This window comes from Stenotrophomonas sepilia (genome assembly GCF_003244875.1).
Lineage (GTDB): Bacteria > Pseudomonadota > Gammaproteobacteria > Xanthomonadales > Xanthomonadaceae > Stenotrophomonas > Stenotrophomonas sepilia.
Window position 1 is genome coordinate 1 of sequence record NZ_LXXZ01000033.1, and the last position, 56988, is coordinate 56988.

53 protein-coding genes and 2 pseudogenes (1 of these 55 only partly in view) are annotated in these 56988 nt (G+C 62.5%); 41 read left to right on the forward strand and 14 right to left on the reverse strand.

The window, feature by feature from the left end:
• The first annotated feature begins 427 nt into the window (after positions 1–427).
• From A7X97_RS05015 to mobF, 12 genes are all read left to right on the forward strand, one after another.
• Positions 428–829: a hypothetical protein gene (locus tag A7X97_RS05015; protein WP_012480692.1), complete on the forward strand. Its 402-nt coding sequence runs from the start codon at positions 428–430 to the stop codon at positions 827–829.
• A gap of 28 nt (positions 830–857) precedes the next feature.
• On the forward strand, positions 858–1493 hold the full coding sequence (locus tag A7X97_RS05020) for a hypothetical protein (protein ID WP_012480691.1): 636 nt from the start codon (positions 858–860) through the stop codon (positions 1491–1493).
• Positions 1494–1552: 59 nt separating this feature from the next.
• Positions 1553–2617, forward strand: a complete 1065-nt coding sequence (locus A7X97_RS05025; protein WP_232503858.1) for a hypothetical protein — start codon at positions 1553–1555, stop codon at positions 2615–2617.
• 65 nt (positions 2618–2682) lie between these two features.
• A complete protein-coding gene (locus A7X97_RS05030) occupies positions 2683–3015 on the forward strand; it encodes a hypothetical protein (RefSeq protein WP_061478914.1) in 333 nt (110 codons plus the stop codon).
• 23 nt (positions 3016–3038) lie between these two features.
• Positions 3039–6020, forward strand: coding sequence for a TraM recognition domain-containing protein (locus tag A7X97_RS05035; protein ID WP_012480688.1), 2982 nt, complete (start codon positions 3039–3041; stop codon positions 6018–6020).
• Positions 6021–6106: 86 nt separating this feature from the next.
• Positions 6107–6631: a hypothetical protein gene (locus A7X97_RS05040; RefSeq protein WP_061478969.1), complete on the forward strand. Its 525-nt coding sequence runs from the start codon at positions 6107–6109 to the stop codon at positions 6629–6631.
• A gap of 137 nt (positions 6632–6768) precedes the next feature.
• Positions 6769–6972 carry a hypothetical protein gene (locus A7X97_RS05045; protein ID WP_012480686.1) on the forward strand — a complete coding sequence of 68 codons (204 nt, stop codon included), beginning with the start codon at positions 6769–6771 and terminating at the stop codon, positions 6970–6972.
• 227 nt (positions 6973–7199) lie between these two features.
• On the forward strand, positions 7200–7427 hold the full coding sequence (locus A7X97_RS05050; protein ID WP_099475959.1) for a hypothetical protein: 228 nt from the start codon (positions 7200–7202) through the stop codon (positions 7425–7427).
• Positions 7428–7843: 416 nt separating this feature from the next.
• Entirely contained in the window at positions 7844–8290 is a 447-nt protein-coding gene (locus tag A7X97_RS22025; protein ID WP_230548553.1) for an ankyrin repeat domain-containing protein, read from the forward strand.
• Positions 8268–10142 carry a helicase HerA-like domain-containing protein gene (locus tag A7X97_RS05060; protein WP_061478913.1) on the forward strand — a complete coding sequence of 625 codons (1875 nt, stop codon included), beginning with the start codon at positions 8268–8270 and terminating at the stop codon, positions 10140–10142. Before A7X97_RS22025 ends, A7X97_RS05060 begins: the two co-directional genes overlap by 23 nt.
• Before the next feature lie 21 nt (positions 10143–10163).
• Entirely contained in the window at positions 10164–10829 is a 666-nt protein-coding gene (locus A7X97_RS05065; RefSeq protein ID WP_111007669.1) for an HIRAN domain-containing protein, read from the forward strand.
• Positions 10830–10948: 119 nt separating this feature from the next.
• Positions 10949–13783, forward strand: coding sequence for a MobF family relaxase (gene mobF / locus A7X97_RS05070; protein ID WP_061478912.1), 2835 nt, complete (start codon positions 10949–10951; stop codon positions 13781–13783).
• Here the strand turns inward: mobF and A7X97_RS05075 are convergent.
• The gene (locus tag A7X97_RS05075) at positions 13773–14228 is read right to left on the reverse strand and encodes a GIY-YIG nuclease family protein (protein WP_012480680.1); all 456 of its coding nucleotides are present in this window, start codon (positions 14226–14228) and stop codon (positions 13773–13775) included. The genes mobF and A7X97_RS05075 overlap by 11 nt on opposite strands.
• Before the next feature lie 139 nt (positions 14229–14367).
• Here A7X97_RS05075 and A7X97_RS05080 point away from each other — a divergent pair, with 139 nt between their 5' ends.
• Positions 14368–15150, forward strand: coding sequence for a hypothetical protein (locus A7X97_RS05080; protein ID WP_125893882.1), 783 nt, complete (start codon positions 14368–14370; stop codon positions 15148–15150).
• Positions 15151–15739: 589 nt separating this feature from the next.
• Here A7X97_RS05080 and A7X97_RS05085 read toward each other — a convergent pair.
• A complete protein-coding gene (locus tag A7X97_RS05085) occupies positions 15740–17500 on the reverse strand; it encodes an adhesin (protein WP_061478911.1) in 1761 nt (586 codons plus the stop codon).
• A 257-nt stretch (positions 17501–17757) separates the two neighbouring features.
• On the opposite strand from A7X97_RS05085, the gene A7X97_RS05090 reads away from it, so the two are divergent.
• The gene (locus A7X97_RS05090) at positions 17758–18552 is read left to right on the forward strand and encodes a M15 family metallopeptidase (protein ID WP_061478910.1); all 795 of its coding nucleotides are present in this window, start codon (positions 17758–17760) and stop codon (positions 18550–18552) included.
• Positions 18549–18827: a hypothetical protein gene (locus tag A7X97_RS05095; protein ID WP_111007670.1), complete on the forward strand. Its 279-nt coding sequence runs from the start codon at positions 18549–18551 to the stop codon at positions 18825–18827. Before A7X97_RS05090 ends, A7X97_RS05095 begins: the two co-directional genes overlap by 4 nt.
• A gap of 640 nt (positions 18828–19467) precedes the next feature.
• Here A7X97_RS05095 and A7X97_RS21670 read toward each other — a convergent pair.
• From A7X97_RS21670 to acuI, 3 genes are all read right to left on the reverse strand, one after another.
• Positions 19468–20019: a molybdopterin-binding protein gene (locus tag A7X97_RS21670; protein WP_143592557.1), complete on the reverse strand. Its 552-nt coding sequence runs from the start codon at positions 20017–20019 to the stop codon at positions 19468–19470.
• Positions 20020–20360: 341 nt separating this feature from the next.
• On the reverse strand, positions 20361–23114 hold the full coding sequence (locus A7X97_RS05105) for a UvrD-helicase domain-containing protein (protein WP_111007671.1): 2754 nt from the start codon (positions 23112–23114) through the stop codon (positions 20361–20363).
• A 152-nt stretch (positions 23115–23266) separates the two neighbouring features.
• On the reverse strand, positions 23267–24256 hold the full coding sequence (gene acuI, locus A7X97_RS05110) for an acrylyl-CoA reductase (NADPH) (RefSeq protein WP_005417278.1): 990 nt from the start codon (positions 24254–24256) through the stop codon (positions 23267–23269).
• A 101-nt stretch (positions 24257–24357) separates the two neighbouring features.
• Between acuI and A7X97_RS05115 the strand changes: the two genes are divergently transcribed.
• The 4 genes from A7X97_RS05115 to A7X97_RS05130 all read left to right on the forward strand — a co-directional run bounded on the left by A7X97_RS05115 (position 24358) and on the right by A7X97_RS05130 (position 27894).
• The gene (locus A7X97_RS05115; protein WP_072168105.1) at positions 24358–24705 is read left to right on the forward strand and encodes a winged helix-turn-helix transcriptional regulator; all 348 of its coding nucleotides are present in this window, start codon (positions 24358–24360) and stop codon (positions 24703–24705) included.
• 487 nt (positions 24706–25192) lie between these two features.
• A complete protein-coding gene (locus A7X97_RS05120; protein WP_088497909.1) occupies positions 25193–25600 on the forward strand; it encodes a hypothetical protein in 408 nt (135 codons plus the stop codon).
• A gap of 76 nt (positions 25601–25676) precedes the next feature.
• Positions 25677–26540: a Smlt3025 familytype IV secretion system inhibitor gene (locus A7X97_RS05125; protein ID WP_072168103.1), complete on the forward strand. Its 864-nt coding sequence runs from the start codon at positions 25677–25679 to the stop codon at positions 26538–26540.
• A gap of 31 nt (positions 26541–26571) precedes the next feature.
• The gene (locus A7X97_RS05130) at positions 26572–27894 is read left to right on the forward strand and encodes a Smlt3024 family type IV secretion system effector (RefSeq protein ID WP_111007672.1); all 1323 of its coding nucleotides are present in this window, start codon (positions 26572–26574) and stop codon (positions 27892–27894) included.
• Between the two features lie 50 nt (positions 27895–27944).
• Here the strand turns inward: A7X97_RS05130 and A7X97_RS05135 are convergent, their stop codons facing one another.
• Both A7X97_RS05135 and A7X97_RS05140 read right to left on the reverse strand, forming a co-directional pair.
• Positions 27945–30086, reverse strand: coding sequence for a TonB-dependent siderophore receptor (locus tag A7X97_RS05135; protein ID WP_088497911.1), 2142 nt, complete (start codon positions 30084–30086; stop codon positions 27945–27947).
• 72 nt (positions 30087–30158) lie between these two features.
• Complete coding sequence (locus A7X97_RS05140; RefSeq protein ID WP_072168101.1) at positions 30159–30803, reverse strand: TetR/AcrR family transcriptional regulator; 645 nt, start codon at positions 30801–30803, stop codon at positions 30159–30161.
• An 81-nt stretch (positions 30804–30884) separates the two neighbouring features.
• Here A7X97_RS05140 and A7X97_RS05145 point away from each other — a divergent pair, with 81 nt between their 5' ends.
• A complete protein-coding gene (locus A7X97_RS05145) occupies positions 30885–32420 on the forward strand; it encodes an FAD-dependent monooxygenase (protein ID WP_088497912.1) in 1536 nt (511 codons plus the stop codon).
• Here the strand turns inward: A7X97_RS05145 and A7X97_RS05150 are convergent.
• The 6 genes from A7X97_RS05150 to A7X97_RS05175 all read right to left on the reverse strand — a co-directional run bounded on the left by A7X97_RS05150 (position 32417) and on the right by A7X97_RS05175 (position 37414).
• Positions 32417–34120 (reverse strand): hybrid sensor histidine kinase/response regulator, encoded by a 1704-nt coding sequence (locus A7X97_RS05150; RefSeq protein ID WP_111007678.1) that lies wholly within the window; start codon positions 34118–34120, stop codon positions 32417–32419. The genes A7X97_RS05145 and A7X97_RS05150 overlap by 4 nt on opposite strands.
• A gap of 378 nt (positions 34121–34498) precedes the next feature.
• Positions 34499–34747, reverse strand: coding sequence for a hypothetical protein (locus tag A7X97_RS05155; protein WP_005417258.1), 249 nt, complete (start codon positions 34745–34747; stop codon positions 34499–34501).
• Positions 34748–34826: 79 nt separating this feature from the next.
• Positions 34827–35111, reverse strand: coding sequence for a hypothetical protein (locus A7X97_RS05160; RefSeq protein WP_088497913.1), 285 nt, complete (start codon positions 35109–35111; stop codon positions 34827–34829).
• 124 nt (positions 35112–35235) lie between these two features.
• Entirely contained in the window at positions 35236–35505 is a 270-nt protein-coding gene (locus A7X97_RS05165) for a hypothetical protein (RefSeq protein ID WP_072168098.1), read from the reverse strand.
• A gap of 150 nt (positions 35506–35655) precedes the next feature.
• Positions 35656–36867 (reverse strand): MFS transporter, encoded by a 1212-nt coding sequence (locus A7X97_RS05170; RefSeq protein ID WP_088497914.1) that lies wholly within the window; start codon positions 36865–36867, stop codon positions 35656–35658.
• Positions 36868–36994: 127 nt separating this feature from the next.
• Positions 36995–37414: an HD domain-containing protein gene (locus A7X97_RS05175; protein ID WP_005417250.1), complete on the reverse strand. Its 420-nt coding sequence runs from the start codon at positions 37412–37414 to the stop codon at positions 36995–36997.
• 130 nt (positions 37415–37544) lie between these two features.
• Between A7X97_RS05175 and A7X97_RS05180 the strand changes: the two genes are divergently transcribed.
• The 18 genes from A7X97_RS05180 (at position 37545) to A7X97_RS22040 (ending at position 54858) form a co-directional block, all read left to right on the forward strand.
• Positions 37545–37802 carry a hypothetical protein gene (locus A7X97_RS05180; protein ID WP_005417248.1) on the forward strand — a complete coding sequence of 86 codons (258 nt, stop codon included), beginning with the start codon at positions 37545–37547 and terminating at the stop codon, positions 37800–37802.
• 35 nt (positions 37803–37837) lie between these two features.
• Complete coding sequence (locus A7X97_RS05185; protein ID WP_061480696.1) at positions 37838–39517, forward strand: type IV secretory system conjugative DNA transfer family protein; 1680 nt, start codon at positions 37838–37840, stop codon at positions 39515–39517.
• Positions 39518–39941: 424 nt separating this feature from the next.
• Positions 39942–40388, forward strand: coding sequence for a hypothetical protein (locus A7X97_RS05190; RefSeq protein ID WP_032954281.1), 447 nt, complete (start codon positions 39942–39944; stop codon positions 40386–40388).
• 89 nt (positions 40389–40477) lie between these two features.
• Positions 40478–41533 (forward strand): VirB8 family type IV secretion system protein, encoded by a 1056-nt coding sequence (locus A7X97_RS05195; RefSeq protein WP_088497915.1) that lies wholly within the window; start codon positions 40478–40480, stop codon positions 41531–41533.
• Entirely contained in the window at positions 41530–42309 is a 780-nt protein-coding gene (locus A7X97_RS05200; protein ID WP_032954280.1) for a TrbG/VirB9 family P-type conjugative transfer protein, read from the forward strand. Before A7X97_RS05195 ends, A7X97_RS05200 begins: the two co-directional genes overlap by 4 nt.
• Positions 42306–43559, forward strand: a complete 1254-nt coding sequence (locus A7X97_RS05205; protein ID WP_005417235.1) for a TrbI/VirB10 family protein — start codon at positions 42306–42308, stop codon at positions 43557–43559. The genes A7X97_RS05200 and A7X97_RS05205 overlap by 4 nt, the downstream gene beginning before the upstream one ends.
• Before the next feature lie 14 nt (positions 43560–43573).
• Positions 43574–44617, forward strand: a complete 1044-nt coding sequence (gene virB11, locus A7X97_RS05210; protein ID WP_019660292.1) for a P-type DNA transfer ATPase VirB11 — start codon at positions 43574–43576, stop codon at positions 44615–44617.
• 3 nt (positions 44618–44620) lie between these two features.
• Positions 44621–45604, forward strand: a complete 984-nt coding sequence (locus A7X97_RS22325) for a lytic transglycosylase domain-containing protein (RefSeq protein WP_088497916.1) — start codon at positions 44621–44623, stop codon at positions 45602–45604.
• Between the two features lie 73 nt (positions 45605–45677).
• Positions 45678–46082 (forward strand): TrbC/VirB2 family protein, encoded by a 405-nt coding sequence (locus A7X97_RS05220; RefSeq protein ID WP_005417229.1) that lies wholly within the window; start codon positions 45678–45680, stop codon positions 46080–46082.
• Complete coding sequence (locus tag A7X97_RS05225) at positions 46075–46383, forward strand: VirB3 family type IV secretion system protein (RefSeq protein WP_005417227.1); 309 nt, start codon at positions 46075–46077, stop codon at positions 46381–46383. The genes A7X97_RS05220 and A7X97_RS05225 overlap by 8 nt, the downstream gene beginning before the upstream one ends.
• Before the next feature lie 80 nt (positions 46384–46463).
• Positions 46464–48905: a VirB4 family type IV secretion/conjugal transfer ATPase gene (locus tag A7X97_RS05230; protein ID WP_088497917.1), complete on the forward strand. Its 2442-nt coding sequence runs from the start codon at positions 46464–46466 to the stop codon at positions 48903–48905.
• Positions 48902–49729: a hypothetical protein gene (locus tag A7X97_RS05235; protein ID WP_061480703.1), complete on the forward strand. Its 828-nt coding sequence runs from the start codon at positions 48902–48904 to the stop codon at positions 49727–49729. The genes A7X97_RS05230 and A7X97_RS05235 overlap by 4 nt, the downstream gene beginning before the upstream one ends.
• 76 nt (positions 49730–49805) lie before the next feature.
• Positions 49806–50936, forward strand: a complete 1131-nt coding sequence (locus tag A7X97_RS05240; RefSeq protein ID WP_245884950.1) for a TrbL/VirB6 family protein — start codon at positions 49806–49808, stop codon at positions 50934–50936.
• Positions 50937–50959: 23 nt separating this feature from the next.
• Positions 50960–51487 carry a DUF4189 domain-containing protein gene (locus A7X97_RS22330; RefSeq protein ID WP_409349630.1) on the forward strand — a complete coding sequence of 176 codons (528 nt, stop codon included), beginning with the start codon at positions 50960–50962 and terminating at the stop codon, positions 51485–51487.
• Positions 51488–52338: 851 nt separating this feature from the next.
• Entirely contained in the window at positions 52339–52887 is a 549-nt protein-coding gene (locus A7X97_RS22335) for a DUF4189 domain-containing protein (protein ID WP_088497919.1), read from the forward strand.
• Positions 52888–53284: 397 nt separating this feature from the next.
• Complete coding sequence (locus tag A7X97_RS22340; RefSeq protein ID WP_425450852.1) at positions 53285–53581, forward strand: DUF4189 domain-containing protein; 297 nt, start codon at positions 53285–53287, stop codon at positions 53579–53581.
• Between the two features lie 174 nt (positions 53582–53755).
• Positions 53756–54262 carry a DUF4189 domain-containing protein gene (locus tag A7X97_RS22235; protein ID WP_088497929.1) on the forward strand — a complete coding sequence of 169 codons (507 nt, stop codon included), beginning with the start codon at positions 53756–53758 and terminating at the stop codon, positions 54260–54262.
• 407 nt (positions 54263–54669) lie between these two features.
• Entirely contained in the window at positions 54670–54858 is a 189-nt protein-coding gene (locus tag A7X97_RS22040; RefSeq protein ID WP_233282216.1) for a DUF4189 domain-containing protein, read from the forward strand.
• 170 nt (positions 54859–55028) lie between these two features.
• Here the strand turns inward: A7X97_RS22040 and A7X97_RS21995 are convergent.
• Positions 55029–55112 (reverse strand): annotated as a pseudogene (locus A7X97_RS21995) (transposase); the annotation flags it as partial.
• A gap of 68 nt (positions 55113–55180) precedes the next feature.
• On the opposite strand from A7X97_RS21995, the pseudogene A7X97_RS05280 reads away from it, so the two are divergent.
• The 3 genes and pseudogenes from A7X97_RS05280 to A7X97_RS05290 all read left to right on the forward strand — a co-directional run.
• Positions 55181–55939 (forward strand): annotated as a pseudogene (locus tag A7X97_RS05280) (type IV secretion system protein); the annotation flags it as partial.
• Between the two features lie 43 nt (positions 55940–55982).
• A complete protein-coding gene (locus tag A7X97_RS22345) occupies positions 55983–56525 on the forward strand; it encodes a DUF4189 domain-containing protein (RefSeq protein ID WP_088497921.1) in 543 nt (180 codons plus the stop codon).
• Positions 56526–56926: 401 nt separating this feature from the next.
• Positions 56927–56988, forward strand: partial view of a DUF4189 domain-containing protein gene (locus A7X97_RS05290; protein WP_245884953.1) — the 5' end (the start) only. Its footprint extends 475 nt past the window's final position; only the first 62 of its 537 coding nucleotides appear in the window; it begins with the start codon at positions 56927–56929; its stop codon lies beyond the right edge, outside the window.

Genomic DNA, 56988 nt, shown 5'->3' on the forward strand with positions numbered 1-56988 from the left:
GGGTGGAAGAGCGGGAGCGTTGCGTGGGCATGGCGTGGGCGGTGGTCCTGTGGGGGCGAGGGGGCGTAGACCACCAATAGCGCAGTTGGGGCAACACGCAAGGGGCCGCCGAAAAGCAACTGCAAGAGCCCAACGTGGGTGGAAGCAGTGTCGGCAGGGGCAGAGAAGCAGGAGCCCGGACGGTTCCCCAGAGTCGTCATACACATGACGCACTGAAGTGGGAGTGCGCTTTTCGCCCAAAAATCGGCCTCACATCTGCCGGAACCTCAATGCAATCAAGGCCTGACCCTGTCACCACTGAATGGAGACAGTGTCAGTGCTTGTTAGCTCGTTTGGCCCATGTTTTTCAGGCTCCTGACGTGGGGCCTTGCCAACTCCGAGATTCGCGGTATCGGTGGAGTAGTCCAGAAACGGAGTTACTCGACCAATGGCGTTGGTTCGTCAAAACGTAAACCTCGACCGTGGGCAACTGAAACTTGCTCAGCGGCTTGCCCGTGAATCGGGCAGTGGGTTTAGCGCCTACGTGCGAGAGGCGCTGGAGCGACACAACACTTCCATGTCTGTGGCGAGTGTGCTGGAGAACTCTAACGCTCACTTGGAACAGCTCATCGACGAGTTGCGGGAAGAGAACGCGTTGTTCCGGAGTGCGCTCCAGGAAGACCTGCGGCGGCTGCGAGACGAAACGAAGGCGGAACAGGACAGCGCCATCCAGCGCTACGAAGAAGCGCTTCGCAAGGTGGTGACGGCGGCCCTCTCGCAACCCTCTCCCAAAGGTTCTGGTGCGGCCAAGGTGCCCGCAGCCGGTCCCATGACTGCTCCACGCACCTAACTTTCCCCCACAGCAGGAGATCCAACCCATGAAACGTTTTTCCCTTTCTCTCACTCTCTGCCTGGCGGCGTTCATGCCGCTTCACGTTTCCGCCCAGGCCGCCGCTGATGCGGTCCATGCCGCAGAGGACGATGGCAAGCCCAAGGCCGATAAGAGGCGCCTGTTCAAGGCCGGAGGCATCGGTTGCGTGGCCGGCGGAGCCATCGCCTTGCTCACGGGCAAGAAAGACAAGGCCTTGGGCGCTTGCGCCGCGGGTGCTGCAGTGGGTGCTTCCGCGTCCTACGTGAAGCAGCAGCGGGAACACGCCGAGCAGGCCGCCGACGCTGCCCGTGCGGCTGGCATGAAGGCCGAAGTGGTCACCAAGACCGAAACCGTGGAGGGCAAGCAGGAAGCCGTCCTGGATTCGTTGCGCTTGAACTACAACCCCACCGACATGAAGCGGTTGAACAGCGACACCCGGGCCTTCCTCGACAAGTTCGCAGGTCTGTTGAACAAGTCCAGCAACGGGTTGACGGTGGTGTTCCAAGGAGCCGACAAGGCCGCCTGCCAAGTGCCCATCGTTGAGCTGGCCAAGCGTGGCGCGCTGTCCAAGGTCACGGTGGACGACCGCTGCGGCAGCGGTGAGCCCGTGATCGTCGTTACCCCGGTGCCTGACGTCCGGTGATCTCAGTGCCCGGGTGTCGCTCGATGCTCGGGCTTCCTTCCCCCTTCCGAGGAGCCCACATGACCCCAGAAGAAAAGAACCAGAGAATCCTGAAGCGCAAGCGCGAAGAATTGCTGAAGCGTGCCAACGCAACCCCGACCGCATCGCCCACGCAAGAAGAGCGGCTGGTTTCCGACGGCATGAAAGAAAACCTGAAAGCGGCCAGTCACTGGGCTGGAGTGATCAGCAAGCGCACTGCCGAGTTGACCCAGAAGGGCGTTGCTGCCGCTGCAGAGAAGGCAAAGGAAGCCAAGGCACAGCTGGACGCGAAGCGCGCCCGGGAAGCCCAGGAACATCGTGCTGTCGAAGAGAAGCCTCAAGACGCTCCGCTCACCTTGGAGGAGGAAATGTTGGTTAGGCAACTGACGTCCGATGCAGCTGCACCGGTTCTCGTAGGAGCGGGTGATAAGGGAATGTGCACCGTTTGGGAGCTGGTTGATGAATTTGGAGAGCCCGGCGCACAGGTTGCAGATGGATTGGGTGGCCCTTCGGTGGACGCCAAGGCGTTGAGCAATGAAGATACGGCAGCCTTGGTCAAGCTGTCTCAGCAGGACGCGGTGGAAGTCCTGTCCGTTTCCGCGGGGCCTGAAGGGTCCAACCGGCCCCCGGAGGCCGCGTCACCAGAGCAGCCAGTAACTCCAATCCAACCCAGCCCCCGCTCTCGTTTGCCTTGGGTCTTGACCGGTGTGGTGGCGGTGGCATTGGTCGTGGGGGCGATCTACTTCTTGCTTGGGAAGAACAACCAAGTGCCTCCAAGCACACCGGCTCCCATGGCACCGGTTGCCACTCCAGCCGCTCCCGAGCAGTTGCCCGAGGTGGTGGAAGTCCCCGTGGTTGCGCCTGCTCCAGCAGTGCTTTCAGAACAGGCCAAGCCAGAAGCCACGATCGAGAAACCCGCACCTGTCGCCGCTCCCCCGGTATCGACGACAGCGCCAATTGCGCCCCAGCCAATGCCTTCGCCGAAACGTGCAACCGCCCCATTGCCGAGGAAGCCCCCCGCACCCGCCGCCGAACCGCGGAACGACTGGCAGCAAAAAGCCAATGCAGACCTAGACGCTTGGGCGAAGAAGTCGGGGATCGACTGATCCCCCTTGCGCATCCGCGGATTCGATCTAGAAAGAAGTGACCTACTCACGAATAAGGGGGAAGCATGTTCAAGTGGCTGTTCACGCAATACCGGGAGCCCGGAAAACTTCATTTCGGCTCAAAGTGGCTGAACGTGCACGGGCGCTTGTTCCTCGGCAGCCCTGAATCGTTTGGCATGGGCCACCTGAGCGAAGGCGTCCGCCGCACTTTCTACTACTTGCGCGCCGATCGCAGGCCTCCGGTCAGAGACGACGCCGCGTATGACGCATGGACCAAGGATCGGCTCTACGCGAGCAAGGTTGAGCAGGTCGCAGAGCGCTGGGTGGCCAAAGCGGGCTTTCTGGCGTGCGCGCCGCTTTGCTTGGTGCTTGCCGTCTTGGCGCATTGGCTTCGTTGAATTGACAGGGGAGGGAGACAGAGATGGCAGCAATCAGTTTGTTCAACGTGCTTGACTGGACGAGCGGCCTGGGGCGCAAGTTCCGCCGGAAGAGCGGCGAGCCTTGGAACGTGAAGGAAGAAATCATCGTCAGATCCGCCGAGGAGTATGAAAACCTGGTGGGGCGCTTTGACGTGACCGATCGCGTTCGCAGTCGAGAGCTCGATGTGCCAGAGGCTGACCGGGATTTCGCGCTGGAGTGCGGCGCCGTCTGGGACGAGAACGCCCAGGGGTTCAAGGTGCCCGACGGACGCAGTGAGGACGAATTCCAGGAGTGGTGGCCGAAGGTTTCGGAAGATTTGCGCGACACCCAATCGCGGATCATCACGACGAAGCTTGGACGGCGTGCCGAGGGCTTCTTGCAGGGCAACGACATGGGGCAGGGCGGCGACAGCCTGGCCACTCCCTTGATGTATCTCGCCTTCCCCGTGATCGGCGTTCTGGCGACCTTCCTAGTGAGCCTCATCGGCTGGGCAGGCTGGGCCGCGCTGCTGCTGACCATTCCATACTTCATCGCCCTCAAGCAAGGCGAGGGCATGAAGGAGGCCCTGAAAGCCCTGGTGCTGCTGCAATGGGTTCCGATGGCGCTTCAGTTCATGGTCGGCGGCAGCAAGGGCGGCACCGAGGTGGCAATGCAAGCCGGCGGCATGGCTGTGTATGCCCAGATGGCCAAGACCTACCTGTGGTGGGCCTTTGGCTTGGTCGGCATCCTGTTTGTGGTTTGCTTTGTGGCGGCGGCCTCGCACCCGCACCGGGGCGTCATTGGCGGGACAGCCGCGCGCTTCATTCAAGCGATGAAGTGGGTGGGGCTCATCTTTGCCACACTGGTGGTCGCCAAGGTCCTGCCGTTTGGCTTGGGCGAGGCGGCGCCTTACGTGCTGGCATGCATGTATGCGATGCAATACGCCGAAGGCAACTTTGTCCAAAACGCCGCCCGGCTTTACCTGCAGAACAACGACAACAACCTGGCCACCCAGGGGGCGCTGATCAACGCGCACGTCAAGGCGCGTGAACAGCAAGCTGAGGCGGCACTGCGGGACAAGACCCCGCTGATCACCATTGGGCGCGCCACGGGACACCTTTCCGACAAGGGCTATGGCTACTCGCCCGACCTGGGCACCGTGATGATGTTCTCGTGGAGGGATTGTCAGCAGGGCCTGCTCGTGTTCGGAGCCATCGGATCTGGCAAATCCTTCGCCGCGCTCAGACCCATCGCTCGTCGGTTCCGTAGAGCCGCTTTGGCGATGGCATGTGTGGCGCCAGGCCACGCAGATGCAAGGGAGCGCTTGAAGCAGCAGAAGCTTGCCGGCGGTGGCGCGCTCATCGCCGACGGCAAAGACGGGGCGATCATCTCGGACTTGGAAGGTTTGTTCGATATCGTCGTCAAACCCGGGATGCGGGTGGCGCCATACGAGGGGTTGGCGCCCGATCAGGTCGTCCGGGCATTGCGCGGTGCAGCCGGTGGGCGAGTGGACGAGAAATCCAAGCTTTGGACGGACGGCGGTGACGCGTTTCTCTACCACACCGGCATCATCCTTCGTGCGCTCGTGGATCACGAGATGGCTTACAGGTCTTGGTGTTCGGCCAAGCTGGAAGGGCTGGAGCGTGCACAGTTGGACGCGGAGTTTGAGCTGGTCAAACAGCGCAAGCTGGACGAGGACGTGGCCGAGACTGAGGCATTGCTCGAGCGCATCGCCGAGCAGATCGCCATCCATCGAATCCCTGTGAGCGACGACAGACAATGGCAATACACGCCATTCCACCACGCCAAGTTGTTGTCCATTGTGGAACGCGTGATTCCCGCCAGCCCCGCGCCTCGTGCCAATGCAAAGCTGATGGAGGTGGTGAAATACTTGGGCTTGGAAGAGGCGGACACGAGCCATGACGAAGAAGGGCGGCTGGCCTACGCGGCCTACCTGCAACAGCACCGCCTTCGTCAAGAGAGCGCTCCGCAGACCATCCACCCGGATCTCTTCCGTCCCATGTCTCAGCTGCAGAGCTCGCTGGAATGGGCGTTCCTTGAGATTCCCGCGATGCATCCGGAACAGAGGCAATCGTTCACGCTCAACTCACGAGGGCTGCTGGAGAAGCTCTTGCGAGGCGAAAAGCTGCGTGACAGCAGAACGGACATGCCATGGCACTCGATCGAGAAGGGCGAGGTGGACGTGTCCGATGCGCTCTACGGAGCCATGGTAGGCCTCTTCTTGCCCCCGACCCAATTCGGTGAAGCGGGTGAAATGATGATGCGCCTGCTCAAACAGCGGGTCATGAATGGAATCAAAGCGCGTGGTGCATTCGGCGACAAGTGGCGCGAAGTGTTGCCTGGGCAAATTGAAGTGATGTTGATGATGGACGAGGCCCACCTGCTGTTGACGGCCGATGACATCAACCTGTTCTCCGTTTCGCGCTCGCTGGGGTTGATGCCCGTGCTTGCAACGCAAGGGTTTGAGAGCTTGGTCAACGCCTTTGGGTCGGTCAACGAGGCGGAGCTGATGGCCAACACGATGCAGTCGGTGATCGCGCTAAAGTGCTCGCACAACACCCACGAATACCTGGAAAAGCGGTTCGGGCAGGCCACATTGACCACCTTCAAGCAGCGCACCCGGGGCATCGACTACCAAGGCGGTATGAACAACTGGCGCCACTCTGTGCTCAACGACCCAGATCATGCATACGCGTCCGCCTACGACAAGATGCGCATGGAAGGGGCGGGGCGGTTGACGGCTTCGCGCATCGACGCCGTGACGGGTCGCCGCTGGCGGATTGGATCGGAGGACACGCTGGGCCAAGACGAGATCGCGCGCGACATCGACATGCCCACCGGGGGCAAGCGCGAGGTGCAGCCGCTCTTCCTGCAGGAAGAATACTCCGCTCTTCTTGAGCCCCGCGGTCACGCCATCGTGGCGCTGAGCCGTGCCGGCATCAAGCGCTTCGACCTGGCGGAGCTGCTGCCCGACGCGGATTGATGCGGATAGGCGAGGGGGTTTGCCCCCTTGCCAAACCTGCGGATTGATCAACGATGAGCCTATTCACCCCAGCGGAGGAAACAAACATGAGCAACACCCTCTCCCAACCCATCGAAGAAATGACCGAGCTGCGAGCACTCCAGGCGCAGCGCAACGAGCGGCTTCTGGGCGATCGCCCACCGCCCCAGAAGGACAGCGCGGCGCGGGCAGACTTCGAGCAGAACGTGGCCCAAGACCAAGCCGCCATCGAGCAACGCCGACAGCGTGTTCTGGATTGGGCAGAGAAGGCCTCGCCCGATCAGATCGCTGCGCTCCAGGCAAAGATCCAGGAGGCCGACAAAGCCGTTCGTGATGCAAAGCCGGACGACAAGCGCGAGCAGGTGGTTCATGCGACCGTTGCGCAGTGGCGGCAGCAACGCGGGGCCCAGCGGGAGGAGAGTCCTCCCATGTTGACCCGTGAGCAGCGGATGGAGAACGGACCTGGGCGCCTGGGATACGCCGATTACGCCCGCAGTTCGTTGAAGGAGGCGGCTTTCATGAAGGACTACGCTGCAAATTACGATTGGGAGAAGCACCAAAAGCAGGCCCAGCCGAACGTCTTCCGACAGTAATCTTTACCGATGTTCAGATCTGCCCGGTTCTTCGCAGAATCGGGCATTTTTGCGTCTTGACGTCCAGTTTTATGGTGCTTTACTGGTTAAGTAACGAGTAGGTAGACCTACTCATACAAAACCCAGGGAGAGCCACCATGTCCACGTTGTTCAATGCCCTCAAAGACTTCGCTTTCGAGAACGCGGTCCCACTGCTGACCGGCTTGTTCCTGCTGATCGCGGCCTTCGCAACGGCTGTCCTCGCCTACCCTCCGGCCGTTCCGGTTCTGCTCAAGGTAATGGCCATAGCGGCGGTGGGCTTTGTGACCATCGGGGTGGTGGTCCAGAGTTCCTTCCGGTGAGCAGGCGGCGCTGGCTCAAGCTGCGCGCGCGGTGCAGGAAGCGTTGGCGCCGGTTTGACTGGGAGGGGTTTGATCTCTGGTTCTATCCCGCGCTGATTTTCTACATGTTGGGTTGGGTCGTCTTTGGCCCGCCCGACAGCGTTTAACCCGTTAGCCCACTAATTCACCAGCGATCGAGCTGGACCTTTCCGATGAGGCACATCGGCTTACCACTGCAGGAGGACCCGATGAATATCAACAACACCAACTTCCACCGTTTTCCCGACGTTGCTCCCGAGCATTTGAGTTCTTTCGCCTTGGTCGGCGGGTATGTGGATTCCCAGGTTCTGGCTGGAAGGAGCTTGGACGGTGTGCTTCAGGAACTGGACAGCAGTAGCCCAGGGCAGAAGCTCTGGCATGACACAGAGATTCTTCGGCATTTCAGTGTTGCGGTGGCTACTCGCCTCAACAGCTAACACGTTCTCTTGACGGTCGCGGATTCGGCTTTACAACAATGGAGATGGACATCCAAGAATCTCTGTTGCGCCTCTTGCGTCCCCTGGGCCTCCAACGAGCGGAGGCCTTGGCGGGCGCGCTCGCGCGCGAAGCCGGCGCGTCCAAAGGCCTTCACGATTCGCAAGTGTTGGCGCGTGCCCACGCCCTGAGCGTTGCCCCTGTCGAGGGTCGATTGGGCGATCTGGTTTGGCAGGTGCGCCAGCGGGAGCACGATGGGGCACCGCAAGTGGACCTGCGTTGGGGCTTGCATCGGCTGGGGTTGGACGCACCCTCACGGGCCTCCACCCGGGACCTGGTGCGTGCTTACGAGAGGCGCTTGGCAGACCGTAACGAACCGATGGTTTACAGCACCCTGGCAGAGAGGGTGGCTGGGTCCATGGCTGAGCACACCTCGCTCTTCCAAGGCATGGCGATGGCGGTAGAGGAGGCGCGGGCTCGGCGGTCGGACGCAAACCGGTTGCGGGAGAACGCACCGTGGCAGGGCTGGCTCGTGGGGGCGTCCCGGGCGGGCCACGAAGCAGCACTGCTGGCCTGCATCGGCATGGGCGCAGACGCCCGGCTGCCCGATGCCAGCGGCAACACACCACTGCATCATGCGGCCCGGTTTGGTCACTTCTCGCTGGTCACGCCTCTGGTCGAAGCCGGCGCCGACGTGGCGGCCCTCAACGCCCACGGGTGGGCGCCGCTCCACCTTGCCGCCCTCCACAAGCACGCCCGGGCCTGCCTCCACCTGATGGCCCACGGCGCCAATCCTGAGCAGCCAGGGTGGCGGGGGCGGACCCCAACGCGCATGCACCGACATGAGCAAACCCAAGCCCTTTGACGCGCTGGGCGACGTGCCCGGCAGCGTTGCGCCTTCCCAGCCGGTCCGATACTGGCACCGCGCCGTTCTTGCCGGTGCATTCGTTTTTGGCTTGGCCTACGTGGGGAGCATGGGCGTTGCCTGGCTCATCCCGAATCCCGATGGCTCGCTCATCCGCTTCGCCGATGCTTTGAAAGGCGGTCTGGTGACCGCCTACCACTTCCTGACCGTCGGCATCTCGGCTCGCGCCCCGGCACGGGAGTTCATCGAACTGGTGTCCTACCATCACCCAGTGGCGACGTGGTCCCGGATCGGGGTGTCGCTTCTGCTGGCGGCGGGCCTCGGTCTGCGGGTGTTCCTCAAGGCGACCGAGCCGGTGAGCAACACCTGGCACCTGTCCGGACCGCGGTTGTTGGAAGGAAAGGAGGCCGTGGACGAAGCCCGGCACCGCTCGGTAACCCCTAAAGACGCCGAGGCGGATCCCTTCGCCCTGTCCCTCCACCCCGATCTGTTGCTGTCTAAAAAGCATTGGGCGCGCCACGTCCTGATCACCGGCTCGGTGGGGTCGGGCAAGAGCGTCATCCTCAAGCACATCCTGGAACAACTGACGCGAAAGAGGGACGCAAAGCTGTTCCTTTACGACATCAAGGGTGATTTCACGTCGATTTTCAAAAGGCCCATCATCGTGTCGCCCTTCGATGCGCGCTCCCACGTGTGGGACGTCGCCGCCGACGTGCGGACCCCGACCCAAGCGGCGGCGTTCGCCGCCTCTCTCATCCCAGAGGGCGACGGGAACGCCAAATTTTGGAGCATGGCCGCCCAGGACTTGTTGATTGGGTGCGTGCGCGAGCTCCAAAACACCCGGCCTGGCGAGTGGGAATGGCCCGATCTGGCGGCCTTGGTGCGCCGCCCGGCCGCGGAGATGGCCGCAGGCATGCGCCCGCATTACCCCCGCGGTGCCGCACTGGTGCGTGACCCGGAGAGCCAAACCACGTCCAGCGTGCTGTCTTCCCTGGGGGGCTTCACCCGCCTTATCGACGATCTGGCCACCGCATGGCCCAAGGTTGGCAAGCGCCGTTTCTCGATGACCGAGTGGATACGGGACGACTACAACGGGCGCAAGCAGGTCATTGTTCAATCCGGACCGGACCCAACCCTGACGAAGGCCTACATCGCCGCCATGATCAACGTGGCCGTCCCGGATCTCATTGGGCCGGGCTTGCCGGACGACGAGGGCGGGCGTGGGCTCTACTTCGTGTTCGACGAGCTGACCAGCGCCGGGCGCTTGAACATCGATCCCTTGCTGGCGTTGGGGCGCAGCAAAGGCGTGGTGGCCATCATGGCGGTCCAGGATCACTCCCAGGTTGAGCTGGTCTACGGGGACAAGACCGCGCAGGCCCTCTCGTCCCTGGTGGGCACCCACGTGGTGTGCCAAGTGCAGATGGGAGCCACCAGGGACAAGCTGGCCAGCCAGCTCGGCAAGCGGAAAATCGCGTGGCGCGGGCACGAGAACAAGGCCCAGGTCCACGAAGAAAGCCGCGCGTTGGTTTCCAGCGGTGAGCTCACCGACCGGCTGGGTTTCCGCAAAGGCAATCGCTACGGTCCCGAGAAGTGGGGCATCGAGGCGATCGTGCAGATGGGCGGGGACGTGCTGTTGCTGACATGGCCCGGGAAGAGCCATCCAACGGTTCGCGAGGGGCAGGTGGCCGCTGCGTGGACCACCAAGCCAGCCGGACCTGAAGGGCCGTCGCCGGCAACGTCCCCTTCAAACGCTGGCGCGTCGGCCTTCCCAACCACCGCCGAAGGCATCGATGCGGTGCAGCGGGTGTTGACCATGACACCCGAGGAAGTCGACGCGCTATTCTCCCGTTGAACACCATGTAGGGAAGCAAGTATGGCAACGATCACCGTGCCGATTTGGAAGCCAGTCGCCAAATACGCTGTGAAGGCAGCCTTGACCTCGCGTTTTCGGGAGGAGCTGGACGAGGTGGCCAACAATCGAAAGGGCTCCACCAGTCGGATTTTTACTTTGGTCGTCCTGTATCCCGATAACACCAACACGGCGGACCAAAACGCGGTGGCCGTCATGACACAACAGGCGCCACCCAGGATGCTTGGGTATTTGCCACGGGAGGTGGCCGCAGAATATCGGCAGCGCATGGCTCAGGCCGGCTACGAACACATGGTGTCTGCGTGTGAGGCGGTTCTGTCCGGCGGGCTGGTGACCACGGACAAGGTTTACGACTACATCTTGGAAGTGGACCTGGACATGTCCATCGACCCGCATCCGGATCACCTCGTCACTCATCCCGAGATGGTCCGCCATACCGCTGACCCGGAGTTCAAGAAGGACACCGATGGGGCATATCGCTTCAAGTGCTGGATCCCGCACGATGCGGTGGGCCACCTCCATCCGAACAGCGCACCAAGGGTTGGACCACGGACTCCTGGACCACGGTCAACTACTACCTTAGCAACGCGCAGAGCATCGGCTTGGGTTTCAAGGTGCTTTCGGTGCCCAAGTCCAAGCACGCGGGAGTCTTCGGCGAAGAGCCAGTAACCGCCGTCGTGGAGGAGATAAAACGCCGTTGGGTCACGCTGCGCCTGGAGAAGTAAACCCCCCTTGCGCATTGGTGGTTTTCTGGGACCTTGGTTCAATCAACGTTCCAGGAGGTCCCTGTGATCAATTGCACCCGCATCGATGCCCGCGGCCACAACAAGCGCAACGGCAACATGTTCGACTACATGCTGGCCACCGAGCGCCTATCCATCGACAGCGCCGTGGCTTACTACGCGGGCAGCGGTCCTGATCCGAGGCAGACGCTCAATTGGGGCGGCAGCCTTGCCGCCGAGCTCTGCCTGGAAGGGCAGCCGGTCACCCGCGAGGTGATGGAAAAGCTGGGGAAGGGCTTTTCACCCACCGGAAGGCCGTTGTGCAAAAACGCGGGCAAGGAGGCCCGATTGGTCATCAAGACGGATCGCTGGGGAAACGTGCGGTTGGACGACGACGGCAAGCCGATGGAGAAGTGGGAGGGCGGCCACCGGGTGGGGTTCGATCTGACCATTTCCGCCCCCGGGGACGTGAGCGTGGCGTTTGCCCTTGCGGATGAACGCGAGAAGCTGGCCATCTTGGAAGCGCACCGCCAGGCCTGCGCCGTGGCGATGCGCTACATCGAGAGCAAGGTAGAGACCCGGCGCGGAAGAGCGGGGAAAGACGTTATAGACACCCAGGGGTTGGTGTGGGCAGCCGCCGATCACACAAGCAACCGGAACGTGCAGTGCGATTTGCACACCCACCATCTTGTCTTTGGTGTTTCGAAGGGGGAGGACGGCCGTTGGGGCACGTTTGATGCCATCGAGATCTACCGCCACCGCCATGCGGCCGATCACCTCTACAAGGCCGAGCTCTACAGCGCGATGAAAGCGCTGGGCTATGGGATTCAGCGGGAGCGCGAGGTGGACGTGATAGGGCGCGAGACGGGCCAGATTCTCACCACGATTGCCGGCATCGACCGTGAGCTGGTGCTTCAGACGAAGACCCGCCGCCAGGAAATCCTGGACTACGTCAAAGAACACCCCAACGCCAGCCACGACGAGGCCTGCAAGGCCACCCGCAAAAAGAAGGAAGAACCGCCCTTCGAGCAGGTGGTCAAGGACTGGCAGCAAACCTTCGCCAACATTGCCCGAGAAAGGCCAGACCTGGTTCCCACCACCCAGTCGCTCAAGCAGACCCAAGGCCAGCACCTGGACCCGCATACCTTTGACGAGGTCTTGCAGCGCATGCACGAGAACGAGGCGATGTTCTGCGAGCATGACCTGGTCCGGGAGCTGGGGATGGAGTTCGCCGGGCAAAAGAACGCGGAGGAGATCCTCAAAATGGTGAAGGAGTTCACCGAACAGGACGACCTGGTGCGCGTTAAAGCCGAACACCTCCACAAAGACGACCGTGGCACTCGTTTGGCACGCAAGCACCGGGAGGATCGCTTCTGCGCCACCTGGATGGTCGAATGGGAAGCCGAGATCATCCGTCGTTCGAAGGAGCGGGAGAACGAGACGGACCTGAAGCTGTTCCGCTCCACCGTAGACCGGGAAATCGCCGCCTATGAGAAGCGAAAGGGGTTCACCCTTACCGAAGAGCAGAAGGCTGCCATTGGTCATTTGACCCATGGAACGGCAGGTGTCGGCGTTATGTCAGGGTTGGCCGGGACCGGCAAGACCACCGTGGCCGAGGTCTACAAGCAGTGCTTCGAAGCCGAAGGAAAGCAGTTGATGGGCTTGGCCGTGTCGGGTAAAGCCGCGGCTAAGCTGGAAGAAGAGTCCGGCATGCTCTGCATGTCGGTTGCAAAGTTCTTTTCCCAGCTCCGGCAGGGCAAGGTTGCTCTGACGAAGAATGTTGTGGTGGTGCTCGATGAAGCCGGCATGGTGGCTACCGATGACACCTTGAAGCTCATGACCTACTGCCAGGGGGTCGGTGCCAAGCTTGTCATGCAGGGAGACAGTGACCAGCTTCAGCCCATCGCTGCGGGCAACGGCTTTGAGCTGGCGAAGATTGCCTTGGGCGACACGAAGCTGACCGAAATCCGCCGGCAGAAGAACGCCGGTGACCTGATCACTGCCAACAGCTTCTACGAGCGGGACCACCAGGGGAAGGTCAAGGACATGCGCCGCGGGCACCGCAGCCGCCAAGGCACCCTCGATATGGGTGCGCAGACCCTTCGCAATCTCAAGGAGAGAAATTGCATCGACGACTTCGGCACGGAAAAGCAGGCCATCAAGGCGTTGGTGGACGACTACCTGAAAGACCCCACCCCGATGGACGAGAAGTTGGTTCTGGCCCACACGCGCTCTGAAGTCAAAGCCCTCACCACGGGCATCCGAAAGGGGCTCCAGGAGCAAGGCGTGCTGGACAAAGAGGAGTTCACCTTCCGCTCGATCGTAAAAGGGCAGTGGGAGGACCTGACGCTCTCCCGCCGCGACCGTGTGATGTTCACGGCGACCAACAACGACTTGGGCGTCATCAACGGCACCGAGGGCACGGTTGAGAGCATTCGGAAGGACAAATCCGGTGGCTACGACCTGGTGGTGCGCATCGACTCTTCGAACCCGAAAGAGGACGGGCGCATCTTGAAGTTCAACACCAGCGAGCACAACGCCTTGGCCCACCGGTATGCCATGACCGTTCACAAGGCGCAGGGGCAGGGGAAATCCGAGGTTTACCACCTGGCCACGAACATGGGCATGCTCGACCAGCAGTCGGCCTTGGTGGCGTTCACCCGCCTCACCAAGGGCAGCTACCGCATGTATACGACCGACGAGATGATGGAGCGCATGGCCGAACGGCTGGGAACCGAACGGCACAAGGAAATGGCGCTGAGCGTCGGCTTGTCCGAGACCCAGGCTGCTCCGGTGCGCAACCTGGTCCAGGACGTGGAAGAGCTGTTGGCAGGATTGAAACCGCAAACCCAGGTGCCAATCACAAACGCGGAACGGCGCGAGATGAGGCTTACCCGGTGACGCATCGGGCCAGTGTCAATACGCTGATCACCACCACTACCCACGGCCACCACCCCACGCGTTCGGAAGGCGCTTTGACCGGTGTTCCCAGCTGCCACCGCCGTTGGTGGGCCAACCCGCGCACGTGGGCCGTGGCCCGCCGGTGGGGGTTGACCACGATCCCCGGTGGCTTGGCGTAGATGCGCCATCCCTCCCGGGAGGCCTTCACCCGCCACGCCTGCTCATACGCCTCGGTTTCCGCCCGGGTGGCTGTCACCACCTCCAGCGCATGGAACCGGAAGGGACGGTGCCAGCCGCCTTTGGGGGAGCGGTGCTGCTTCTCCCGCTGCTGGGGGTTTGAGCTTTGGCCGATGTAACAGCCCCCGTCGTCGAACAGCAGGGCGTAAAGGGTGCGGGGCAGGGCGTGATACTTCTCGCTGCGTCCCAGGTTGTGGCGGTGGGTCATGGTCTCTCCGTGAGTAAAACGACCCACTCACGAATAGATCAGAATTTGAAGTTGGCAAGCCTGCTGCGAAGGACGTGAGAGGCCACACGTCGCTTGCGTGTAATCTCTTCGCAGTTCATGGCGAGCATGGGGCGGGCGAGTGACCTTTAAGTTCCCGGTTGGACCTTCCAAGGGGCGTTGCAACATATGCGGGCAGGAAACCGACCTGACCGAAAACCACGTGCCACCCAAGGCGTGGGCTCAAGGCATCGCTCTGAGGGTGTCCAGCGTCGCCGACGCAATCAGTGGAGAGAAGAAGCCGCGGTCCCACAAGATGCCCAATGGTGTTTGCTTCAGGAGCATCTGCAGGACCTGCAACGGCTCGGTGCTTTCTCGATACGACAAGGCACTTGTATCGATGAGCCGGCAGGTGACGGAGATCTTGCGTGATCGAAGCAAGGTCACCTACAACCAGAGCATCCGCATCCAGCCGCAGCTTGTGGCAAGGGGAGTTCTGGGCCACTTGTCATCGGTGGGCTTGAATCGCTACGACGAACGCCACAGCCAGCACCTGTTCGATGACCGGTCAGATCTTCTACGCCAGGTTCGGCTTCACTACTGGGTGTATCCCTACAGTGGTCGAACGGTTCTTCGCGACTTCGGGCTGGGCATCTTGGGCGGGAAAGGCAGTTCGGCGATCTATGTCCTGAAGGCCTATCCGCTGGCCTTTGCAATGGTCTGGAACAGGGACTTTCAGTTCGAGGACTGGCAGCCGCAGAGCTTTGACCCGTTCGCTGGGTTCGAGCCAGACCAAGAGGCGAACCTCCCGCTGGAGTTCGTGGGCCTGCCGGGACAGGTTTGGCCAGAGCACGTCCAGGGGAACACGTTCGCGCTCCTTCATTCCGATGGTGCGTTCGTGGCAACGGAGAAAGGACGGGGCTAGGTTTGGGCGGTTTCGGCTCTTCCGGAGCGGAGGCGCTGCGGATAGCAGCAGCGTTCCAAAGAAAAAGCCCGGGCTGGGCCCGGGCTTTTCATATCGGTCAACGGGGAGCATGGCTCACCGCGCGTTGACCTGTGTAATGTAAGGAGCGCGCTTGCTCCTACAGCAATTGTCGTGTCGTAAATCACCTTGAAGCCCACGCCAAGGGCTCTGCAAAGCGGGTGTTTCTTGAAGCGTGTTGCGAGCGTGTTGCTGTTAGTTGTTTCTTTATTCATTGAAGTGTTCCTGTAATTGTTAGTGCTGCATGTGTCATCTTCCTTTGCGTCGTGGTTGGTCAACCATTCCCTGACGGCTTCTAGGGCAATGGCAAGCATTGGCGTGAGTAGTGCTACGACAGCGGTAATCACTGCAGGCGGGATTGTCAGTCCGGCTCCTACACTGCTTAGCGGTGCAGATGCTACCAGCTTCCAATGCCTTGGTAAATCGTAAGTTATTGTATATAGATACAATTTCAATAAATTGACGCCACGAACAAGGGCCCCGAAGGGCCCTTGCCGAGACACGATCACCTCCTTTTCGCTGCTGATATTCGTTACCAACCGATGGCCCAGGCTGCGCCCACGGCCGTGTCCTGCCCGCTGCGGGAAACCCCGATCGAGAAGGCCGATGGGGATCCGCGTGGGGTGGTCACGTCGCGGGTGTAGCCGATGGAAATGGCGGCTTGGCCGCTGCAGCCACCTACGCCTACGGCCAAGCGGTTGCGGTTCTCCCCATGGATGGCCGACGTCGAGGTGGCCATCTGGGCGTTGGCTTGGGCCATGGCGCAGATACCGCTCACCCGCTTGTCGAGCTGGCGGAAACGGCGGTCCGTCAGGTTCCAGCGGTCGTCTTGCTGCCGCTGGTAATCCCACAATTGGCCACCGTTGATCGCGTCCGAGGACCCTGCGGCGATCGCCCCCGCTGCCACCCCGGTTACCCGCTGGTTGCCGGCGTTGATCCCGGATCTGGTGACCGATGGACCGCCCTGGACAGTGAAGCCGTCGCTGTTGTGGATGGCCTTGGCCACCTGGACCGAGCCCTTTTCGGACAGTCCAACGTTGTCTTTCAAGCCAACGGTTTGGGTGCCGTCCCCGTTGTCAGTGACCTCGATGTTGGCCCCGGCCACCGTGGTGCTGCTTCCTCCGTCCTTACCGTCCTTGCCTGCTGGGCCTTGCGGACCGGTGGGGCCCTGTGGACCGGGGGTGCCACCACCGCCGCCAGGGTTTTGTTCCAGCTGGTGAACGCGCCCATCGAGATCGTAGATGGCACCGGCCACGGTGGTGTAGTTGTTACCGCTGCTCAGCTGGTAGTTCGGCGCCACGATCAAGCCGTTCACCATGGAGGCGCCAGCGCCCAAGGTTTCCACGGCGGTCCGCAGTTGGCTGACGGCCACGGCGTCGTCGTCCGCTTTGCCCAAGGCAACTTGGGTCAAGCGGCGGTTGCCAAAGGCTGCAGTGTCTTCTTCATCGCACGTGGTGTTGGCGCCCACGGCCACGCATCCCCATGCGTTGGCCACGGCACGGGGCCCCAATGCCACACTTTCTGTGGCGTTGGCCGTGGCAGACGCGCCGAAGGCGGCAGAGTAGGGCGCAAACGCCTGTGCCCATGGACCCACGGCGGTGCCGGCCTCGCCGGCAACGCCAGCGCTGTAACCGTAGGCGCCGGCAAAGTCGGCGGTTGCGTTGGCACCGGGCCCCACGGCGGATGCACCTTCGCCCTCGGTCTGGGATGCGGCGCCCAACGCGAGGTTGCGATCGCCTTGAGCATTCGCCCCGGCCCCGAAAGCCGCCGCGCCGTTTCCATCGGCTCTTGCGGTTGAGCCTACAGCGGTCCCGCCATCCCCGAGCGCGCGGGCACTAGAGCCGATGGCCACACCGGTGATCCCGCTGGCCAGGCTGTGCCCGCCAATGGCCACCGCGGAATCGCCGGTGGCTTGGGCTTGGGCTCCGACGGCGACGGCGTAAACCGCAAATGCCTGTGCGCGAGAGCCAATGGCGAGCGCATTTGAGCCCTGCGCTTCGCTCGAGAACCCCAGAGCGGTTGTATGGCATCCGCGAGCGGTGGCGCGATTGCCCACCGCAGTGGCCCCCAGGCACTCACCCGGAACGCCATTTTCATCCACCATTATCCCGCCGTCGGCGAGGGCGTCCGCCCCGATGGTCGTGGCCCCAACGGTCAACGATTGGGCGCGGTCGCCTACCGCAGTGGTCTCGGGTTTGGTGGCAACGGCACCGTTGCCCACTTGAACCTGGGCTTGCGCCGTGCCAGCAACAAGGCCTGCCAGCAAAGCGCAGTGGATGAGGGAGCGTTTCATGGGGTGGCCTCCTGGGTCTGAAATGAGTGAGCGTGTGCACTCACGAATAGATCAGATCCTGGAATGCGCAAGCCCCCCCCCCAACGAAACTTCCCGGCGCAACGGCAGGAGGGGCCGTTGCGCCAGGAAGCGGTGGGGCCGACTTTTCCCCACCCCTGTTCTTCTACGACAGGGAAAAAATTCCGCAAGCCCCCTTGCGCGTTTTCGATTCTCCGCTTGCATGGGTGTATCGCTCATGTGAGTAAGGAGGCCTACTCATGTTTCAACGCTTGTTGCTCGCGCTCGCACTGGCCAGCGCACCCGTCTTGGTCCACGCGCACGCGGCAGCCACCGATTCCGTTGAGGTCCACGGGAAGAAGCCTGGGTTTTTCAAACGCCTGTTCCACCGCCACAAAGACGCCCCGCAGTGGGACGGTGTCCAGCCCGAGCTTCGCTCAGCGCTGGAACGCATCGCCTTGCAGATGAAGGACGAGGGCTACGACCTGCGGCTGATGGAGGGCTACCGTTCTAAACAGCGCCAGGCCGAGCTGCTCGCCAGCCAAAAGGGCGTGACCCAGGTGGGGCCAGGCAGCAGCTGCCACAACCACGGTTGGGCCGCGGACATGGTCATCTACAAGCGCGGGCGCCCTTCTTGGGACCTGAAGGACGAGCAGGTGCGGCAGGGCTACCAACGCTTCGGTGAGCTCGCCCAGCAGGCGGGATTGAGGTGGGGCGGGGCTTGGAAGAGCTTCAAGGACATGCCCCACGTCGAGATGCGCAGCGAGTGCCTGGTAGCCATTCGTGGCGGATCTGCCCCCCGCCGATCGCTGCAAACAGTGATTGCCAAGGCCGAGTCAGTGTCTGACGCACCGAAAGCACCCCGTTGGGCCTGGAGCGTCGATTCCGAGCTGGCGCCGGACTGGGCGTGCGAATCCGTGCTTTGCAGTGTGTCGTGGGCGACGGTGAGCCGGCCATGGAGCTATGGCGTAAGGCCGCCGTTGAAAGGACTCCGTCCAGAACCGTTTGCTGAGGCGTCCTGTCCCATGGCCCCAATTGCCCTGAGGCACACATGAGGAAGCGGTCCACCGGATTGCTTCCCTTTTCGGCGGAGAGTGGGGGCGAACGGGTCATCTGCCCTGATCGCGCCGGTTTGGAGAAGATCGAGATTGGCGATCCCAAGGGCGGCAAAAACGGCTGGATCCGTTGCACCGCAAGGGGTATGCTCATCGCGGGCACATTCAAGGGCACCTCCCAGATTCGTGAAACCCAAGCCGTCCAAGGGGTGAGGGCACTTCTCAAGGAAGTCCCACTCTCTCCGCCAGTCTTTGCAAAAAGCTCCTGGAAATAGGGGCTTTTTCGCTTCTACAGCCTTAGCTGCCCGCCCGCTTACCCTTCCACCTGCAAAGGTCGATTCTGCGCGATCTGCTGCCGAACCCAGCCTTGCACCCCGGATTCTATCCAGAGGAAGTTGTCGCCTCGGCCAACAACAGGCGCAGCGCAATCTTCTCCCTGCAGCGACGGAGGCTGCGCCGAACCTTCTGCTCTACGAATTGACCGTCTGACGAAACAGGGCACCGCCCGGGCGTCGGCAAGCATCCGGGCAGTGCCCCAAAACAGGTGATCTCAGCACCTGACATGGCCGTCGCCCCTCGCCAGAGCGTCGGGATTGTCGTCAGGGTCTACGGTAATGGGGAACAGCAAGTGTCTACTCTGCGTTGGGTTGCTCAGCTGCTGCGCCTGTACGTACCAACGAATACTGATCTGAATGTGGATTCAGGGAGACTGCACAGCGCTGAGGGAACCTCTACCAGTAGCACACCGCTGCGGTATGCATCCTTCCATCGACGTGTTCACAGTTCGGGCATCACTTATCAGACACGCCACTTGCGCTGTGTGTGTGCCTTCGAATGGTGAGCTATATGGCTCGGTCACCGACGTTGTACATCTTCCATCATCGATGGAGAGCGTTGCCTTCATGTCTCCCGCGACTACACTCTTAAAAGCAACAGCGCCAGTGGATGTAAAATTTTTGCTACAGGATAGTACCCTTCGGGGGCGACAGCGTACAGATAGTCCGAGCTCCTGGCGGAGATTGGAGCATTGCTCGAAGAGGGGACATCAGCTTTGCTGTTTGTGCAGGACCAACTCCACACTGCCTCTCCGGAGATTGTGGTTGCCCCTCTTGAGGGGACAGAGTCTTTTGCTTCACACAGGGCCTGGTGATAGATCTTGGTTGCTTGACTTTGGTCGTCAAACCGATAGACAAGCCCGCCCTTTCCATCTCTGAACAGACGTTGCTCAACCATCACCGTACCGCCTTGGAAATCGGACGTCGGGATGGTTCGAACGATCCACTTCTTTCCATCGGAAGATTCAAGCTGGCGTTCATGAATCGCCGAGCTTTCACTGGCAATCGGATTGGCGGCCGCTAGTCCTGGCGCGACCGCAACGAGAATGGCGAGGGCGATCAAGGCCTTTCCAATCGGCTTCGATGATTTCTTTACAGTGTCCATACTTTTCCCTTGTTCGATTTGGCGCATCAGTCGAGCTGTTTTCGCAGCTGGCCAGTGACCTCCTGGACTCAAATGCCGAGAGACTTGGAGACACTGCCTACACCATATGCGATGCAGGGCTCGCTTGTGCGAGGTTGCTCGCATTTTGTGAAATTGGTTGGCATTTTAACTTTCCCGCGCTGATCGTAATCTTCGCTGGGTCGTGCCTATATTCTTGGCCCTAGTTTCATGGCGATACTGGGAGACAGCCGGCTGGGTGCGGTCACTCTCATCGCCATGCGCGAATGCCCAGGGAGAGGCATTTGTGTTTCTGACAGACGACGACCCCTGGATACTTGAACTGCTGGCTCGCTGGTGAGGTCACGTGTTCACCCACGACGCCCACCCTTCGGCTTGTTATGGCACAACGGATAACTCGAGCACGACCGGAACGCCCCATGCGGCCCATTGCGGTCCACGAACACGCCCACCTTGCACACCGGGCAGCGCTCTTCTTGGATGGCTGTGCCTGAAATCGCGGTCACTTCCACGGCGCCATCCTTCACCAGCTCATCCAGGAATGGCGAGTGCTTGCCCTGCAGGGTGAACATCGCAACCGATCGTCGCGCCCGCGTCAGCGCGACATAGAACAGGCGCCGTTCTTCGCTCAGCGGATAGGTATCGCCGTCCGGCATTGCCAGCGAAAGCACCGGGTCATCCGCGCGCAGGCTCGGGAAGCTGCGGTTGATCATGCCCGGCAGGATCACGTAGTCCGCCTCGCGCCCCTTCGATCGATGGGCGGTCAGGAACTCGACGTCCATCGTGCTGCCAAAGGCCGCCTTCCAATCCGAAGGCATCGCGCTGCGGTCCGCGCGATACCGCCCCAGAACAAAGACCGTCACGCGCCCGTTGCGTCCCTGCGGCACCGTGCCTGACAACAGTTGCTGGTGCAGCTTCGCAAGGTATTGGCGAACGCCATCCTGCACCTCCTCACGCTGGTTCATCTGGAACGCCTGCAGCACCGGCCCCACTGCCGGCGTAGCCGAGCGCACGGTCTTGGCGATCTGCTCGGGGTTGCGGCTGATGAAGCGACTGGATACATCACACAGTGCCTGCGGGCAGCGGAACGTCTGCTTCAGTTTCAGCACCTGGCCATGGCCCATCCATTCGCGGAATCCGGTCATCACCGAAACGTCGGCGCCAGCGAAGCGATTGATCGATTGCCAGTCATCGCCCACCGCAAACAGATGGCGGCCCGGTTGGCTGACCAGGGCACGGCAGAGGCGCGCACGGGCGCGCGAGGCATCCTGGAATTCGTCGGCCATCACCAGATCGTAGGGTGATTCATAGTGGCCCTGTTCCAGCAGCCCGGCGGCCATGTTGAGCATGTCCTCGAAGTCGATGCTGCGCTCGTCAGCCAGCGCGTTGTCCCAGGCCTGGAAAACCGGCCCGGCGATCTCCAGGAAGCGCCGGTAGCGTTCCTTGAACTGATCCTCGGGCATCTGCCGCAGGCGCGCCGCCATGTCATCCAGCGTCAGGCAGTTGCTCTTGGCATGCGCAATGAAGGTGCGCATCAGGCCGATCAGGTCTGCATCCGGCATCGGCTTGGCGCCCTGGTCGGGCAGCTCGCGGTCCGGGTTCGGGTCGAGTTCGACACCAGCCGCACGCAGCCGCTCGGCTAGATCCTGCAGGGCCTGTCCACTGCGCAGGCCGAACGACGTCGTTTCCACCAGTGCGGTGCTGTGCGCCGCATGCTGCTGCCGCTTCCAGTGCATCCCTTCGCTGTAGTTGGCAAAGTGCTTTGGCGGCTGGCCATCGGCATCCAGCGCAAAGTGCTCGTGATACAGCTGGGCGTACGGATAGTAGAAGTCCGGACGATACTGGCGGTGGGTGTCCGTCGCGGTATCGAATTCGTAGCGCCGCTCGTAGTCGTACGCCACGCCGTTGTAGAACAGCCAGTCGGCGATGACGCACTCTTCCAGGCTCTTCACCCGCTCGCCCTGCAGGGTACGCATGTAGGGCGTGCCATCGCGGTCGTAACCATCGGCCATCATGTCGGCGCCGAACGGCGGAAGATCGCGCCCGAACACCAGGCGGAACATGTCCCACTGGGTGCGGAAGTGGGTCGAGCGGTCCTTCAGGTCGTCCACCAGTTCGGCCAGCTTGTTGAAGCCCAGCGTCGCGTCGACCGCCCATTCCGGGATATCCGGCTTGCGCCCTGTGGCTTTGGCGATGATGGACAGGCCCAGGGCGTGGAAGGTCCGCGCCTCCACCACGGTGTCGCCCATGCCGAGCCGGTCGAAGCATCGCTGCGCGCGCTCTTCCAGCTCCTTGGCGGCGTCCTTGTTGAAGGCGAGCATCACGATCCGTTCGGGCTCCATGAAGCCGCGATCGATGGCATAGGCGGCCTTGGCAACCATCGTGGAGGTCTTGCCAGAGCCGGCCGCGGCCACGACCTGCACGCGGTTGTCGAAGCAGATGACGGCGCGGGCCTGCTCCTCGGTCAGCGGCCTGCTCTCGACCCGGTCCAGGAAGGGCTTGGCCAGACCCAGTTCGCGGGTCGCCATTGCCTCATTGGCGTCCGCCCACAGGGCGGGCCAATCCAGCTGCCAGTCATGCAGTGCGTCCAGTGCCATGCGGTGGCGGTCCGAGTGCAGGTCGTCATGCACCTCCTCGTCGAGGAACAGCTGCTCCAGCTCGGCGGGCGGCAGGGGCAGGGACGGGCGGTCGGCCAGCAACGCCTGCTGCTGTTCGTACGTGATCCAGCGGCGGCCGGTGGTGCCTCGGTCGGTAAGCGCATCTGCCTCGGCCAGCCACGCCTGGATCTGCGCCAGAACGTGCTCAAACTGTGCCTTGCGCCCCCGCCTGGAGCGCGCGAAAAGCATGTGCTGCACGGCAGCGGCAAGCCGGGAGCCCTGGCTGTTCGGCAGCCCATCCACAGACAGTGCTTCGCCGCGCTCGGTCGTCAGTTCGACCCTGGACCAGAGTACGCCGCGAACGACCCGCACGCTGTGTTCGTTCGCTACATGCTGGCGGTACTGCCTGCCGTCGATCAAAAGCGCGACCTGTTCGCCATCCAGCCGCAACTGCCAGTCCGGCGAGCGGGTCACACGCTGGCCCCAGCCCGAGGGGCGCCATTCCATAGACATCCAGATACTGCCTTGCGTACGTGACCGGGCGTAAAGCGCCCTTGCCGCCACATGATAAGGCGGCTTGGCGTGGCACGTTGCGTTTTTCCGGTCAGTCGCGCGCGTGAGCCAGCGATGGCATTGCACCCTCGCCGGCGCGACAGGCGTCAGGCGTTCACATCCACGACGATGCGGCCGCGCACCTTGCCGGGGATGATCTGCTCATAGACATCCAGCACCTCGGCGAGGCCGATCTGCTGCACGGTGCTTTCCAGCTTCTGCGGGTCCAAGTCGGTCGCAAGCCGATCCCAGGCGCGCTGGCGAACCTCTTGTGGAGCATTCACCGAATCCACGCCGGCCAGGGTCACGTTGCGCAGGATGAAGGGCAATACCGAGCCGTGCAGAGCGTCGCTCTGCGCCAGGCCGCACGCGGCCACGGCACCGCGATACTTCGTCTCGGCGATGGCGTTGACCAGGGTAGGGCCGCCGGCCACATCCACCACGCCGGCCCAGCGTTCGGCACTCACCGGCCGCTCGCGCGGCTCCGAGAGCTGCGCACGATCGATGATCTCGGCCGCACCCAGGTTGTGCAGATACTCGGCGTGCTCTGGTCGCCCGGTGGCGGCCACCACGCGGTAACCCAGCTTCGAGAGGATCGCCACCGCGATCGAGCCGACGCCACCGTTGGCGCCAGTCACCAGCACATCGCCCTTCTCGGGCGTCACCCCGGCATGTTCCAGGGCCAGCACGCACAGCATCGCGGTATAGCCAGCGGTGCCGATGGCCATGGCATCGCGGGTGCTCAGGTTGCCGGGAATCCGGTTGAGCCATTCGCCGCGTACGCGGGCGCGCTGTGCCAGGCCGCCGTGGTGGCCCATGCTCAGGTCCCAACCATTGAGCACGACGCGGTCGCCTGGCTTGAAGTCGGCCCTGCTGGATTCCAGCACCACGCCTGCCAGATCGATGCCGGGAATGAGCGGGAATCTCCGGATGATCGGACTCTTGCCGGTGAGCGCAAGCGCATCCTTGTAGTTGAGCGTGGAGTACTCGACCTGCACCAGGACATCGCCGTCCATCAGGTCCGCCTCGTCGAAATCGACCAGCTCGGTCGAAAGCTGGTTGTTCGTCTTGCCGGTCAGCAGGGCTTTGAACGTCATGGATGGCCTCACATTGATGGAATGGGGCCATGCTAGGCTCGTGCCACTATTGCAACAAGAACGATGATTTTACGTAGGTACTATGGTTTTCCGGAGTATGCATGCGTAGCAGGCGTTGGGATGGCAAGAGCGGGTGTGCGGTGGAAGTCACGCTGTCCGTGATCGGTGGCGTGTGGAAGCCGATCATTCTGTTTCACCTGATGACCCGCAAGCGACGTTTCATGGAATTGACCCGGCGGGTGCCCAACGCCACCCAGTCCATGCTCACCAGCCAGCTCCGTGAACTGGAAGCCGATGGCGTGGTGATCCGCCACGTGTATCCGGAAGTGCCGCCAAAGGTGGAATACGAGCTGTCCGAGTTCGGTCGCACGCTGGTGCCGGTGCTGCTGGCCATGCGCGAGTGGGGCGAGACCTACCGCGGCTATCAGAGCACCCAAGGCGATAGCTGAAGGCTGAGGGGCGTTGCGCCTGCCGCATGTGGGTTTCGCGAATGCCTACAGCCATCGGCGGGTCTTTGGCACCGCGAGCGCGCATGTCGTATACGGCTGGATAGGGCGTCCGGAAAGTACGCGTCGATGGTAGTCGCCTGCTGGCGAAGAACGCCAGTCAATGGACAACTCGACATCCACTGACGCAACCAACGTAGCGACGTGATCGATCAGGATTTCCCTGCTTTCCACCGCCGGTTCAGGGCGGTAACCATGTCCGCGCCAAGGCATTCGCCGTGGCCGGGATTGGCGTCCCGAACTTACGTAGTACAAGGCGTCGTAGTTGCAACGTATGTTGCGATCACGACAATGCAGCTTCTGTCAGTTCATGGCGGATGGTGCGTGGGGGTCTTAGGGCCCGTCGGCTTTCGTACTACGTATCCGGCACGCCAACCCGCACCGTCCGCCACCTTGCATCTGCAGGTGGCCACAACGTGAGGTTGCCGTCATGCCCGAACGTCTTCCCGACCATCCCCGCCTGCACGCGCTGCTGGGTGCCGCTGTACTTGATCTTCCCGCTGCCTTGGCCGAAACGCTGGAGGACGCGCTCCGCGAATCCGCCGAGTTCGTCACTCCATCGGCATTCTTTGCACACCTGAAAGGCCACGGCAGGAACCTGCGCGCCGATGGCGAGGCCTGGAGTGAAATGTGCCTGAGCCCCCGCCGCGCCTTCGACATGGCCCTGGCCACCCGCAGCGTTTCGGGCATCACGGCTTTGACTGCGGTGCTGCACGCCGCGCATGTGGCGCGGGAGAGCGACGATCCCGCCTGCTGCCCCTCCGCAGCCGTGGTCGAAGGTCTGTTCAACGCCTGCCAGGCGTTGTCGCTGCAGGTGGAACGCTGCCTGGTGCCGTGAAGGGCTGCGACGCGGTTCCTGTTCCGTTGACGCCCGGTTCCCTATAGTGGCGCTGGAACCCCGCAATGGAATGCCCATGCACGTGATGTCCCCCGGCCGTTGCCTGACGCTTGCACTTGCCGTCGCGGTGAGCGCCAGCGCATGTGCACGGTCACCGTCCACCGAACACGAAAGGAATCCCGCCATGTCCGGCGCAACGCAGACCGGCCGCACGATCAACGGCCACACCTATACCGATGCGCCCGTGGACGTGAAGCTCGGGCCGAATACCTTCCGCATTCCGGCCAACTACCTGGACAGCCAGATCGCACCATGGCCAGGCGAGGGCGTAACGCTGGTCATCGAGTGGCCGGACATGAAGCCGACGGCGCCGGGTGCGCGGGCCAATCCGCGTACGAATGATTTCCGGAAGGAGATTCCCATCCGGATCAACTATGTTGATCGCGTTCCCGTTGAAACACTGCTTTCAAGGCTGTCGTCAAATGAAGCCATCACGGAGGAGGGCTCTGTGGAAAGGGAGGATCCCAGGGACCGTCTCGATCAACGCGTTGCGCAGCCGGAAACCTTGGGCCTGACGCCCCATGCAATCGATGAAGCGAAGATGGTGGTGTACGCGAAGAAGTATGAGGCGCGGTACGGGAAGCCGCCTGTGCGCAATCCCGCCTACGAAAGAGACTGGTACATCGCACGTCAGAGCGACGGCCGGATCAGCTCATTCATCAAATGTGACGGCGAGGAATTCCGAGGCGACGGCGTGCGGCTGGAGGGGCGCGAGGTGATCAGTGAGCCAGGGGAAGTGGCCGCGGGCTGCGTTCATTACTTCGTGGACATCGACAACAAGCTGTCCGTCAGCCTGGACTACAAGAGAGCGTTTCTGAAAGACTGGAAGCGCATGGAAGAGGCCGTCAGGGACGTCATCGCGCGCACCCGGTCCAAGTGATCGGTGATTCAAGGAAGAGAAGGGGCAGGGTATGAGTGGATTGACAGAACGCGATCTGAGCGTCCTTGGCAGCTATGCCAGAGACGGCAACCGCGAGCTTTACTGGAACTACCTGTCGCAACTGCCGGGAGCCGATGGATACGGGACACTGGCACTGGGTGTTGTACGCAATGACAGCCTGCCGGGACGCGTCGCGAACGCGTATGCACAAAGCTACGCAAAGACCCAGCAGGACGAGGGATCCCGGTTTTCAAATGCACAGTTGACGGAGCGGCAATGGGAGTCCTTTGGGCAGACCCTGCTCGAAAGAGATCTTGAGTTGCGGCAGCAGTGGATGAACGAGCGCCGTCCAGACCTGGCACTGAATCTCCCCGGCAAGGATGTAATGCTGGCTCACGACCGGGCATTTGAACGGCATGAACTTGATCCTAACTGCTGGACGCCGCGCGTGTTGCTGCAAGCGGCTGAGCAGAAGAGCGGCCCCGAGAAGCTGGAACAGATCTGGACCAACATGCTCAACAATGACTACGCCGGAGGCCCGCGCGTAGGCAACACCAGTGTCGATGCCGTCAGCCAGATGGGATGGGTGAAGGGCGGCCAGTACCTCACCCGGTTGAGCGTGCTGGAAGCCACCCAGGCGCTGGAGGGCCGCTCAGCAGTCGATCCGAACGTCATCGGTGGCAACAGCTACTACGCGATGTACTTCGAAGCGGACAGGAAGTGGGCCAGTGTCAGCGCGGGCGGCGGCCACATCTCGATGCGGGAGATCACCGACCCCGCACGCATCGCCGAACTCAACGACACGCGCGAGGTCCGTCTGGAGCGCCAGGAAAAACGCACCCAGTTCCACCCGGACGACCCGTACCGGACCATCACCCGCAGCCCGCTGACCGCCGCCGTGGACGACGTGCCGGATCCCTCGCAGGCACCGACCCGCCTGGCCGACATTGGTCCGGGCCACCGCGACTACGCACTGATGCAGCAGGTGCGCGAAGGCGTGGCCGCGATCGATGCCAGCGCGGGACGTACCCACGATGAGAACAGCGAGCGCTTGGTGGCGAGCGTGATGGCATTGGCCCGTCGCAACCAGCTTGAACGGGCGGACCATGTCCTGCTGAGCGCGCAGACCGCCGAGCATCCGGCCGGCCGCAACGTGTTCGTGGTGCAGGGCGAGATGAGCGATCCCGCGCATCTGCGAGCCGTCATACCTACCGATGTTGCGGTGCAGATGCCGGTTGAACAATCACTGCAGCAGATCGAAGCTGCCAGCCTTGAGCGCCAGCAGGCGGCCATGCAGCGCCAGCAGGATATCGATGTGCAGGCGCGCGAAAGTCACGCGATACGCATGGGGTGACCAGGCGAGCGCCGAGCCGGGCGTGGGCACGGCGCCACAGGAGCGGCTCGTCAGAAGCTGTAAGCCGCCTGCACATACACCCGCCGCGGCTCGCCCGGGAAATGCCCGTTGCGCTCGATGAAGCCGCTGGCCGCGTACACCTTGTCGAACAGGTTCTTGACGTTGGCCTGGAACTGCCACTGCTTCCACGTGGTCTTCCAGCTCATGTCGAATACCGTGTATGCCTTGACCGTCTGCCCATCCAGGCTGACACGCTCGCCCACATGGTCGGCGCCGAAGCCGATTGCCGAGTTGATCGAAGGCAGGTCGTAGCGCGTCCACAGGCCGAGCTTGTTGCGTGGCGCATTCGCGAAGCGGTCGCCGGAGGCATTGGTGATGCCGTTCGGTCCGGCGTCCTTCACCCGTGCGTCGTTGTAGGCGTAGGTCAGGTTCACCACCCAGCGCTCGGTCACGTCGGCCAGCAGGTCCAGTTCCATGCCCGTACTGCGTACCAGGCCCAGCGCGGCCAGCTGGTTCACGCCGTCCCGTACTTCACCGGTGGCCTGCACGATGTTGCTGCGGTCGATGCGGTAGGCCGCCATGTTCAGGGTCACACGGTCGGCCAGCAGGGACTTCAGGCCGACTTCCCATTGCCTGCTGCGCTCAGCGTCGAACGGTCCGCCGGCCGCCGGGTTCTGGTTGGTGGCACTCTGCGGCACGAAGCCGCTGGCGATGTTGGCATACAGGTTCACGCCGTCCCGGACGGTAAAGGTACTGCCCAGGCGCCAGCTGAGATCGTTGCCATCCACGCTGCCGCCACCCATGCGGTCCTCATCCTTGAAGCCATCCCAGCGCAGTCCGGCCAACACGTGCCAGCGCGTGCCCAGCGCCAGCTCATCCTGCAGATAGCCGCCGTAGCGCTTGCTGCGGGTGGCGGTGCTGCGCCAGGGCAGGGCGGCCAGGTTGTAGTCATGCCAGGTGCTCACGCCATAGACCGGGTTGAACAGGTCGATGCCGCGCACCGGGCCGGTGCCGCGTGCCAGGTCGGCACTGTTGGCGGTCTGCGCCGTGAAGTCGGCGTCGAGCTGGTACATGTCGGCGCCGAACAGCACCTTGTGTTCGACGCGGCCGGTATTGATCCGCCATACGGCATTGCCGCTGGCGGTGAAGGCCTCGTTGTCGCGGATCTGGTTGCGCAGCTGGCGCGTCATCCACTCGGCCACGCCGTCGCGGTCACGATCAATCAGCCCCATCGGCTCGTGGTACATCTGGTGCTCGTTGTTGCTGAACCAGCGCGCAGCAATGTCCACGTCCAGCGTATCGAGCGGTGCGAAGCGATACTGCGCCAATGCAACCCTGGCGCGCATGTCGAGGAAATCACTGGCCTCGTTGTGGTTCCATCGCCGGTCGGTCAGGAAGGTGCCGGCATCGTTCACTGGCACACCGCGCAGGCGGTTGCCGCCCAGGTTCTGGGTGATGTCGGTGAACTGCAGCACCAGTTCGCCGGTCTGGCCAACGTCGAAGGCCAGCGATGTATCGCCGATCACGCTTTCGCTGTCGGAATTCCAGCGTACGCCCTGCTCGCTGTCGGCATAGAGGCCGGCGCGATAGCGAATGCTGCCGCTGGCATTCAGCGGGCCGGTGCCTTCGATCGACCCGGCGCGGAAGTCCTTGTCGCCTGCCTGCAGCTCGATGCGGTGTTCGGCGCGCGCCTTGGGCTTGCGCGTCACATAGTTGATGATGCCGCCCGCATCACCACCGCCGTACAGCGCACCGGCCGGGCCCTTCAGCACTTCCACGCGTTCGATGTTGAACAGCTGCGGCACCGAGAAGCCTGCATACGGATCGCCGCGCAGACCGTCGTAGAGCACGTTCTCCTGGCGGAAACCGCGCAGCGTGACGCCGGCATAGCTGAAGAAGCTGATGCCGCTGATGCTGCGGTAAAGATCGGTGACCTGGCGCGCCGCCTGGTCGTCGATCAGCTCGCGCGGCACGACCTGGATCGACTGCGGTACCAGTTCCAGCGGGGTATCGGTGCGGGTGCCGACGGCCGCATCGTTGGTGCGATACAGGGTCTGCGCGCGGCCGCGGACTTCCACTTTGTCCAGGTCCTTCGGGGCGTCAGCGGAGGTCTCGGAAGCCAGTGCAGGTGTAGCCAGGGCAAGAGGCAGCGCCAGGCAGAGGGCGTGCTTGAGCGGGGTTGGAAGGGGCATGAGGGACGAGGCTGGGCTGCAAATGAGAAAGATTAGCATTTGCAGCGCTTCGAGGCCTATCTCCCGGATGCACTATGGACGCGGGCCCGGGTCGGTATACGGAGTGCCGGCCAGGGCCACCAGCACGCCGGTCCCGCCGCGCACGATCAGCTGCAGCATCGCCTGGCGCGGATCCTCACCCTCCTGCTGGCTGGCCAGTCCTCCCTGATAGGCCGCCACCATCGACGCCAGCAGCATCGCCGCACCCAGGCGTGCCTCGGCATCATCCGCTGGCCGCCCGACCGCGCTTGCCATCAACAGCGTGAGGTCGTCGGCCAGCAGTGCCTGCAGCCGTCGCGCGTGCGCCACCAGCACCGGACTGTCGGCCACGGTGGCCCAGAAGGCCGCTGCACCGGCATTGATCCGCAACAGGGGATGGCCGCTGTCGAGCAGCTCCCTCACCAGAGACTGGAAGGCGGCCAGCGGCGTCATGCCGCGGCGCGCCGCCATGCCCTCGCGCAGCAACGCCCGCGCCTCCTCGTCGCGGTCGAATACCAGGTCCTCCTTGCTGGCGAAATAGTTGAAGACCGTCTTGCGCGAGACTCCGGCGGCCTCGGCGATCTCGGACATCGACACCGCCTCGAAGCCACGCCGGATGATCAGCGCGGTGGCGACATCGGAAATTGCCTGTCGGGTCTGTGCCTTGCGTTGCTCGCGACGGCCTTGGGGCGGGGTCATGGCGGTTGGCTTGTGTAAACGTACACCGAGTGTAACATTGTGCGCACGAGAGCGCCGGGCCGGCGCAGAGCGGGGATCCTGATGCTGTACGACGTTGTCATTGCCGGGGCCGGCCCGGTCGGCCTGTTCCTGTCCTGCGAGCTGGCCCAGGCCGGCTGTTCGGTCCTGCTGCTGGAGCAGGCTGAGTCGCCCGATTCAGCCCTGAAGCGCCTGCCCTTTGGCCTGCGCGGCTTGAACGCGCCCACGCTGGAAGCGCTGGATCGGCGCGGCCTGCTGGACGCGGTCGCGGCCCGCCAGGTGCTGAAGCCGGACAAGGGCGCACCGCCGCCCGGCACCGCCCATTGGCTGGCGCAACCGCGGCCGCTGGGAGGCCACTTCGCCGGCATTCCTTTCGCCCTGGATGACGTGGACGGCGGGCGCTGGCGTGATCGCCTGCCGACCCCGGTACCCACCCAGATGGCGGTGGAGCTGCAGTCGCTGGAGGCGGTGCTGGCCGAGCGCGCAGTGTCACTGGGTGTGCAGATCGAGCGGGGCTGTACGGTGCAGGCAGTGCACGCACACCAGTCACAGATGGAGGTGCAGACCGCTCGCGGGCTGATGCGGGGGCGATGGCTGGTCGGTTGCGACGGCGCCCGCAGCACGGTACGCAAGCACTCCGGCTTCGAGTTCGCAGGGACGGCGCCCGAGTTCACCGGGTACACGCTGCAGGTTGAACTGGCCGATCCGTCGGTGCTCACCCCGGGGCGTCAGTTCACCGAATACGGCATGTGCAATTTCAACCCGCCGGGCGTGCTGGCGCTGGCCGATTTCGACGGTGGCGCAGGCCACCGCGGGCCACTGGACCTGCACGCCTCCCAGGCGTTGCTGCGGCGGGTGTCCGGGCGCCAGACAACGATCACCGCGTTGCATCTGGCCACCACATGGACCGATGCCGCGCGCCAGGCCACGGCCTATCGCAGCGGCCGCGTGCTGTTGGCTGGTGATGCGGCGCACATGCATTCGCCGCTGGGAGGTCAGGGCCTGAATCTCGGCATCGGCGATGCGATGAACCTGGGGTGGAAGCTGGCCGCCGTGGCGCGAGGCGACGCCGCCGAGACGCTGCTGGACAGCTATCAGGCTGAGCGTCATCCGATCGGCGCCCGGGTGCTCGACTGGTCGCGTGCGCAGGTGGCGTTGATGCGACCAGGCCCAGGGCAGCGCGCGCTGGCGGCGGTCTTCGCCGACCTGGCCGCGACCCGCGACGGTGCCACCTATCTCGCTGAGCGGCTGTGGGGCGTGGCACAACCAGCGGTGTTCAACGGCGAGCATCCGTGGGTTGGCCAAAGCGTGCCTGACGTCCAGCTGGCCAATGGCGATCGCATGGGGGAGCTGCTGCGCGCAGGGAAGGGCGTGCTGCTGGGGCTCGATACCGGCGTTTCACTCGGCCCGATCTTTGCGCGCTGGCAACGCTCGGTTACCTGCGTGATATCCACGGCGCGCGATGCGATGGGACTGGGTGCGTTGCTGGTCCGCCCTGACGGTATCGTGGCCTGGGCCTGCGATGCCGGCGGCGATGCGTCGGGGCTGGCGCCCTCGCTGGAACGCTGGTTCGGTCCGCCGCGGGGAGCGACCGGCTAGGGCGATGCCACCACAGCCAGCGCGCGGCGCGCGGTCTCGGTCATCACCGAGGCCAGCTGCTTCAATGAGTACGGCTTGCGCAGCAGGGTGAAGCCATGGCCAGGATCCCGCGCCAGCAATTCGCTGTAGCCGCTGGTGAGGATCACCGGAAGCTCCGGGAAGCGGGCGCGGATGGCACGGGCCAGATCCAGGCCGTTCATGCCCGGCATTACCACGTCGCTGAACACCACATGGAAGCGCGAGGCATCCCGTTCCAGCTCGGCCAGGGCCTCGTCCGCATTGCGTGCAAGGACCACGCTGTAGTCGAGTTCGCGCAGGGCGCCCACCGCAAATTCGGCCACGTCGACGTTGTCTTCCACCACCAGCACGCAGACGCCATGCCCATGCTGCAGCCCCGATTGCGCCGCCGGCCGTTCCGTCGTTTCTCCTGCCTGCGCCAGCGGTAGGTACAGCGTAAAGCGGGTGCCGGCGCCGGCCTGGCTCTGCACGTCCACCTCGCCTTCTGACTGCTTGACGAAGCCGAATACCTGGCTGAGACCGAGTCCGGTCCCAGCGCCCACGCTCTTGGTGGTGAAGAAGGGCTCGAAAATGCGGTCAACCACCGCAGGGTCGATGCCCGCTCCGGTGTCGGTCACACTGATTGCGGCAAAGTCGCCCTTCATCGGCGCGGCGAAGCGCACCGAAGGCACGGCGGTTACCTGCTCCACCTGGATGGTCACCCTGCCGTGTCCCTCGATCGCATCGCGGGCATTGACCGCGATGTTGATCAATGCAGTGTCCAGCTGGGTCCGGTCCAGCAGTACCGGCATCGGTGTATCGGGCAATGTCAACGACACCTGGATGCGCGCGCCAAGTACCGTGGTGATGATATCCGAGAGCGCGTGCACGCTTTCGCAGAGGTCGAAGACCTCCGGCGACAGGCTCTGGCGACGCGAGAATGCAAGCAGTTGCGCGGTCAGCTTGGTGGCGCGGTCCGACGCTGTTGCAATGGCCTGGATGTAGCGGCGCCGGGTGTCGTCTGCCGGCCACGTGTGCAGGAGCATGTCTACCGAACCGGTGATGACCTGCAGCAGGTTGTTGAAGTCGTGGGCCACCCCGCTGGTGAGCTGGCCGATCGCCTCCAGCTTCTGCGACTGGCGCAGCTGCTCGCGGGCGCGCACCAGTTCCAGATGGGCCTCCCGCGCCTGCTCGGTGATCGCCGCGACCTGGCGGCTGTGCAGGTCGCGCTCGATCACCCGTTCGGTCTGTTCGCTGACCACGCACAGGATGCCGGCCACACTGCCGCAGCCGACGCGCAGCGGCGAATAGGAGAACGTCCAGAATGTTTCACGCAGCGTGCCGTCGCGATCCATCATCAGTGGCAGGTTCTTGAAACTGCGGCTGGTGCCGGCGAAGGCATCGTTGACGGCCTGAACCACGTCTGGCCATACGTCCGCCCAGACATCCTCCAGGCGATTGCCCATCGCGCCGTGCAGTTTTTCCCCCAGCATGGGCAGGTACGCATCATTGAAGAAGAACGCCTTGTCTTCCTTGCCCCAGGCAAGCCACAGGGGTTCTGGCGAATCCAGGATCATCGCCAGCAACGTGCGAAGTTCGGCGGGTGCGCTTGCGGCAGTGGCCGAGCGGGCCCAGTCACTGTCCTGCAGCAGTCGGTAAGCGAGCTGATCAGGTGCAGAGACTGGCAGGGGAAAAGGATGCATGGCCGCCATTGGCGCAGGAAGGTGGCGCAGCATAGCCCAGCGCATGTCATGACGCTCTGCACACCGCCGACATGAAAGACCTCGCCACTTCGCCGCCGACGTGGCAGCGATGTGCCCTTTGTTCCGCAGGTTGCCGCTATCGCGACGCAGCGCGAAGGGAGGCGACGCTGGCCTGAGCGGCGGGTCTAGCCCTCACGACCTGCCTGCGCGGTGAGCGCATCCCGGCCAGCCTCGGTGAGATCGATATCCCCGTCCTCTGCCTGTACAGCCCATCCGGCGGTCACCGCCCACGTTGCGGCATCACCGCGCACCGGTTCTGCAGCGGCGATGGCCTGGAGTATTTTCCGCTGTTCCACAGTCATTACCACGTCGCGGTCCTCAGATACCCAGCAACGACGCCGGTTGCCAGTCCGACAGCCGGGCATGGCTGACCGGTTGATGGCAGCCGCACCCGTCGCAGCGGAACAATGCTCCACCTGGCAAGTGCACCAGATTGTCCTCACTGGCCGAACTGGTCGATGTGCAATGCCGGCAGGTGACCGTGAGCGCGGTGATGCGCTGCACGCCCCCTGACAGATCGAACACGGCCTCGAACGCGCGAATGACAGGGTGGGCAGTGTCCGGCATCTGAATCTCGACAGGGTGGGGAGACCCCATCGTCGCGCGCCGGTTGTGATGGGCCAGTCAGCCAGGTGCATGGACATGATCAAGACAGCCGCGGCAACCGGCAGCGCTCCATTTCAGAGATCCTTTTTTTTCTTTTTCCGCTCAGGTCCAGCGGCTTGTCACTGCCGCCGCGCTCGCTCGACCACACTTCCACACCCTTGTTGCAACGGCTCTCGCGGGCAGCGACCTCGCGTGGCAGATCCTTCAGATGGGGTGACTCCTGGCAGGCCGGATGCATGGCACTGTCGTCGTAGGTGGCGCAGGCGCTGAGCGACGCCAGAGCGATGGCAGTGAGGGTGGCGCGGAATGAAGGCTGCAGGTTCATGGGATGGCCTCGGGTAATGCCAGGATGGCCATGGAATTCAAATCCGTGACGCCGGGCATGCACAATCGGACCCGTTGCACTTGTTATTCTGTAACAAATGCGCGATAGTCCGGCCCCTGCTGGGTCAGGCGATGCAGATCATCAGCACCATGCACAGCGCCACCATCAGCACGAACACACGACGGCTCAGCGCCAGGCAGGCCAGATAGGCTGCGAGCGCCCACGCAGCCAGCAGTGCACAGGCCACCACCCACAGCCCGATCCCCATCATCGAACCGGCTGCCAACGCGGACAAGGCAATGGCCTTGGACAACGCCACCCCCAGCACGCTGCCCAGCATGCCGGCCTGCAAGGCGATGGCATCGTGGCGGGCAGGGGCGCGAGGGTGGTGCATTGCGGGTCCGGTGCAGGCCGAGAAAACGGCGTCGGCTGCACTGTGCCCAAATGCACATCCACGAAATGTGTTCATCGCGCGTCAGGAGCGCGACGAAGCCGGCTCAGTCGAACGGTTGACCTGTGGATGCGATGGTTGGACGCCCGTTCTTCAGTGGTTGCCGGCGGCGACGGTCTTGCGCTTCCTGTCCAGCATCACCGCCGCGCACCACAGCAGCAGGCCGCCGATCGCGGTGGCTGCACCGACATAGCCGGTGCTGGCCGGGCTGAAGCCGGCGCTGATCGCCATGCCGCCCAGCCACGGGCCGAGTGCGTTGGCGGTATTGAAGGCGGCGTGATTGGAGGCGGCCGCCAGCGTCTGCGCTTCGCCGGCCACATCCATCAGTCGCGTCTGCAGCACCGCCGCCAGCGCACCCATGGTGCCGACCGTGATGATCATCGGGCCGATGGTCCACACCGACTGTGCGGCCAGCGGATACAGCAGCAGCATCACGATCGACCACAGCAGCACCACGGCGGCGGCCTTGAAATGGAACTTGTCCACCAGCCAGCCACCGGCGATGTTGCCGATGATCGCGCCGATGCCGAACACGCCTACTGCCAGCGGCATCCACGATTCGGCCACGCCGGTGACCTGCACGAGGGTGGGTGCGAGGTAGGTGAACACGCAGAACATGCCGGCGAAGCCGACCGCACCGATCGCTAGCGCCAGCCACACCTGGGGAGTGTTGAAGGCGCGCAGTTCGCGCATCGGCGAGGTACGCACTTCGTCCGGGTCCGGCAGCAGGAAGCGCGCGATCATCGCCACCGTGGCAATGGCCAGCACGCTGACCAGGGCAAAGGCGGTGCGCCAGCTCAACTGCTGGCCCAGCCAGGTGGTCAACGGATTGCCGACCAGGATCGCGATCGACAGGCCCAGCAGCACCCGCGACATCGCCTGGCCGCGCTGGCCGGCAGGGCTGATCGCAGCGGCCACCAGCATCGCAACGCCGAAGTAGGCGCCATGCGGCAGGCCGGCGACGAAGCGTGCCACCAGCATCGTGCCGTAATTCGGTGCCAGCGCGCTGGCCAGGTTGCCGATCGCGTAGAAGCCCATCAGCGCCAACAGCAGCTTGCGGCGCGGGAAGCTGGCACCCACGAAGGCGAGGATCGGGGCACCGACCACCACGCCGATGGCGTAGGCGCTGATCAGGTGCCCGACCTGGGTTTCGGAAATCGACAGGCCGCGGCTGATCTCCAGCATCAGCCCCATGCTGGCGAATTCGCTGGTGCCGATGGCAAATCCACCCAGCGACAGGGCGAGGATGATCAGGGTGCGCTGGCGGGGCGTCAGACGCGCAGCCAGGGAAGAGTTGGGGCTCATGCGGAGGCGCGATGGGGCGGGGGAGCCGTCCATTGTACTGCTGCACTGCAACAGGAGCAGCAGCACTCAGGGTAAATCAGCGTTTGATCGGTGACACGCCGGCCCTCCGCGCCGCCTCGCGGCGGGCTCAGATGCCCAGCGCCGCCCGGGCATGAGCGTATTTGTCGCGAAGGCGCCCTGCCGTGGTCCCGTCCAGCATCGCCAGCCGCTGTGGATCGGCGTTGTCATCCAGATCGGCGCGCTTCACTTTCAATGCAAGCGGGTGGGCGGCAATGCGCGCGTAGTAGCTGTCCGCGTCAGGAGCTGCATCGCGGTTGAGCAGTTGCACCGCCTCGCGCAGCGGCGCTGGAAATACCTCGATCCGCGCGGCAAACGCCGGGCAGTCCTCGGCCACGTCATGCAGCCAGGCCACCACTTCGGCGTCATCGTCGCCGCGCACGGCGGCCGCCACCCGCGCCACATGGCCGATATAAGGCTGGCCGGCCTTGTCGAACTGCCCCGCGTGGGCCTCGGTGGCCAGCGTACGGGCAAGTGCTACCCAGTCCATTGCAGTCTCCTTGGATATCCGCGCACAGTTTCGCGCAAGAGCCGCAGCGGTTGTGGATGCGCCCATGACGCTGCCACGGGCATGATGGCGAGGCAGGGGACGCAGTGTTGCCCCGACAAGGAGGAGTGAGATGCAGGAATTCAGGCATGTGCTGGAAACCCGTGGGCGCTATCAGCTGGTAGCGGTGTCCTACGAGCCGGTGTACGCTCCCGGCGATGTGGTCGGCCATGCGGTCGTCGCCGACGATGGGGATCGTCTGACCGACCTGATATCACTGGCCGAAGCGCGCCAACGCTTGCTGCAATTGGTGCGTGAAGAGGGCGAGGAGCCCGGGCTGGAAAACGAGAACCACCTGCGGAAGAAGGCGTCGCGCTGGCGCCACCGCTAGGCCGTCGCGCCGCGTGCGCATCATGGAGGATTCGGGTGTTGCCCAGTAAGAAGTATCTGCTCATCGCCATCATCACGCTGGCGACCCTGCTGCTCGGTTTCGTGTTTTCCGGCTATCTGACCCTGCTGTTCCTGGGGCTGGACACCCAGCTGTTCACCTGGAACACCTACTACCAGTACGTCCACGCCATCGGCCAACCGCAGGTCGCGCCCTTCGTGGGCAAGATCAAATGGGCTGGCTACGTGGGCTTCGGCCTGCCCCTGCTGGTGCTGCTGGTGGCCGGCCTGGTGCTGCTGCTGAAGAAGGACAAGCGCTCGCTGCACGGCGATGCGCGCTTCGCCACCGGCGCCGACCTGGCCAAGCACGGCATGTTCAAGAAGACCGGCCAGAGCATCGTGGTCGGCAGCCATGGCGGCAAGCTGGTGCGCCTGGATGGCCAGCAGTTCGTGATCCTGGCCGCGCCGACCCGCTCGGGCAAGGGTGTGGGCGTGGTCATCCCGAACCTGCTGGAGTACGGCGAATCGCTGGTGGTGCTGGACATCAAGCAGGAGAACTTCGACCTGACCAGTGGCTGGCGCGCCAGCCAGGGCCAGGAAATCTATCTGTTCAATCCCTTCGCCGAGGACCGGCGCACGCACCGCTGGAACCCGCTCAGCTACGTCTCCGATGATCCGGCCTTCCGCGTCTCGGACCTGATGAGCATCGCCGCGATGCTGTATCCGGACGGGGCCGAGGACCAGAAGTTCTGGGTCAGCCAGGCACGCAACGCGTTCATGGCCTTCACCCTGTACCTGTTCGAGAACTGGGACGACGAGCGCAGCAGCGGTTTCCCGGGCGGCGCCGGCACGCCCACGCTCGGTGCGGTGTACCGTCTGTCCTCCGGCGACGGCACCGACCTGAAGAAGTACCTCAAGACCCTGTCGGAGCGGCCGTTCCTCAGCGCCAACGCACGTTCGGCATTCGCCAACATGCTGTCCCAGGCTGACGAGACTTTCGCCTCGATCCTGGGCACCTTCAAGGAACCGCTCAATCCCTGGATCAATCCGGTGCTGGACAAGGCCACCAGCTGCAACGACTTCCTGCTGACCGATGTCCGCAAGAAGAAGATGACCATTTATATCGGCATCCAGCCGAACAAGCTGGCCGAGAGCCGGCTGATCATCAACCTGTTCTTCAGCCAGCTGATCAACCTCAACACCAAGGAACTGCCCAAGTCCAACCCGGACCTGAAGTACCAGTGCCTGCTGCTGATGGACGAATTCACCTCGATCGGCAAAGTCGAGATCATCGCCTCGGCGGTGTCCTACATGGCCGGCTACAACATCCGCCTGCTGCCGATCATCCAGAGCATGTCCCAGCTCGACGCCACCTACGGCCGGGAAGTGTCACGCACCATCATCACCAACCATGCCCTGCAGATCCTGTACGCGCCGCGTGAGCAGCAGGATGCCAATGACTATTCGGACATGCTGGGCTACACCACGGTGCGCAAGAAGAACGTCACCCATGCCCGCGAGAAGACCCACAACTTCACCGAGGAACGGCGCGCGCTGATGCTGCCGCAGGAGCTGAAGGCGATGGGGCCGGACATGGAGGTGTTCCTGTATGAGGGCATACCGCATCCGGTGAAGTGCGACAAGATCCGCTACTACAAGGACCGCTACTTCACCTCGAGGCTGCTGCCGAAGGTGGATGTTCCGATGCTGAACGTCTAATTCACGACGCTTAATTTGTGAATTTGATTCGAAGTTAAGAATGTGAATTCGTGATTTCGGTCAAGAATTTGGCATTTGTTCATGGATTTTCAGACTTGCCTGACATGGAATTGACGCGTGGTTGTGCGACCCTGTGTCTGTCGTCCAGAAGTGTGTGCTGGATGTCAAAGATGTAGCAGCAGGGTGGCCAGGAGTTTGTGCCATGGAAACAAGGATGCTTTCGACGTTGGTGAGGTATGCGGATGTGTTGTCGGCTGCGCCGATGGCCCCGCGACCTGGTTGGCAGCCTTTGGGCTGCAGGGGAGCCGGAGTGGGTGCGCTGCACACAGCGTGTCCCTCCGATTCCGGCGTGCGCGATGCAGCGCCGGACGACCAGGGGACCAATGCTCGGGACTGCTTTTTCGTACGTCAAAGTGAAGCCCGTATGAATCAGGCGTTTATCGCGAAAATGTCCATCGCCGCAGTGGCGGCGCTGATGGTGGCCGGTTGCGCCACCAAGTCCGCTCCGGATTTCGGAGGCCGCTGGAAGCCGGTCAACCGCTTTGCTGCGACGACGACCGAAATTCCGCTGTACTCCAGCTACGTCTACCAGGCCTCGCCGATGGATGGCACGCTCAAAGCCATGCTCGAGCGTTGGGCCAAGGATTCCGGGCGCACGCTGGACTACCGCCTCAGCTCGGATTTCACCCTGTATGGCGCGGTCTCGAACATCGACACCACCAACGCACAGCAGGCCGTGATCGATCTGACCGCAGCCTATGCAGCGCAGGGCATCTCCGTCTCCATCGTTGGCAACCAGATCGTTGTGCAGAGCGCTGGCTCGACGCCGACCGCGTCGGCGCAGGGCGCTGATTCCAACAGCGGCACCTGAGTCCACCTCGAAATCATCGAACGTGCCGCTCCCCGCGCCTGTCGCAGGGGTGCCACGCCCATTGATGTTTCAGCAGTACGGAAGAATCCATGTTCCGCAAGAAGGATCCCGGCAATAGTCCCAAGGTCGAGCAGTCGGTCGCCAAGGCGGTCAGCTACGAGATCACCGTGGCCGACATGGCACGCCGCAGCGAGCGGCGCGCATGGTGGGTCGCCACAGGCTCGTTGCTGATGTCGCTCGCCCTGGCGGGCGGCTACTACTACATGCTGCCGCTGAAGGAGAAGGTGCCGTTCCTGGTGATGGCCGATGCCTACACGGGTACCGCGACCGTCGCGCGCCTGAGTGGCACCTTCCAGGGCGAGACGATCACCACCAACGAAGCGATCAATCGCAGCAACGTCGCCCAGTACGTGCTCGCGCGCGAATCGTATGACTCGGCGGTGATGGGCCTGCGTGACTGGGAGCTGGTGTTCGTGATGTCGAGCAGCCCGGTTGCTCAGAGCATGCGTATGCGCTACGCGGGAAGTAACCCCCAGAACCCGTTTGTGATGTATGGCCGCGAAAAAGCCATTCGCGTAAAGATCCTCAGCATCACGCCGTTGGGGGCTGAGCCGAACGGCAGCTTCCGCGGTGCGTCGGTGCGCATCCAGCGCAGCCTGTTGGACAAGCGGACCGGAGCATCCAGCTACCTTGACAACCAACTAGTGACGATGCGCTTCGAGTACAACCAGAACCTGGCGTTGTCCGAGCAGGATCGCATCCTCAACCCGCTGGCGTTCCAGGTCACCGAGTACCGCGTCGACAACGACTACTCGCGTGGTGTGCCGGTACCGGATGACGGCGCCATGCAGGCGCAGGCGCAGCAGGCCGCTCAGGCGGCGCAGCAGGGGCAGGGCGTCTACGATCCGAACAATCCGGCTGCGGCCACCATGATCGATCCGGCCACCGGCCAACCGGTCGCGGCTCCGGCCAACGGCCAGTTACCGGGTCAGCCGCTGCCGGGTCAGCCCGTACAGGGTCAACCCATGCCGGGTCAGCCGGTGCAGGGGCAAGCAATGCCGGGGCAGGTTATGCCCGGACAGCCGGCCATGAGGCCGGCGCAGAACAATTCCACCGGAACTGCTGATGGAGCAAGCAACCGATGAGTAGTCGAAATATCAGGGGAAGCGCGCTGGCGCTGCTGTCGATGTTGTCGTTGCTGTTCTCAGCAGCGGCGATGGCGCAGGCGGTTGACCACTACGAGTACGAGAAGGACCGCATCTATCCGGTTCGAACCGGCCTGGGCCTGACCACCCAGATCGAGTTGAGCCCGAACGAGAAGATCCTCGACTACAGCACCGGCTTCAGCAGCGGCTGGGAACTGACCCGTCGCGAGAACGTGTTCTACCTCAAGCCGAAGAACGTCGACGTCGACACCAACATGATGGTGCGCACCGAGACCCATTCCTACATCTTCGAACTGAAGGTGGTGGCCACCGACTGGCGCCAGTTGGAACAGGCTCGTCGCGCGGGCGTGCAGTACAAGATCGCCTTCGTCTATCCGAACGACACCGTGTTCGGCGTCGCCCAGGAAGCGGTCGAGGAAGAGGCCAAGCCGTTGTTGAGCTCGGAACTGGCCAAGGACCGGCAGTACAACTTCAACTACTCCTATTCCACCAGCAAGGCGAAGAAGATGGGGTGGCTGATCCCGGTCAACGCCTACGACGATGGTCGTTTCACCTACCTGAAACTGCCGAATTCGCCGGAGTACAAGACCGGCATCTTCCCGGCGGTGTTTGGTCGTGAAACGGAATACGGTGAAGACTTCGTGGTCAACACCACGGTTGAAGGCAATACGCTGATCGTGCACGGGACCTACCCGTACCTGGTCATCCGCCACGGCGACTTCGTCGTCGGCCTGCGAAGGAACGTGAAGAAATGAGCCAGCAGAACACTCCCGGAAACGACCCGAACAACGGACGCGACGAGAGCCAGAGCCCGTACGGCGCACAGGGTGCCGCGGACGCGCCTTCGAATCCCTACTTCGGCACGACCCAGGCCGAGCCCGCGCCGGATCTGGATGCGGCCGCGCCGCAGTTGCGCTCGGCCGAAGAGCAGCGGCTGAACCGAAAGGCGCTGCTGTTCCTCGGTGGCATCGTGCTGTTGCTGATGGCAATGGGCTTCCTGCTGTTCCGCAAGGGGCAGGATGATGCGACCGAGCAGAACAAGCCGCGGGAAGAGGCGCGTGCGACGACACCACAGCTGCCGAGCGTAGGTACCGCAGCTGATCCGGCGCCGCCGGTGGCTGTTGCCGATCCGATTCCGATGCTGCCGCCTGCGCCCCAGCAGGAAGTGCCTATGCCCGGTTTTCCGTCGGCGAGCAAGCCAGACGAAGATCGCGGGCCGACGTTGATGGACCGGCGCATGGGCAGCGGTTCCGGGGTAGGGGGTGGTGACGCGGGCGCGTCGTCCGGCAGCCAGAACTCTGACTACAACCAGGCGATGATCGCTGCCATGCAGGCAGCAGCAAATCCTCAGCCCCAGCCGCAGAAGGTCCGCCGTGGCCCCGACGTGGAAAATGTCTCCAATGCCGCCTATATCCGTAGCCCTGACGCGCTGCTGGTTCGTGGCACGTACCTGAGATGCGTGCTGGAAACGCGGATCATCACCGACGTGGCCGGCTACACCTCGTGCCTGCTGACCGAGCCGGTGTACTCCATCAACGGCCGTAACCTGCTGCTGCCGAAGGGCTCCAAGATCTATGGCGCCTACGGCGGTGGTCCGATCGGCAAGCGCGTGGAAGTGATCTGGGATCGCATCACCACCCCGAACGGCATCGACGTGGCCATGTCCAGCCCTGGCACGGATGGCCTGGGCGGGGCAGGCCATCCTGGACAGTACAGTGCGCACTGGGGCAGCCGTATCGCCTCGGCGCTGATGATCAGCCTGATCGCAGACGCCTTCAAGTACGCCGCAGCCGAGCACGGTCCAGAGTCGACAACGGTCGCCAGCAACGGCTTTGCCGTGCGCTCTCCCTACGAGAGTGCAACCGCTCGCACCATGGAGCGACTTGCCAATGAGGCGCTCAGCGAGCGCCGCCCGCCGACCGTGACCATCAACCAGGGCACCGTGGTGAATGTCTACGTCGCCAAGGACGTTGATTTCACCAACGTGCTGAATCCCCGCCGGTAACCCAACGAACGATCATGGACGCCGAAGTGTCACCCCTCGCCCTCGTCTCCAGCGATTTCCTGCGCTATCAGTACGAAGTGCTGGGCATCGCCGAGTACATGACCTCTCCGGAAGTGACGGAAATCTGCATCAACCGTCCCGGTGAGCTGTACCTGGAAACCCGGGCGGGGTGGCAGCGGGTGGAGGTGCCGAGCCTGACGTTCGAGCGGGCCCGGCAGTTCTGCACGGCGGTGGTGAACGAGAGCAACACCGGCCAGCGCATCACCGATGCCGATCCGGTCGTGTCGCTCACGTTCCCCACCGGCCAGCGTGCACAGTTCGTCATTCCGCCCGCGTGTGACGCTGGCAAGGTGTCGATCACCATCCGTCTGCCGTCCAAGCACACCAAGTCGCTCACGCAGTATCACGAAGACGGCTTCTTCAACCAGATCCTGGAGAGTGATGGCAGCATCAGCGAGCAGGATCGCGAGCTGCTGGAGCTGCGCCATTCGCGCGAGTACGCCGAGTTCTTCCGGCGTGCGGTGATGTACCGCAAGAACATCGTGGTATCCGGTGCGACCGGTAGCGGCAAGACCACCTTCATGAAGGCCTTGGTCAACCATATCCCGGACAATGAGCGCCTGGTCACCATCGAGGACGCGCGCGAGTTGTTCCTGACCCAGCCCAACGTCGTGCACCTGTTGTACTCCAAAGGCGGACAGAGCACCAGCAATGTGACGGCCAAGAGCTGCATGGAGGCCTGCCTGCGCATGAAGCCCGAACGCATCATCCTGGCCGAGCTGCGCGGTGACGAAGCGTTCTACTTCATCCGCAACTGCGCGTCCGGCCACCCGGGATCGATCACCAGCTGCCATGCCGGCAGCCCGGAGCAGACGTGGGATCAGCTGGCGCTGATGGTGAAGGCCTCGGCGGAGGGTTCGGGCCTGGAGTTCAACGTGATCAAGCGACTGTTGATGATGACCATCGACATCGTAGTGCATATCAAGGCGCATGCCGGCTCGCGCTACATCACCGGCATCGACTTCAATCCTGGGCGTGCCCAGGGGCAGGAGGGCTGAAGGATGCTGCCAGGACTGGAAATGATGGCGTGCCCGGAGATGGCCGTGTCGATGGATGTGATGCAGCACGTCATCAACGTCGAATCGTCGCGCAATCCCTACGCCATCGGCGTGGTCGGCGGTGCACTGGTGCGCCAGCCCAAGGCGTTGGATGAAGCGCTGGCGACGGTGCGCATGCTGGAAGAGAAGGGCTACAACTTCTCGATCGGGCTGGCCCAGGTCAATCGCTACAACCTGGGCAAATACGGGCTGGATTCCTACGAGAAGGCCTTCCAGCAGTGCCCGAACCTGCAGGCCGGTTCGCGCATTCTCGCCGAGTGCTACAAACGCTCCGGTGGTGACTGGGGCAAGTCGTTCAGCTGTTACTACTCGGGCAACTTCGAGACCGGCTTCCGTCACGGCTACGTGCAGAAGATCTACGACTCGATCCGCCGCGGCCAGCAGGTTGCCAGCAATGGTGTTGCGCCGATCGACGTGGTCAGTCGGGGTGAGCGCCGCGCGGTGAAGGTCGAGCATCACCCGCAGCTCGCTTCGCCGGCGCAGGCGCGCATCGTTGCTCAATCCAATGGCCCGGTGTACGTGCCGTCGGAAGATCCCGCACGCGCCTATGTCGTGTACCCGTCCACCGGTGCGATGGCGCGGGGCAGTCTGCTGAATCTCGCCGACCAGGCGCTGTCCAAAGTGGTGCTGGGTTCAGTGGACAGGATGATGCAGCCCCAGGCGCAGCCCATCCAAGGGGCCGCCTATCCCCAGCAACAGTCCGGTGGCATGCCTCAGCAGCTGCCTCAGCAGGGTGCTGCGCAGGCCATGGCCATGCCGCAGCAGTTGCCGGGTGCTGCCGGTGCCAGCAATGAGGGGCCGGTGATGCTGCGGCCCTGGAGCGAGCGCAACCAGCCTGTGGCGGGTGCCGACAATTCGTACAACGCGCCGGTGCAGGCCGCACCGGTGCAGCAGATTCCCGCAGGGGATGCGGCCTTCGTGTTCTGACGAAGTCGTGGTGCGGCCAGTCCCCCGGCTGGCCGATTCAGTTGTGTTAGTCCATCAACAAGGAAATCAATCCATGAAGCGATCCAATCTCGACCTCGTCCAGGCCCAGCGCACGCTGAAGACCCTGCTGATGGCCACCCTCTTTGTTGGTGCGCTGTTCGCTCCGGAGGTCTTCGCCAATCAGGGCGGCGTCAATTATGGTGGCACCGAGAAGAAGGTATGTGGCTTCTTCGACAGCATCAATGGTCTGCTGAACATGGCCTCGATCGCCGTGGTGACCATTGCCGTCATCTTCGCCGGCTACCAGATCGCCTTCGCGCACAAGCGCATTGGTGATGTGGCCCCGATTCTGATCGGTGGCGTGCTGATCGGTGCCGCTGGCCAGATCGCACGTATGCTGCTGGGTGACGACTATGGCACCTGCGAAGGCAAGACCGCCATGCTGATCCAGCAGGCTGTCCAGTATTACAGTGCATAAGAACGTCGTCTTCCGCGGCTGCACACGTCCGGCAATGTTCCTGGGCGTTCCCTACCTGCCATTCTTCATGGTGGCAGGTGGGTTGCTGCTGCTCAGCATGTATACGAACTTCTGGTTCCTGCTCACCATTCCGGTGGCGGTCTTCATCATGCGGCAGATGGCCAAGCGTGACGAAATGATCTTCCGCCTGTTGGGCCTGCGCCTGCTGTTCAAGCTGAAAGTCCGCAACGTGCAGGAACACGATGGCATGTGGGTGTTCAACCCCAACCATTACCGCGACAAACCGGCCCGAATGGACTGAGGTCCGGATCCGGCCCGCGGGCGCAAGCGTCCGTCGGGTCTGTTGAAACTTCTTGGCAGTACCTCTTTGGAAGCAGTCGTATGTTCAGCCCTGACACCTCCATCAGTGAGTTCATTCCCCTGTCGACGCATGTCGCCCCGAACGTGGTAAAGACCACGGGTGGCGACTACATGTTGACCTGGTACCTGGAAGGACTGCCGTTCGTTGGTCGCGAGGAATGGGAGCTGGAGCACCGGCACAATACGTTCAACCGCCTGCTGCAGACGCTGAGGGCGCCGGATTTCGTCAATGTCGCCTTCTGGGTGCACGACATTCGCCGTCGCCGTACGTTGAAAGGCAAGAGCCACTACAAGCAGCGCTTCAACCAGGACGTGTCCGACCAGTACATGGGCATGCTGTCCTCGCAGCGCATCATGCAGAACGAGCTGTACCTCACCATGATCTACCGCCCGGTCGTAGCCGGGAAGCGCTTCGTGGAAAAGTCGGCGAATGTCGAGCGCCTGCAGGCCGAGCAGGAGCAGGCCATCGAGAAGCTGATGGAACTTGCCGGCAACGTCGAGGCCGTGATCCGCGACTATGCGCCGTACCGCCTGGGCATGTACGAGGCCAAGAACGGCGTGGTGTTCTCGGAAACGCTGGAGCTGTTCGGTTACCTGATCAATCGCATCGACGAACCGGTGCCGGTGCTGTCGGCGCCAATCAAGGATTACCTGCCGGTCAGCCGGCATATGTTCTCGGCCAAGACCGGTGACTTCGTCATCAATACCCCCAATGGTGCCAACCACTTCGGCGCCATCCTGAACATCAAGGAGTATGCCGAGGGGACTTACCCGGGCATTCTCAACGGCCTGAAGTACCTGGACTACGAGTACGTCATCACCCATTCGTTCAGCCCGATGGGGCGTCAGGACGCGCTCAAGGTGCTCGACCGCACAAAGGGCATGATGATCTCCTCAGGCGACAAGGCAGTCAGCCAGATCGTCGAGCTGGACCAGGCGATGGACCAGCTGTCGTCGGGAAATTTCGTACTGGGCGAGTACCACTTCATCATGGCGGTCTACGGCGACAGCCAGGCCAAGCTGTCGCAGAACGTGGCCACGACGCGCGCCGAGTTGTCCAATGCGGGTTTCGTGTCGACCAAGGAAGACCTGGCGGTCACCTCGTCCTTCTATTCGCAGCTACCGGCCAACTGGCGCTATCGCACCCGCCTGGCCAATGTCAGCTCGCTGAACTTCCTGGGGCTGTCGCCGCTGCACAACTTCGCGACCGGCAAGCAGCACAACAACCCGTGGGGCGACTGCGTCACCACGCTGCAGACCACCAACGGCCAGCCGTACTACTTCAATTTCCACGCGACCCATCCGTCGGAGAACTCGCTGGGCGAGAAGGCGATCGCCAACACCATGGTGATCGGCAAGTCCGGTACCGGTAAGACCGCGCTGATCAACTTCTTGCTCAGCCAGGTGCAGAAGTACGAGCCGTCGCCGACCATCTTCTTCTTCGACAAGGATCGTGGTGCGGAGATCTTCGTCCGTGCCTGCGGTGGCAACTATCTGGCCCTGGAGAACGGCGCGCCGACCGGCTTCAACCCGTTCCAGTGCGAGAACAATGAAGCCAACGTGCAGTTCCTGGCCGACCTGATCAAGGTGCTGGCCGGCAAGCGTGAGTACAGCGCCCGCGAGGAAGAGGACATCTACCGCGCAGTGGAAAGCATGCTCGATACGCCGATGCACCTGCGCAGCATGACCAACTTTCAGAAGAGCCTGCCCAACATGGGCGACGATGGGCTCTACGCGCGCATGCGCCGCTGGACCTCGGGCAATTCGCTGGGCTGGGTGTTCGACAATCCGGTCGACACCGTTGATCTGAGCAAGGCCAACATCATCGGCTTCGACTACACCGACATCATTGACAACCCCGAAGTACGCGTGCCGGTCATCAATTACCTGCTGCACCGCCTGGAGTCGCTGATCGATGGTCGTCCGCTGATCTACGTGATGGACGAATTCTGGAAGATCCTGGACGGCGAGGGTGGCCTGAAGGAATTCGCGAAGAACAAGCAGAAGACCATCCGTAAGCAGAACGGTCTGGGCATCTTCGCGACGCAGAGCCCGGAGGACGCGCTGAAGAGCGATATCTCTGCCGCGCTGATCGAGCAGACCGCCACGCTGATCCTTCTGCCGAACCCGAATGCCAGCAAGAGCGATTACATGGACGGCCTGAAGCTGACCGAGGCCGAGTTCAAGGTGGTTACCGCGCTCGACGAGCGCTCGCGCTGTTTCCTGGTCAAGCAGGGCCATGCATCGAGCGTCTGCCAGCTGAACCTGCGCGGCATGGACGACATTCTGTCGGTGATCTCGGCGTCGACCGACAACATCGACATCATGCATCGGGTGTTGCAGACCGCTGCGGTCCGCAACCGGATCACCGTGGATGAGCTTACGCCGGAACAATGGCTGGAAGATTTCTACAAACATCGAAAAGGGTCCGGGAAGCGGGCCGAGCAGGAGGAGACGGCATGAAGACGCTCGCTCAGACGAACAAGGAAACCGCCATGACAACTGAATTCCGCCGCACTCCGGTGCGACGCAGGCGCTTCGCGCCGATGATGGCCGCAGTGTTGACCTTGGGCATGACCATCAGTACAGGCACCAGTCCCGCGCAGGCGATGACGGTCTATGACCCGTTCAACTGGATCATGAATTTCATGCAGGAGATGAAGGCCGGTCAGGAATATCTTCAGACTGCGCAGCGTTGGAGTGAAACGGCTCAGCAGTACTCCAAGACCATCGACAACTGGATGTCCAAGCTCCAGAACTGGACCCAGATCATTGCTTCGCCGCTGATGCCGCCGACTCCCGCGTTGACGAAGATTCCCGAGAACTGGAACGTGGCCGAGAAGTGCGGTGGCGATTCCATGATCAGCATGAATGGTCTGATGGCAGTGCTGAACATGAGCCCGGGCGGTGACATCGGCGCGCAGCAGCGTGCGATCTGCTCGTACATCCAGGTGCTTGAGAACAAGAAGTACAACGAGACTGTCGAGGTCGTGCAGATGTCCATGCCGGCGATGGAGCAGATGCTTCAGCAGCTGCGTCGGATCCGCAACGCGTTCAAGAATGAAGGCGCACTGCAGGAGGATATTTCCAACAATACGGCAACCTCGGTTGAGCTTGAGAAGGCCTTCAAGAAGTGGGAGACCACCATCAAGGTCTACGACCAGCAGATCGCTGCCTTGCAGGGGCGGCAGAAGAATCTGGCCGAGCGTGCGTTGCGGGGCGAGCGCAACCCGATTGGAAGTGTCATCAAGGCCGGCGCGCTGAAGGCCGCGCTCTCCACCAAGTGAATCACGTGCGCAACGCACTCCAGCAGGGCCCCGACGCGGGGCGGGTGATGTGATGAGTCAGGGAATGATGCACGGTATGGTGTTCAATGATCTGTTGCACGGCACGTTGTTCGCCTCGGTGGGCGACTTCTTCTTCTTCCGGCTGATCCTGGAATATCTGCGCGAAGAGATCACCAATTTCGGCAACGGCATCCTGAGCCGGATGATGACCTGGGTCGGCACGATGGCGTTGGTGCTGATGACGCTGTGGGTGCTCATCCAGGGCTTCCGCATCGTGACCGGACGGAGCCGTGACTCGATGGCTGCGCTGATGACGAACATGGCGCGCGCCGCCCTGATCGTCACCGTCGCAACGTCGATGGCGATGTTCGGAACCAAGCTGCAGAACTTCCTGACCGGCGATGTGCAGGACCAGATCACCTACATCGTGACCGGCAAGAAGTCGACCGCCGAGGAGCTGATCGACAAGAACCTGGGCTACATGCAGCTGGCACTCACGTCGGTAAGCGTGCTGGATGTGGCCGGCGACGTGGCGCTGGATAGTGCCAAGACCCGCGCGATGTGGTTCATCGGCCTGGGAACGGGCGGTCCCGCCGTGACTGCGGGTGCGATGCTGCTGCTCTACCAGATCGCGCTGGCGCTGTTCATCGGATTCGGACCACTGTTCATCCTGTGCCTGCTGTTCGAGCAGACAAAGTCGCTGTTCCAACGATGGTTGTTCTATGGCATCGGCACCATGTTCTCGATGGCGGTGCTGGCGGCGATGACCGGCATTGCCATGGAAATGGTGGCACGCGTGGCGGCTTCGTTCTGGGGCGCATCCGCGCTGGGCGCACTGCTGGGGTCGAACCTGACCGAGGGCATGAGCAGCATGGCGCTGCAGCAGGGCGGCATGGGCCTGATCCTGACGACACTGATCCTGACTGCGCCCCCAATGGCCGCGATGTTCTTCCAGGGCACCCTGGGTACCTTCATGGCATATTCGCAGATAGGCGGTAGCGCGGTGCCGACGTCGCCGGGTCCGAATGGGCAGCCGCCGGGTTCTAGTGGGTCGGGCGGAGGAATGTACATGCCTCCTGTTCCCACCAATTCGAGGGCCTCAAGTCAGGTTCCGGTTCAAGATACGATGCCTAGATTTGGAGGCGCGACCACTGAATCTCCGATTCAGAGTGGGCAGCGCGGCAATGCTGGAACAATGAATTCGTAACTCTTCGGGAATTGGAGGCCATGATGCGAACGACTTTGACCTACATAGTTCTCGTTGTATTGTTGTTATGCGTACACTCCGCATCAGGAGAAGGTGGGTGCCCCCCAGGGTCGTATCCGATTGGTGGGCAGGGTGTCCAGGGTTGCGCGCCAATTCCTGGTGCAGTTGGTGGAACGGCATCACCCTCTGCTCCCGCTCCTGCTCAGCCGTTGGGGGAGTGGTTGACGAGATGGGGAGCCGTGGCTGAATCGCCTACGTCAAATCTCGTCGGCACCGCAGCCAATGAGTCCAGCGAGCGGCGTGCGGTGGATGTGGCGATCAAGAAGTGCGCGGCAGAGGGTGCAAAGGACTGCAAGTCTTCGGTCACCTATTACAACCAATGCGTTGCATTCGCTGTACCGTCCTCAGGAAAGGGGCAGGGCTCCTTGGATACGGCGGTAGATGCAGAGACCGTCGCTGGAAATGCAATTGGTCATTGTCGGGATACCGGAGGCGGAAAGTGCGCCGTCGTCTATTCCGAATGCTCCTTGCCCGTCTTCCGGAAGTACTGATAAGACTTCAGATCGGTCAACGGCGCAGAACGGGAAGCTGTGCAAGCGTGCGCCGCCTTTTGGGCGCGTGATCAGGGGCGGCCTGACTTCCTTCAATTGGTGCGCTTTCTGGATCACCCTGAGCGGGGGAAGTACATAGTCCCTGTCCGGCATGGATACGGTCTGGCGCAGGCGGAGGCTACGGGGGCGCCTCAAGGGAGGTGCTGGAACCAACCGTCGTGAGCACGTACAGCATCGTACGCAGATTGCACTGAGCCTCTGTTCAATGTTTAGAAGGTGCTGATCCATCGATGCTTCAGCTGGGTGTTCGGCATGCGAACCAGGATAGCCACGCTGTACAAGGTGTCCGTAGCGAATGCTCACGCGAACGACTAAGCAATCATTCACGATAACCGTGCTTTTTGTATGATCAAGTCCGTTTTTCGCTCTAGACCCCCTTCGACGACCGAAATCTCCACGCAGTAAGCTGCGTGCGCGAAAGAAGTCCGGCGCATCTGGGCCATTGGCAGCAGGGCGGCATGGGCCTGATCCTGACGAGACTGATTCTGACCCCAATGGCCTCGATGTTGTTCCCAGGGCACACTGGGTACCTTCATGGCATATTCGCAGATAGGTGGTAGCCCGGTCGCGCAGGCGTCCAGCTCAAACGGTCAGCCGCCGGGTAGTTACATGCCGCCTCAGACTTCTAATGCGGAGAAGCATGTTTCACCGCCAGTAACCTATGCAACCAGTGGAAAGTCTATAGGTGAAGGCGGGTCTAGCGGAAGTCTTGGGCCTGGTACGCATGGCAAGGCTGCTGGAAGTTAGTTGAGGCTTGCTCAGCGCATGATTCAAGGATTGGAGTAAACACTATGATCAAGTTCCTTCTTGCGGCCGCGCTGCTGATAGCCCCTTTTTCCGCTCTGGCGGAGGGGAGATGTCCCCCTGGGCAGTACCCTGTTGGAGGGCAGGGCGTCGGCGGGTGTGCGCCTATTCCTGGCGGAAGCAGCTCTCCCTCCACTGGATCTTCTGCGCCGGTTCCGGCCGGGAAATGGGAGACGCGCTGGGGAGCCATCGCTGAGGACAAAAAACCAGCAACTGGTGGCTTGATGGCAACCGGTGTTTCCGTATCCCAGAAATCGAAGCGAGCTGCGGAAGCGGCGGCGATCGACGGATGTGTCCGACGAGGAGGGACCAAGTGTGAGATTCGTTTGAGCTATCACGATCAATGCGCCGCAATCGCCGATCCGTCGCCCCGCTCGGGCGGAAGGGCTGCCGGAAATTCAATCGTTGCCAGCGCTGAAACACTTGACGAAGCTCAATCGCTCGCGTTGAAGGAATGCGCCTCTGTGAATGATGGAGGAGCGTGTGAAGTGGCCTACTCGGCCTGCAGCATGTCGGAGTTCAGGGCGTATCGCTGATCGCCAGTTCTGCGTGAGGGCTGTCAGCAGTTATTCATGCTGCACCGGAAGGTGGCGTTACTTGTGGCCGCATCTGCTATGGCTGTGATGTTGTTCCGAGGCGTCTGGGAGACTTCATGCATGTTCGCAGATGGCTGGAAATTGAGTTCGGGCGTGGCTGTATGATCATGACTGGTCGGTTGATGCAAGCGGTCATCGCAGCAATGTTCTCTCTAGCATTCTCATCCGCAAGTGCAGAAGGGAACTGCCCTCCCGGTATGTATCCGATTGGAGGGCAGGGAGTACAGGGCTGCGCGCCAATTCCAGGAGCCAGTTCTGGGGGCAGCGCTACGATTCCTACTCCTCCGCCCAGACCATTGGGTGAGTGGGTTAAGACCTGGGGCGCACTCGCTGGCTCATCCAGCGGTTCGGAGGGGGCGCATCTGTAGGTGAACCCAGTGAGCGTGCTGCGAAGAGGGCCGCGATTTCGAATTGCGAGAAGAACGGTGGACGTTGCAGAATCGAGTTCACCTACCAGAATCAATGTGTGGCCGCTGTCACCTCGGAACTGGCATCCACCGGTACGCAGTACGCCAGTTCGGGGACGGTGGAGAGCGCCGGGGAGCAGGCCATGCGTGACTGTCAGGCAGCAGGCGGGGCGCATTGCAGGATTATTTACCCGGAATGTTCCGCGCCGGTCTTCCGCAAGTATTGAAAGTGTGTCCAGGCGGCGCTCGAATGCCTGGTGGCTTTAGGGGAGCGTATGTTGGTGCAGGCTGGTACGCCGCCGTCGCTACCTTCACCCGAGTTGCTCGGCAGTCAGAGGTACATGGCCGCTGCCTCCGTTCTTCAATGTCGTCCTGGATGACTGATGCGGTACTTTGTTGGAATGCTGGCAGTGCTGGCTTCGTTCTGGTCCTCGCCGGTAGCGGCTGAGGGCAACTGCCCGTCTGGTTTCTACCCAATTGGCGGGCAGGGTGTCAGCGGGTGCGCTCCGATCCCTGGTGCGAGCAGCGTCTCTTCCCAGCAACAGTTGCCATCGCCCCCGCCGCAGCCGACAGGGCGTTGGCATAAGACCTGGGGCGCCGTTGCCATGGGTGAAAAGGGGGATACGGGAGTTGCAAAGCAGAAGTACTCCCGCGAGGAGGCTGAGCAGGAAGCGCTAAGTCAATGTGCGACGTCGGGTGCGCGAAACTGCGTGGTCAAGATCTCGTATGAGAACCAATGTGTGGCGATTGCATCTCCCACTGCTTCCCAGACCGGCGCCCATATCGCCCGAGATGGCAGCATTGCCAAGGCCGGTGCTGTGGCGCTTTCGGGTTGCAAGAAGCAAGGAGGTTTCGGGTGTGAAGTTATGTACTCCGAGTGCAGCGATCCCATCTTTGAGAGGTTCTAGAAGCACTCCTGTCGCTGCGAATTTTCTTTGGGGCATGCCAACCTGGTTGTGGCTGCGGCACGAGTTGCATTGACGCAATCGGATTTCGCGAGAGCTGCGGATACAGGCTTTGGAGCTGTGGACCTTGGGCAGCCATAGCCTCGCGCGGTACTGGAGTACTGGTATGAGACGCGTTGTACCGTTGTCCCAAATGGCTTCATTCTTTCTGGTGCTTCTTGCATGCGATGCTCGTGCCGAGGGGCGGTGCCTGCCGGGACAGTACCCGGTTGGAGGACAGGGTTTAGGGGTGTGCTCCGATACCCGGAGACAGCAGCCAAGCTGGCCAAGCGGCACAGAGCGGTCCGATCGCGACTGGGCGCTGGATCAGGACCTGGGGCGCGATAGCCGGGGCAGCAAGCACCGGTGATGTGGGTGCCTCGGTAGGCCAGGGAACAAAGAGTGAAGCGATATCGGAGGCGCTGGAACGCTGTGGGAAATATGGCGCGAAAGGCTGCAAGATCGATACGACCTGCAGAAATCAGTGTGTGGCATATGCTGATCCTTCCCCTGGCAGTAAGGGTACTGCTCGGAACCTGTTTTTGAGTCCTTCTAGCTGAGTCAATTCAGGGTACTTGCGGCTTCGCCGAATCGCCCGGGTCGCAGGGCAACAGTGAGACTGTCGTTTCGCTGAGCCTTGGCTGACGCTAGTAGTTAACCTTATGAGCGGCGGTGCGAGAAAGAACTGAGATCGAGCCCGCATTTTGTAGCTGTGCTTTGGCCCGTCTTAGCGGCACAGCTCCTTGATCGGGGTGCCAGCGGCCGCCTGCTTCAGGAAGCCAATAATCTGCTCGTCGGTGAAACGCTTCTTCATGTCCGTCCTCGGTATGGGAACGGACTCTACTTAAGTTAGGCTGGCCCTGGAAACCGGGGGCACGTCCCACCTATATCGTGACCGGAAAGAAGTCGACCGCCGAGGAACTGATTGACAAGAACCTGGGCTATATGCAACTGGCGCTCACGTCGGTGAGTGTGCTGGATGTTGCCGGCGACGTAACGCTGGATAGCGCAAAGACCCGTGCGATGTGGTTCATTGGGCTGGGCACCGGCGGACCGGCCGTTACGGCGGGCGCCATGCTATTGCTGTACCAGATCGCCATGTCATTGTTCATTGGTTTTGGTCCGCTGTTCATCCTCTGCCTGCTGTTTGAGCAGACAAAGTCCCTGTTCCAACGATAGTTGTTCTATGGCATCGGCACCATGTTCTCGATGGCGGTGTTGGCTGCGATGACCGGCATTGCCATGGAAATGGTGGCGCGCGTGGCGGCTTCGTTCTGGGGCGCGTCTGCGCTGGGTGCACTGCTGGGGTCGAACCTGACCGAGGGCATGAGCAGCATGGCGCTGCAGCAGGGCGGTATGGGCCTGATCCTGACGACGCTGATTCTGACTGCGCCCCCAATGGCTGCGATGTTCTTCCAGGGCACCCTGGGTACCTTCATGGCATATTCGCAGATAGGCGGTAGCGCAAGTGCCTCGCCGAGTGCCGATGGTCGTCCGCCGGGCATGTCGGCTCCGCCGCCGGCGCCGTCGGGAGATCGTGGTTCGGTGGGGGCGCCTGTCGCAGCAACCTCCCCTGTTGTCAATAACGCGATTGCTCCGACTCAAAGCCCAGGTATGCGAGGAAATGCAACAGCTCAATGAGTTGTGAGACTGAGGCGCCGTGAATTTTCAGAGATTCAAGACAATGGCCGATTTCAAACCTTTACGCGGTAATCCGGCGTTCGTGACTCTGACGCTGCTGTTTGCTGCACTCCTCGTTGCCAATAACGCCAATGCGGAGGGCCGATGCCCGGCCGGCCAGTACCCCATCGGCGATCAAGGGGTGGGGGGGTGTGCCCCCATCCCTGGAGCGGGGGGGAGCGCCCGTGGGGCGGAACCCGCTGGCCAGTGGCATAAGACGTGGGGTGCCATTGCTTCCTCGCCCAGTACGAACGAAGCAGGCGTGGCGACAGGGAGGGCGACGAAAGAGGATGCGGAGCGTGTCGCTCTCGAGGGATGCGGCATGCGCGCTGCTCGCGACTGCCGAATACTCATCGCGTACCGAAACCAGTGCGCCGCTTGGGTCGTTCCTCAGAGCCAAGGCAATGGGGCGCGTGGTGGCGTTGCGAGCGGTCAAGACTTGAAGGAAGCCATTGCGCAGGCACAAAAGATCTGCGTGGATCCGGCTGGAACGCAATGCAAAGTCGCCTACTCAGCGTGTTCTGAGCCGGTCTATGAGGCGTTCTAGCTAAAGGATCCTGACAGCCAGTATCTGGAGCGTGTTGATTGCTCAGGGCAACGGCTAGGGCAAGCTTCGACATGCCGACGTGAAGGCGATATTGGTGCGACGGCGTCTATGTGATCGCCAGTAACTTGCTGTGCCCCGGCTCTATTTCAACTGGGTGATTTACTTCAGTCTAGCCTGCGTTGATGCACAGTCTGACGCGATTGACCTTGAGCGTTCAGCGTGGCTGCGCGACCATGGGGCTTGCAGAGCACTCCGGTTGGAATCGCCGAGTTCTCCAATGATCTGGTACCCGGCCAGCCTGGGCCTTGTTTGCTCTGCGGAGCCCTCCCAATCCGGGAGGCAAGTTTGGGCAACGATCGTCTGCTTAGGCCGTCCCACCTTTCACAATGGGCAGCAAAGGGATGAGTCTCCCCATGAAACGAATCCACCTCGCTTTCCTCCCGTGTCTGCTGATTGCAGGCAT

Coding starts and splice junctions, on each gene's coding strand:
- A7X97_RS05220 (WP_005417229.1), top strand. CDS start 45,678: ATGAAGCGATCCAATCTCGACCTCGTCCAGGCCCAGCGCACGCTGAAG.
- A7X97_RS05205 (WP_005417235.1), top strand. CDS start 42,306: ATGAGCCAGCAGAACACTCCCGGAAACGACCCGAACAACGGACGCGAC.
- A7X97_RS05170 (WP_088497914.1), bottom strand. CDS start 36,867: ATGAGCCCCAACTCTTCCCTGGCTGCGCGTCTGACGCCCCGCCAGCGC.
- A7X97_RS05115 (WP_072168105.1), top strand. CDS start 24,358: ATGCGTAGCAGGCGTTGGGATGGCAAGAGCGGGTGTGCGGTGGAAGTC.
- A7X97_RS05015 (WP_012480692.1), top strand. CDS start 428: ATGGCGTTGGTTCGTCAAAACGTAAACCTCGACCGTGGGCAACTGAAA.
- A7X97_RS05045 (WP_012480686.1), top strand. CDS start 6,769: ATGTCCACGTTGTTCAATGCCCTCAAAGACTTCGCTTTCGAGAACGCG.
- A7X97_RS05140 (WP_072168101.1), bottom strand. CDS start 30,803: ATGACCCCGCCCCAAGGCCGTCGCGAGCAACGCAAGGCACAGACCCGA.
- A7X97_RS05150 (WP_111007678.1), bottom strand. CDS start 34,120: ATGCATCCTTTTCCCCTGCCAGTCTCTGCACCTGATCAGCTCGCTTAC.
- A7X97_RS05180 (WP_005417248.1), top strand. CDS start 37,545: ATGCAGGAATTCAGGCATGTGCTGGAAACCCGTGGGCGCTATCAGCTG.
- A7X97_RS05230 (WP_088497917.1), top strand. CDS start 46,464: ATGTTCAGCCCTGACACCTCCATCAGTGAGTTCATTCCCCTGTCGACG.
- A7X97_RS05240 (WP_245884950.1), top strand. CDS start 49,806: ATGGTGTTCAATGATCTGTTGCACGGCACGTTGTTCGCCTCGGTGGGC.
- A7X97_RS05160 (WP_088497913.1), bottom strand. CDS start 35,111: ATGAACCTGCAGCCTTCATTCCGCGCCACCCTCACTGCCATCGCTCTG.
- A7X97_RS22235 (WP_088497929.1), top strand. CDS start 53,756: ATGCTGGCAGTGCTGGCTTCGTTCTGGTCCTCGCCGGTAGCGGCTGAG.
- A7X97_RS05035 (WP_012480688.1), top strand. CDS start 3,039: ATGGCAGCAATCAGTTTGTTCAACGTGCTTGACTGGACGAGCGGCCTG.
- acuI (WP_005417278.1), bottom strand. CDS start 24,256: ATGACGTTCAAAGCCCTGCTGACCGGCAAGACGAACAACCAGCTTTCG.
- A7X97_RS22025 (WP_230548553.1), top strand. CDS start 7,844: ATGGCTGAGCACACCTCGCTCTTCCAAGGCATGGCGATGGCGGTAGAG.
- A7X97_RS05155 (WP_005417258.1), bottom strand. CDS start 34,747: ATGCCGGACACTGCCCACCCTGTCATTCGCGCGTTCGAGGCCGTGTTC.
- A7X97_RS05090 (WP_061478910.1), top strand. CDS start 17,758: ATGTTTCAACGCTTGTTGCTCGCGCTCGCACTGGCCAGCGCACCCGTC.
- A7X97_RS05095 (WP_111007670.1), top strand. CDS start 18,549: ATGAGGAAGCGGTCCACCGGATTGCTTCCCTTTTCGGCGGAGAGTGGG.
- A7X97_RS22325 (WP_088497916.1), top strand. CDS start 44,621: ATGCTGCCAGGACTGGAAATGATGGCGTGCCCGGAGATGGCCGTGTCG.
- A7X97_RS05145 (WP_088497912.1), top strand. CDS start 30,885: ATGCTGTACGACGTTGTCATTGCCGGGGCCGGCCCGGTCGGCCTGTTC.
- A7X97_RS05085 (WP_061478911.1), bottom strand. CDS start 17,500: ATGAAACGCTCCCTCATCCACTGCGCTTTGCTGGCAGGCCTTGTTGCT.
- A7X97_RS05060 (WP_061478913.1), top strand. CDS start 8,268: ATGAGCAAACCCAAGCCCTTTGACGCGCTGGGCGACGTGCCCGGCAGC.
- A7X97_RS05025 (WP_232503858.1), top strand. CDS start 1,553: ATGACCCCAGAAGAAAAGAACCAGAGAATCCTGAAGCGCAAGCGCGAA.
- A7X97_RS05075 (WP_012480680.1), bottom strand. CDS start 14,228: ATGACCCACCGCCACAACCTGGGACGCAGCGAGAAGTATCACGCCCTG.
- A7X97_RS22345 (WP_088497921.1), top strand. CDS start 55,983: ATGGCCGATTTCAAACCTTTACGCGGTAATCCGGCGTTCGTGACTCTG.
- A7X97_RS05200 (WP_032954280.1), top strand. CDS start 41,530: ATGAGTAGTCGAAATATCAGGGGAAGCGCGCTGGCGCTGCTGTCGATG.
- A7X97_RS05105 (WP_111007671.1), bottom strand. CDS start 23,114: ATGGAATGGCGCCCCTCGGGCTGGGGCCAGCGTGTGACCCGCTCGCCG.
- A7X97_RS22335 (WP_088497919.1), top strand. CDS start 52,339: ATGATCAAGTTCCTTCTTGCGGCCGCGCTGCTGATAGCCCCTTTTTCC.
- A7X97_RS05065 (WP_111007669.1), top strand. CDS start 10,164: ATGGCAACGATCACCGTGCCGATTTGGAAGCCAGTCGCCAAATACGCT.
- A7X97_RS05130 (WP_111007672.1), top strand. CDS start 26,572: ATGAGTGGATTGACAGAACGCGATCTGAGCGTCCTTGGCAGCTATGCC.
- A7X97_RS05125 (WP_072168103.1), top strand. CDS start 25,677: ATGCACGTGATGTCCCCCGGCCGTTGCCTGACGCTTGCACTTGCCGTC.
- virB11 (WP_019660292.1), top strand. CDS start 43,574: ATGGACGCCGAAGTGTCACCCCTCGCCCTCGTCTCCAGCGATTTCCTG.
- A7X97_RS05235 (WP_061480703.1), top strand. CDS start 48,902: ATGAAGACGCTCGCTCAGACGAACAAGGAAACCGCCATGACAACTGAA.
- A7X97_RS05175 (WP_005417250.1), bottom strand. CDS start 37,414: ATGGACTGGGTAGCACTTGCCCGTACGCTGGCCACCGAGGCCCACGCG.
- A7X97_RS05050 (WP_099475959.1), top strand. CDS start 7,200: ATGAATATCAACAACACCAACTTCCACCGTTTTCCCGACGTTGCTCCC.
- A7X97_RS05135 (WP_088497911.1), bottom strand. CDS start 30,086: ATGCCCCTTCCAACCCCGCTCAAGCACGCCCTCTGCCTGGCGCTGCCT.
- A7X97_RS05020 (WP_012480691.1), top strand. CDS start 858: ATGAAACGTTTTTCCCTTTCTCTCACTCTCTGCCTGGCGGCGTTCATG.
- A7X97_RS05040 (WP_061478969.1), top strand. CDS start 6,107: ATGAGCAACACCCTCTCCCAACCCATCGAAGAAATGACCGAGCTGCGA.
- A7X97_RS22330 (WP_409349630.1), top strand. CDS start 50,960: ATGCGAACGACTTTGACCTACATAGTTCTCGTTGTATTGTTGTTATGC.
- A7X97_RS05120 (WP_088497909.1), top strand. CDS start 25,193: ATGCCCGAACGTCTTCCCGACCATCCCCGCCTGCACGCGCTGCTGGGT.
- A7X97_RS05190 (WP_032954281.1), top strand. CDS start 39,942: ATGAATCAGGCGTTTATCGCGAAAATGTCCATCGCCGCAGTGGCGGCG.
- A7X97_RS05030 (WP_061478914.1), top strand. CDS start 2,683: ATGTTCAAGTGGCTGTTCACGCAATACCGGGAGCCCGGAAAACTTCAT.
- A7X97_RS05195 (WP_088497915.1), top strand. CDS start 40,478: ATGTTCCGCAAGAAGGATCCCGGCAATAGTCCCAAGGTCGAGCAGTCG.
- A7X97_RS05165 (WP_072168098.1), bottom strand. CDS start 35,505: ATGCACCACCCTCGCGCCCCTGCCCGCCACGATGCCATCGCCTTGCAG.
- A7X97_RS21670 (WP_143592557.1), bottom strand. CDS start 20,019: ATGCGCCAAATCGAACAAGGGAAAAGTATGGACACTGTAAAGAAATCA.